Here is a 57,671-nt window from a genome sequence, read left to right on the forward strand (position 1 = left end):
GCACCGTGCAGGTGATCGACGAAGAACCGGGCATTCTCGCCCACATCCTGCTGTCGATCCTGGCCTACGGCATGTTCACCATTGCCGTGTTCCAGTCCCTGCTCCTGCTGTTGCAGGACCACCAGCTCAAGCACAAACACCCATTGGGCCTGATCAAGAACTTCCCACCGCTGCAAACCATGGAGAGCCTGCTGTTCGGCTTCCTGTGGGCCGGTTGGACGCTGCTGTCGCTGTCGCTGATTTCCGGCTGGCTGTTCGTCGAGAACCTGTTCGCCCAGCACCTGGTGCACAAAACCCTGCTGGCCTGCCTGGCGTGGGTGGTGTTCAGCGTGTTGTTGTGGGGCCGCAACCGTCTCGGTTGGCGCGGGCATAAGGCAATCCGCTGGACCCTGGCCGGTTTCTGCTTGCTCATGCTGGCCTATTTCGGCAGCAAGCTGGTTCGCGAATACATCCTGCATATCTGACGGGCAGCGATCATGGACAATTTGCCCCTGGGGCCGATGCTCGCGGTAATCGCCCTGCTGGTGTTATGGGCCGGGCTGTTTACCGCCATAGAAGCCGCCCAGCAACACCTGCTGGCCCTGCGCCCCGGCACGCGCCAGGGCGACAAGGCCGCCGCCCGCCTGAATTTCCCGCGTGACAGCCTGATCTTGTGCAATACGCTGTGCCGTGGGGTGGTGGTCATCCTGTGTACGCTGCTGGCAATTTACGCCTGGGCGGCAAACGGTCCGTGGCTGGGCTGGCTGATTTCTTGCGCGGTCCTCCTGGTGCTGGCCGACTACCTGCCCCGCGCCCTGGCTACCCGTCATCCGCAAGCGGTGCTCGGCTTTGGCAATACGTTGCTGGGCGTGCCACTGAAGCTCCTCTATCCCCTGGCCTGGCTGCTCAATGGCATCAGCCTGATGCTATTGCGCCCCTTCGCCCGCAAGACCGGCGCAGTCAAAAAAAGCGACGAGCCGCTGCCCGATCACGATGACGAAGCGGAGCAGGCAACCGATAAAAGCCAAGCCCACGGCATGCCCGGCATCCACGCCCTGGACAACATCACGGTCAATGACATCCTGGTGCCGCGCAGTGAAGTCGACGGCATCAACCTGGACGAGCTGATCGAAACGATCATCGAACAACTGCGCGCCTCCGAGCGTACGCGCTTGCCGGTGTTCCACAGCGATATCAACCAGGTGCAGGCGGTGTTGAATACGCGGCAGATCCAGCATTTGCTGCCCGACGCCAGCCTGACCAAAGAGGCATTGCTCGCCGCCTGCCACGACCCCTACTTCGTTCCGGAAAGCACGCCGCTGCAGTTGCAACTGCTGAACTTCCACAAGCAGCAGCGTCGTCTGGGCATGGTGGTGGACGAGTACGGTGAAGTGCTGGGGATTGTCACCCTGGAAGACATCCTCGAAGAGATCGTCGGCGAATTCGAAAGCGAGCAAAGCGCGGATAACCCGCACATCCAGGCCCAGCCGGATGGTCGTTACATCATCGACGGCGCCGCCTCGATCCGTGAGCTGAACAAAAGCCTGGGCTGGCACTTACCCAGCGACGGCCCCAAAACCCTCAACGGCCTGGTGACCGAAGCGCTGGAAACCATCCCGGATTGCGCGGTGTGCCTGAAGATCGGGCGTTACCGCCTGGAAATCCTCGAGACCGAAGATAACCGCGTGAGCAAGGTGTTGATCTGGCATACCAGCAGAATGCCTGTCGCCGCATAACTTCTGATCAACCAAAATTAAACGTGGGCCCCTTCTCCACAGGTTGATTTGCACCGTGTCAGGCCTTGTTACAATTCCACGCCCCTTCCTATAATCCCTGCGGCTTATCCAAGCTCTGCCAGACCGCGTGCTACCCGCACTCAGCGCGTCCAGGCATCGATTCACCATGTCCGACCGGTGTTCGCTCCCATCCCGAGCCGCCCCGCGTGCAACCCTGATCCATGGGTGTTCGACCAATAATAATCCGCGTCCAAACGCGCAACGACCGTCAGGGATACCGCCATGAGCACCACCTATAACGAGGCCGCAACAGCCGCCCCGAGCAACTCCACCGCACGGGTCGCTACCGCGAGCATCGTCGGCACTGCCATCGAGTTCTATGATTTCTATATCTACGCCACCGCTGCGGCACTGGTGATCGGCCCGGTGTTCTTCCCGCAGAGTTCGGGCACCGCGCAGATGCTGGCGTCTTTCCTCACTTTCGGTATCGCCTTTATTGCCCGCCCGCTGGGCTCGGCACTGTTCGGCCATTTCGGCGATCGCATCGGCCGCAAGTCCACACTGGTGGCTTCGTTGCTGCTGATGGGCGTGTGTACGACGCTGATCGGCTTGCTACCCGGCTATGACAGCATTGGAGCCTGGGCGCCGATCCTGTTGTGTGTGCTGCGTTTCGGGCAAGGCCTGGGCCTTGGCGGCGAATGGGGTGGCGCGGCGCTGCTGGCCACCGAGAACGCGCCCAAGGGTAAGCGCGCCTGGTTCGGTATGTTCCCGCAACTAGGCCCTTCCATTGGTTTTCTGGCAGCCAACGGCCTGTTTCTGATCCTGGCCATGAGCCTGAGCGACGAACAGTTCCGCAGTTGGGGCTGGCGCATCCCGTTCATCCTCAGCGCCGCGCTGGTGATGGTCGGTTTGTATGCGCGTCTGAAGCTGCATGAAACGCCGGTGTTCGCCAAGGCCGTAGCCAAGCAAGCACCAGTGAAAGTGCCGTTGGTGGAGCTGTTCAGCCAGCATTGGCTGCCAGTGCTGCTGGGCGCCGCGTCGATGGTGGTGTGCTATGCGCTGTTCTACATCACCACCGCATTTTCTCTGAGCTATGGTGTTTCCACCCTGGGTTACAGCCGCGAGACGTTCCTCGGCCTGCTGTGCTTCGCCGTGTTGTTCATGGGCCTGGCCACGCCGATTGCCGCCTTGGCCAGCGACCGCTATGGCCGCAAACCCGTGCTGATCGTCGGTGCGATTCTGGCGATTCTGTCCGGTTTCACCATGGAACCACTGCTGACCCATGGTTCCACCTGGGCCGTGGCCTTGTTCCTGGCATTGGAGCTGTTTCTGATGGGCGTGACGTTCGCACCGATGGGCGCCTTGCTGCCGGAGCTGTTCCCGACCCGCGTGCGTTATACCGGGGCTTCGGCGGCGTATAACCTGGGTGGCATCGTTGGCGCATCGGCCGCGCCGTTTTTCGCGACCAAGCTGGTGGCGATGGGCGGGCTGAGTTATGTGGGTGGATATGTGTCGGCGGCGGCACTGCTCAGTTTGATTGCGGTGCTGTGCCTGAAAGAGACGCGGGATAACGATTTGAACAGGGTGGGCTGATAGGCCGCTATCGGGGGCNNCTTGCCCCCGATGCTTTTAGAGTTCTACAACAACGGCTTTAGAAGCACGGGTAGCCTTGGCCCGAGCCGCTTCAATCGACTCATCCCGCGCCAACGCCACACCCATGCGGCGCTGGCCATTCACTTCTGGCTTACCGAACAGACGCAATGCCGTATCCGGCTCGCTCAATGCCGCGCCGAGATTGGCGAAAGCGGTCTGGGTCGACTGCCCTTCCACCAGGATCACCGCCGACGCCGATGGCCCGAACTGTCGGATCAACGGGATCGGCAGGCCGAGAATGGCGCGTGCGTGCAAGGCGAATTGCGACAGGTCCTGGGAAATCAGGGTTACCAGGCCGGTGTCATGAGGGCGCGGCGATACTTCGCTGAACCACACTTGATCGCCCTTGATGAACAATTCCACGCCGAACAAACCACGTCCGCCCAGAGCCTCGGTCACGGCCTTGGCCACGCGCTCGGATTCGGCCAGGGCAATCGGGCTCATGGCCTGTGGCTGCCAGGATTCCTGGTAGTCGCCTTTTTCCTGACGATGACCAACCGGCGCGCAGAACGTGGTGCCGCCGATATGGCGTACGGTCAGCAAGGTGATTTCGTAGTCGAAATCGATAAAGCCTTCGATGATCACCCGGCCTTTACCGGCACGTCCGCCTTCCTGGGCATAGTCCCAGGCTTTCTGCACGTCATCGGCGCTGCGCAACAGGCTCTGGCCCTTGCCCGACGAACTCATCACCGGCTTGACCACACACGGGAAGCCCAGGTCCTGAACGGCCTTGCTGTAGTCCTCGAAGGTGTCGGCGAAGTGGTACGGCGAGGTCGGCAGGTCCAGTTCCTCGGCGGCCAGGCGACGGATGCCTTCACGGTTCATGGTCAGCGACGTGGCGCGCGCGGTCGGGATCACGGTGAAGCCTTCGGCCTCCAGCTCCACCAACGTAGCGGTGGCGATGGCTTCGATTTCCGGCACGATGAAGTGCGGTTTTTCCGCTTCGATCACCGCACGCAAGGCGGCGCCGTCAAGCATATTGATCACATGACTACGATGGGCCACCTGCATGGCCGGCGCATTGGCGTAACGATCCACGGCAATCACTTCAACGCCCAGGCGTTGCAGTTCGATTACCACTTCCTTGCCCAGTTCACCGCAGCCACACAGCAAAACGCGGGTCGCGGTTGGCGACAATGGAGTTCCGATTCGGGTCATCTCAGGTCCTCAGGGGAGCGGATCATGGGGAGAAAGGCCGGCATTTTACATGAACTGTAAAAATTGGCCTCAGTTGGCGACCGCCCGTTTGCGCACGCGCCAGGCCATGATCAGCCACACCGCAGTGACCCCGGCGAATTTCGACACCAGCGCGGTGCCCACCACCATCGGCGTCAACGCGCCGATCAGGCCGAAGAAGATAAACGTATCGAGGGGGATGCTCAGCGCCGAACTTATCCACAGGCGATCGTGGAGCGGGCGCTTGGTGATGGTGAATACCAGCCAGTCGATGCACTCGGACACCGCGAATGCCGTGGCACTGGCCAGGGCGATGGACGGGTCGGAGGTGATATAGGACAGCACCAGCGCGGCCAGCATGGCGATGATCGCACCGTGGCCGAAGCGGGTTTGCACCATGTCGCGAAGGATAAACACCAGGCCACCCCAGGCGGACCAGATCACATCCAGGTGAGGGGCGGTGGAGAAGGCGAAGTTGATCAGCACGACGCTGCTGATATAGGCGATCAGGAAGAGCATGGCGGGATGGGCCCTGTGTATAAGGGGCACAGGGTACTTCACATTAAGACAGATGTCGTCTGGGGGGCCTTATCGGGGGCAAGCCCCTCCCACACGCTTTCAAATGTGGGAGGGGGCTTGCCCCCGATAGCAATAGTTCAGGCGCCAGATTTACCAGAAGCCATAAACACCAACCCATTCGCCAAGGCCCGCTCATGGCACAAGCCCAACACTACCCGGCGCTCGGCATTAGCCATGCGACTCCAACGCGTGATTTCATCCACGGTGCGCTGGCAGCCGGTACAGATGTCGTCATCATCCAGCGCGCAAATGCTCACGCAGGGCGATGCAACAGGTCGTTCAACTGCACTCATTCTTCCTGCTCAGCCAGGTCACGGGCATAACGCTGCGAATTGTGTACATAGTGCGCGGCACTGGCCTCTAGCATCCTCTTCTGCGCCTCGGTCAGCTCACGCACCACTTTGCCCGGCGACCCCATCACCAGCGAGCCATCGGGAATCTCCTTGCCTTCGCCGATCAGCGAGTTGGCGCCGATGATGCAATGCTTGCCAATCTTCGCGCCGTTGAGCACCACCGCATTGATGCCGATCAGGCTGTAATCGCCGACGGTGCAGCCGTGCAACATGGCGTTATGGCCGATGGTCACGCCGGTGCCGAGGGTCAGCGGGTAGCCCATGTCGGTGTGCATCACGCTGCCATCCTGCACGTTGCTGTTCTTGCCGATCAGGATCAGTTCGTTGTCGCCGCGCAATACCGCGTTGAACCAGACGTTGGCGCCCTCCTCCAGTTTGACCTTGCCCACCAGCGTGGCGTTGGGCGCCACCCAGCTGTGTGGATGGGTCTCGACGCGGGCATCGCCCAGGCGGTATTTCATGGTGTTCCCTCACGGCGTTGCCATTGAATGGATGGCTTATTTATGGATAAAGCTCTTGGGCGGCTGGTGCAGGCTGATCTGCGCGTCGTCATAGAGCAGGTTGATCAGCTCGACGATCATGATCGCCGTCAGCCCCCAAATCTTGTATTCACCGAAACGGTAGCTGGGCACGTACCAACTGCGGCCCTGGTAATCGATTCGGTGGGTATGCTCCCGCGGGTCCTGTCGGAAAAAATCCAACGGGACGCTGAAGACCGCGGCAATCTCGGCATCGTTGGCCAGGTACTCCACGTAATCCGGAATCACACCTACGTAGGGGGTGACGCGGATACCGTGCAAGGAGATCAGCGGACTGAGTGGCCCGATGACCTCCACCAGGCCCGGCGCCAAGCCGATTTCTTCTTCGGCTTCACGCAGGGCGGTAAAGACCAGGTCCGGGTCTTCCGGGTCGCGACGCCCGCCGGGAAAGGCCACTTCGCCACCATGGGTCGACAGGCCGCTGGCGCGCAGGGTCAGGATCAGCTCAGGTTCGTCACTGCGGGTAATCGGCACCAGCACGGCGGCCTCGGGGAAACGTCCGTCGGTCTCCAACGTGTGCGGCGTGTGGTTGCTTACCCGGCGAAGTAGCTCGTCCAGCATGAGTCATCTCGATCTGTTGGCTACCTGGCATCATGCACCAAAGCGTGCAGGCGCCCAACCCCAAAACCATGACCGTGTCGCGAAACGACAACTTGCAGGAACGCCTGACCCCAAGCCAAGATGGATGGACTTTCCAGGAACCCCAGCATGAAATTCTGCAGCCAGTGCGGTAAACCGGTGACCCAACGCATTCCCGACGGCGACGCGCGCCTGCGCTATGTGTGCGATCACTGTTCGACCATTCATTATCAGAACCCCAACATCGTCGCCGGCACCGTGCCGGTGTGGGGCGATCAAGTGCTGTTGTGCCGCCGCGCCATCGAGCCGCGCCTGGGTTACTGGACCCTGCCCGCCGGTTTCATGGAGAACGGCGAAACCGTGGAACAGGCCGCTATGCGCGAAACCCTGGAGGAAGCCTGCGCCCGCGTACGGGACTTGAGCATCTATACCTTGATCAATGTGCCGCATATCAGCCAGGTGCATATTTTCTACCGTGCCGAGCTGATCGACCTGGACTTCGCCGCCGGCGCCGAAAGCCTGGAAGTGAAGCTGTTCGCCGAGGCTGACATCCCTTGGTCCGAGCTGGCTTTCCGCACCGTCGGGCGTACCTTAGAATGCTTCTTCGCTGACCGCCGCCAGCACGCCTACCCAGTGCGCAGCGAGTCGGTGCCGCCACTTGCCAAACCCGCCCAATAACAACGGCAGACGGCCTTCAAAGGGAAATCGTTTCAATGCGTTGGTTGCTTGCTCTGTTCTGCCTGTCGTTCGCCATGTTGTCGTCAGCCTCCACCCTGCAAACCGCGAGCGGTAAAACGGTCGAGAAGGTGCTGGTGCTCAAGTCCGCTCATCAATTGCAGTTGATCAATGACGGCAAGCCTTTCAAGACTTATCGCATTTCCCTGGGCAAAAACCCCAAAGGCCACAAACTGATCGAAGGCGACCGCCGTACCCCCGAAGGGCTGTACTGGATCGACTGGCGCAAGACCAGCGAGCGCTTCAACCTGGCCATGCACATTTCCTACCCCAATATCAGCGATGCCGCACGCGCGCGCCGTGAAGGCGTGAAGCCCGGCAGCATGATCATGATCCACGGCACCCCCGACACCGAGGACTACCCGGAGCAGTGGTTTCATACCCTGGACTGGACCGACGGCTGCATCGGCATGCGCAACGTCGACATGCGCGAAGTCTGGAACCTGGTCAAAGACGGCACCCTGATCGAGATCCGGCCGTAACCGTCGACCGCTCGTAAAATAATTCAAAAACTTCTATCGCCCCTGACGAGGCCTAACGGTGAATACCAGTTCACCGCGCGGGCCTGTGCATTTCTGCGCGCCACAAAGACCTCTCTAATACCACTTACCAAACAGCACCAATATCGCGCCCTAAATCATGGATTCGCACCGTTTTGGCAGCATTGACATGGTATTTAAGTGGTATTAGCTTGCGCCCCATACCGAGTGCCAAAACACCAATAACCGCATCGGACACCTCACAAATGAACCACATCCTCACCCTGCGCCCCGACGACAAACAATCCACGCCGCTGTACCTGCAATTGGCGCGCAATCTGGAGGCCGCCATTCATGCCGGTCGATGGACGTCCGAACAAGCGCTGCCGTCGGAGCGAACTCTCAGTGAGCAGTTGAGCATTTCGCGGGTTACTGCGCGCAAGGCGCTGGAAGTGTTGCTCAGCCAGGGCCTGATCCGCCGCAGCCAGGGCTCCGGGACGTTTATCACGCCGCGCCTGGAGCAGCCGTTGTCGCGCCTGTCGGGGTTCAGCGAGATGTTGCGCCTCAAGGGGTTCGTGCCCAGCTCACAGTGGCTGGAGCGCGAGATCACCCCGCCGACCCATGAAGAACTGATCCGCCTGGGCCTGTCGCCCACCGACAAAGTCGCGCGGCTCAAGCGCCTGCGTAAGGCCGATGACACGGTGATGGCGATCGAGATGACCACCCTGCCCGCCAGCGTACTGCCACAGCCGCAGTCCGTCGGCAACTCGCTGTACGAATACCTGGACGGCGTCAACAAACCCATCATGCGCGCGCTGCAGCATATTCAGGCGATCAACGCCTCGGACGAGTTCGCCAACCTGGTAGGCATCGCCCCCGGCACCGCCATGCTGCTGATGACCCGGGTCGGCTACACCGCCGACAACACACCGATCGAAATCACCGACACCTACTGTCGCAACGACTACTACGACTTCGTCGCCGAACTTCGACGTTAAAACGCCGCGCGGCACCGACGTTGCGACCCCTTGCGAGACACAGAGAACTGCCCATGTCCGAAGACAATATCCTTACGCCCCAAGGCTGGGTGCGCGGCCGCCTGGTGCACGAGCACGGCAAGGTCATCGCCGTCCACGGCCAGCCGTGCGACCCGGCCGACAACGACCTGCCCTACCTGCTGCCCGGTTTTATCGACCTGCATGTACACGGCGGTGGCGGCAAGGACATCATGGAAGGCGTTACGGCCTTCGAGACCATCACCCGCACCCATGTGCGCTTCGGCACCACCTCGTTGCTGGCCACCACCATGACCGCACCGGTGGATGAAATCTCCAGTGTCCTCGGCCAACTCGGTGCGTTCTGCGAGCAACGCCCCGTTGGCTGCGCCCGGGTGCTTGGGGTGCATCTGGAAGGGCCCTACATCAATCCAGGAAAACTCGGCGCCCAACCCAACTTCGCCCACACCGCGCTGATGGCCGAAGTGGAAGCCTATCTGCGACTGGCGCCGATCCGGGTGATCACTATTGCTCCGGAAATCGCCGGCCATGACGGCCTGATCCGCGCCCTCAGCCAACGCGGCGTGCGCATGCAGATCGGTCACACCCTGGGCAGCTATGAAGAGGGCGTTGCGGCCCTGGCCGCCGGCGCTACCAGCTTCACCCATTTGTACAACGCCATGAGCCCCCTGCATCACCGCGAACCCGGCATTGTCGGCGCCGCGCTGGCCCATGCCACCTACGCCGAATTGATCCCGGATTTGCTGCACGTACACCCCGGCGCCATCCGCGTGGCGTTGCGGTCGATCCCGTGCCTGTACTGCGTCACCGACTCCACCGCCGCCGCCGGCATGCCCGACGGTGAGTACAAGCTGGGCAGCCACACCGTGACCAAATGCCTGGGCGGCGTGCGTCTGGCCGACGGCACCCTGGCCGGCAGCACCCTGACCATGGATCAGGCGCTGCGCAACCTGGTGAAGATCGGCCTGCCGCTTCACGAAGCCTCGCAGCGCCTGTCGCAATTCCCCGCGGATTACCTGGGCCTGGAAGAACGCGGCCGCCTGCAACCCGGCAGCTTTGCCGACTGCGTGCGCCTGGACCGTTCCCTGCACCTCACTGACGTAATGGTCGAAGGAGACACCATTGACTTCAAAAATGCTTGAAGAGGCCCTGGCCTCCGCTGACGCGGTTGCCGCGCAGTTGCAACGTTTGGATCCGTTGCTGGAAGAGATTGCCGGTCGCCTGCGTCGCCAGCCGCCGCAAGTGGCGATGACCATCGCCCGCGGCAGCTCCGACCATGCCGCCAGTTACTTCGCCTACTTGGCCATGCAGCATGTGGGTGTGCCGGTGGCGTCGTTGCCGATGTCGGTGGTCACGTTGCTGCAAGCGCCGTTGAAGGTCAGTGGCCAGGTGGCGTTCGGGTTTTCCCAATCGGGCCAGAGCCCGGATCTGGTCAACAGCCTGCGCCTGCTGCGCAAGCGTGGCGCCTTGAGCATCTCGTTGGTCAATGCCGAAGATTCGCCCCTGGAAGCCGCGTGCGAATTCCACGTACCGCTGTGCGCCGGGCCGGAACTGAGTGTCGCCGCCACCAAGAGTTTTATCGCCACCCTCAGCGCCACGGCGCAGTTGATCGGCCACTGGAACCAGGAAGCCGAGCTGCTGCGCGCCTGCCGCGCATTGCCCGATGAATTGCGCGCCGCCGCCAAGCAGGATTGGACCCCCGCCATCAACGCCCTGCGCGACAGCCAACGCCTGATGGTGATCGGTCGTGGCGCCGGTTTCGCCATTGCCCAGGAGGCCGCGCTCAAGCTCAAGGAAACCTCGGCGATCCAGGCCGAAGCCTTCAGCAGCGCCGAAGTACGTCACGGCCCGATGGCCTTGATCGATGACAACTACCCGCTGTTGGTGTTCGCCCCGCGCGGCGCCGAGCAGGCTGGTCTGCTGAGCTTGGCCGCCGACATGCGCCAACGCGGCGCCCGCGTGCTGCTGGCCGCGCCGGACGATATCGCCGAACGCGACCTGACCCTGAGCCGCGCCGAACACCCGAGCCTGGACCCGATCCTGGCGATCCAGAGTTTCTACGTGATGGCGGCCGGCCTGGCGGTGGCGCGAGGCATGGACCCGGACCAGCCGCGCCACCTGAGCAAAGTCACCCGCACCCACTGAGTCACTTGCCGTGTTTTCCTGATGAGTACCGTGCCCATGTCCAATAACAACAATGACCTGACCCTCAGCGCCCCTTTAAGCGGGCCGGTGCTGGCCCTGGGCAACGTGCCCGACGAGGTATTCGCCAGCGGTGCCATGGGCGACGGCCTGGCCATCGATCCGCTGAACGATTGCCTGCACGCGCCGTGCGACGGCGAGATCATCCAAGTAGCCCGCACCGGCCATGCGCTGACGATCCGCGCCGACAACGGCGCCGAACTGCTGATGCACGTGGGCATCGACACGGTGGCGCTCAACGGCCAGGGCTTTGCCCTGCGCGTAGAACAGGGCGCGCGGGTCAGCCGGGGCCAGGTGTTGCTGCAGTTCGACCTGGACCGTGTCGCACGCCACTGCAAAAGCCTGATCAGCCTGATCATCCTCACCAATGGCGAGCACTTCCAATTGCGTCCGCTGGGGATTGACTCGGTCAAGGTCGGCGAGCCGTTGATGCAGATTACGGCGCGCGCGGCCGCTTCGGTGCGCACGGCTGTGGACAACAGCGACGCTGAAGCCAGCGCCCAGGTGCGCGTCACGCATCGGGGCGGTTTGCATGCGCGTCCGGCGGCGCTGATCCGCAAGGCGGCGCAGGGGTTCAGCAGCCAGTCACGCCTGCATTTCGCCGGGCACTCGGCGGCGTGCGACAGCTTGATGGGCGTGATGGGGCTGGGCGTGGAAGAAGGCGACGAGGTGCGCGTGACATGCCGCGGCAAGGATTGCGAAGCCGCACTGCAAGCGTTGGTGACGGCGCTGTCCCAGCCTATCGGCGATGCCCCTCACGCGCCGGCCGCCGCCGCGCCCGTGCGGGTCACTGCCGAGGCCGGCGTGCTGCAAGGCGTGTGCGCGGCGCCCGGGCTGGTGTGCGGGCCGCTGTTGCGCATGGCCGGTGTGGAGCTGGCGCCCGATCCCGGCAATCATCAAGCCGATGAACAATTGCAGCGTCTGGACGCGGCGCTGGAACAAGTACGCGGCGAAATCCGCACCACCCTGGCACAGGCCCGCCACCGTAAAGCCGTGGAGGAAGAAGAGATCTTCTCCGCCCATTTGGCCTTGCTGGAAGACCCCGCGTTGCTGGACGCCGCCAACGCCGCCATCGAACGCGGCAGCGCGGCCACCCACGCCTGGCGCGATGCGATCCAGGCCCAGTGCCAGGTGTTGCTGGGCTTGGGCAAGCCGCTGTTCGCCGAACGCGCCAATGACCTGCGCGACCTGCAGCAACGGGTGCTACGTGCATTGCTTGGCGAAGCCTGGCAGTTCGAACTGCCCGCCGGGGCCATCGTCAGCGCCCATGAACTGACCCCATCGGACCTGCTGCAATTGAGTGCACAACACGCGGTGGGCCTCTGCATGGCCGAAGGCGGCGCCACCTCCCATGTGGCGATCCTCGCCCGAGGCAAAGGGCTGCCGTGTGTGGTCGCCCTCGGCGCCGAAGTGCTCGACGTGCCCCAAGGCCAACGGGTGGTGCTCGACGCGGCCAATGGGCGCCTCGAATTGGCGCCCAGCGAGACACGTCACGCCGAAGTGCATCGGATTCGCGACGCGCAAAAACGGCGGCGCCAGCAGCAACAAACCCAGGCACACCAGCCGGCGCAGACCCGCGACGGGGTGAGCATTGAAGTGGCGGCCAATGTCGCCTCCAGCGCCGAGGCACAGGTAGCGTTCGAGAACGGTGCCGATGGCGTCGGCCTGCTGCGCACCGAATTCCTGTTCGTCGACCGTCGCACCGCGCCGGATGAGCAGGAGCAACGCCAGGCCTATCAAGCGGTGCTGGATGCCATGGGCGACAAATCGGTGATCATCCGCACCATCGATGTGGGCGGTGACAAACAGCTCGACTATCTGCCGCTGCCGGCGGAAGCCAACCCGGTGCTGGGCTTGCGTGGTATTCGCCTGGCCCAGGTACGGCCCCAATTGCTCGATCAACAACTGCGCGCGCTGTTGCAAGTCGCGCCGCTGGGGCGTTGCCGCATCCTGCTGCCGATGGTCAGCGAAGTCGACGAACTGCTGCACATCCGCCAGCGTCTCGACCACCTGTGTATGGAGCTGGAACTGAGCGTGCGTCCGGAACTGGGCGTGATGATCGAAGTGCCTGCCGCCGCGCTATTGGCCGAGCAACTGGCCCGGCATGCGGATTTTCTCTCCATCGGCACCAACGACCTGTCCCAGTACACCTTGGCCATGGACCGCGACCACGCGGGGCTCGCGGCCCGCGTTGATGCCCTGCACCCGGCGCTGTTGCGCCTGATCGCCCAAACCTGCGCCGGCGCGGCCAAGCACGGGCGTTGGGTTGGCGTGTGCGGCGCCCTGGCCTCCGATCCACTCGCCACCCCGGTACTGGTGGGGCTGGGGGTCAGCGAGCTGTCCGTCAGCCCGCTTCAAATAGCCGAGATCAAAGACCGCGTCCGCCATCTGGAGGCGGCGCACTGCCGGCAACTGAGCCAAGGGCTGCTCGACCTGAGCAGTGCCGCGGCCGTTCGCCAAGCCTGTCAACGCCACTGGCCGCTGAGCTGACAACAACAAGAAAAAGGGAGACATGCCATGTACCAGCACTTTATCGAAGGCCTGCAACGCTTGGGCCGTGCACTGATGCTGCCGATTGCGATCCTGCCGATCGCCGGCCTGCTGCTGCGCCTGGGCGACACCGACCTTCTGAACATTGCGGTGATGCACGATGCCGGTCAGGCGATTTTCGCCAACCTGGCGCTGATCTTCGCCATCGGTATCGCCGTGGGTTTTGCCCGCGACAATAACGGCACCGCCGGCTTGGCCGGGGCCATCGGTTATCTGGTGATGATCTCCACCCTCAAGGTGATGGACACCACGATCAACATGGGCATGCTCGCCGGTATCGCCAGCGGCTTGATGGCCGGGGCGCTGTACAACCGCTTCAAGGACATCAAGCTGCCGGAGTACCTGGCGTTTTTCGGCGGCCGGCGGTTCGTGCCGATTGTTACCGGGTTCTCCGCCGTGGGCTTGGGCGTGGTGTTCGGCCTGATCTGGCCACCGATCCAGCATGGCATCAACAGCTTCGGCGTACTGCTGATGGAAAGCGGCAGCCTCGGCGCATTCGTATTCGGCGTGTTCAACCGCCTGCTGATCGTCACCGGTCTGCACCACATCCTCAACAACATGGCCTGGTTCGTGTTCGGCAGTTTTACCGACCCGGCCACCGGCGCGGTGGTCACTGGCGACCTGACCCGCTACTTTGCCGGCGACCCCAAGGGCGGCCAGTTCATGACCGGCATGTTCCCGGTGATGCTGTTCGGCCTGCCCGCCGCATGCCTGGCGATGTACCGCAACGCTTTGCCGGAGCGGCGAAAGGTCATGGGCGGGATTTTCCTGTCGATGGCCCTGACATCGTTTCTGACCGGGGTGACCGAGCCGATCGAATTCGCCTTCATGTTCCTCGCGCCATTTTTGTACCTGATCCATGCGGTACTGACGGGTCTGTCGATGGCCGTCACCAATATGTTGAACATCCACCTCGGCTTTACCTTCTCCGGTGGCTTTATCGATATGGTGCTGGGTTGGGGCAAGTCCACCAATGGGTGGTTGGTGGTCCCGGTCGGCTTGGCGTATGCGCTGATCTACTACAGCGTGTTCAGCTATTGCATCCGCCGCTTCAACCTGAAAACGCCGGGGCGTGAAGATATCCAAGCCGCGCCGACGCAAACCCTGACCGACAACCAACGCGCCAGCGCCTACATCCGCGCCCTGGGCGGCGCGGACAACCTGCTCAGCGTCGGCGCCTGCACCACCCGCCTGCGCTTGGACATGGTGGATCGCAACAAAGCGCTGGATGCCGACCTCAAGGCGCTGGGCGCCATGGCCGTGGTGCGCCCCGGCAACGGTGGCAGCCTGCAGGTGGTGGTCGGGCCGATGGCCGATAGCATCGCCGATGAAATTCGCTTGGCCATGCCGTCATTCGTCGCTACCGCACCGGTGGCAGCGGCACCTGTGGATAAACCGAAAGCCGTGAATGAGCAGCACGCCGAGCAATGGCTGAACGCCTTGGGCGGACGCGCGAATGTGCGCCAACTGGAAGCGCTGGCCATGACCCGCCTGCGGGTGGTGCTGGGCGATGATTCAGCCTTGTCCGAAGCGCAACTGACGGCGCTGGGCTGCCAGGGCATCAGCCAGCTCGACAGCGGCGTTTGGCACCTGCTGGTCGGTGACAAGGCAGCCGGATTGGGCGAGGCGCTGGAACGCCTGACCCGCCCGCTCAACGCCTGACCGGCGGGGGGCACCACTGACTTATCTACAGCCCGTTCACGGCGCCATTCTCCAAGCTAAGGGTTCTTTCCCTCAGCATGGAGAATGTGCCCGTGAGCACGTCCAGCCCCCCTATTGCCCCGACGTTCGATGAGATAAAGGCCTACCTCAATCAAATCGGCCAGCATCTGCTCGAATCCCCCACACTGTTGATCCCGGAGAAAGCCCCCTCGCCTGACCTGCGTTATCTCGAACGCTTGAACGGGCTGATCCGTGGTGCCCGCCGGCAATATCTTGAACATGCGCGTGTCCACTACGGAACACTGCGCGACAGCGATCTGCGCAGTGAAGCAGGACAAGCCTTGCTCGCCACCCTCAAGGCCAACCTCGATACCCGGTTGCGACAACTGGATCTGGCCCACCAGATCGACGGCAAGCCGCGCAAATCCTTTATGACCTTCGACGCCGGCTTCATCGCCCTGACCCACGAAGCCAAGCTCGGCGTGCAGGATCGGCTGTTGCACCCGCAAGAAGGCGCGATGCTTGAAAAGGTGTCGCTGTACCCGACCTTGCGCCCGGGGCTGTATGCGTTGCGCTTCAGCTATCAGGAGCAGACCGTCGAGCTGGCCGGTGCGTTTGTGGTGACCGAAAAAAACCATCCCGTGCCGAGCAGCCTCACCGCCCCGCAGGATGTCGGCCAGGTGCTGCTGTTCACTCCAGCGCGGGGCGTCGAGTCATTCGATTCATTGGCGCTGCTGGACAGACGCCTGCACCAGCAGTTCGAACACCCCGCCAGCACCGAGGAATTCAGGGCGCTGCTGCCAGTGCGCTACCAAGCGCTGGGTAGCAGCGGAATCTGGCCGCTGACGCTGTCGCCCATCAGCGATAAGCCGCTGTTCGAGCACGTCAACGAAGTGCTGATCGACCGGCGCACCCTGGACATCGAGCGCGCGTTAAGCCTTGTGGACAACCCGGACCAGAACGCCGCGCAACTCATTGAGGCTGTCGAGCATGCCATCGAGGCCGCCCTGCCCGACCTCACCGCCCGCCTTGAACTGCGAGCCCAGACCCTGCTCGAACGCTGCCTGCGTTACAGCGCGCCGGACTGGTACCGCAGCGCCAGCGAGGTTGCGCGCAGCACCCTGGCCGAGCGCCTCAAGGGCTACGATCAGGCGCGCCGGGCAATGCTGGAGGTGTTGAACCCGGCCACCACCCCCCGCACGCTGGCACGCTATCAATGGCTGGAACGGCTGGCGGACGAGTTGGACATCCACGACCTGGAACCCCAGCACCTGCTGGTCAGCACCCGACGCTTCGTCCCCAATGTCGGCCATTACGATCACGACCGCACGCTGATCGAGCTGGCCTTGCGCGGCCTGCACACCGACGATGAAAAGCCGGGCTCCGACTTCCTCGCCAACACCGTCCTCACTTACAAGGATGCGCCCCTGCCAGCGGCCTATCAGGATCTGAACGTCGCCTGGCTGGCGCAGCAAATGGCCACCCTGCAACCGCGCCTGGACTTCGCCGATGCGCAACGCGATCTGCATGGCCGGGCAGAAGTGCGGCGCGCGGTTGAGCACATGCTCGATCAACGTATCGTCGCATTGGCGTATATCGCCCACCTGCAAGGTCATCTGCTGGAGAGCGACCTGCAACTGCTTGAGCGTCTGCGCGAAGGCACCGACCCGCAGCTCAGCGCCGCCACCGTGGGGGCCAATACCCTGTCGCTGCACGGCGCACAGCTTCAGGACCTGTGGGTGCTGCGCCGTACGAACGCCAGCGGCGTCGTGGACCGCGTGCTGCTGTGCACCCCTGAAGCGCCGCGCGACCAGCAATTCAAGGCCTTCGACACGGAACGGGCCTGCCAGCAACATATCCTCGGCTGGACCCTGGACAACGGCCTGAAGGCCGCGCCGGGGAGCATGACCGATTACCTGATCACCCGCGTGCCGCTGCGTTTTCGCGCGGCCATGCAGCACGTATTAAGCAACCTGAGCCTCAAATACCACGCCGAGGAATACAAAGAGGTCACCTTCAGCACCACCGCCAGCCACGCCGAATGCCTGCAAGCGATGTCGCGCCATGTGCTGTCGGCGCGTATCGACGACTATGCGTTCAGCACCCCGAACTGGTACCGCTCGACCACCGATGAGGTGCGCAAACAACTGGTGACCGCCGCCGAGGACGCCGAAGGGGCGCTGCAGGCCTACCACGAACATCCGCTCTCGGAGGCTAATTTCCACAGCTTCAACACCTACCTCCATGACCAGGCCCGACAACGCTTGAATGGCCTGCTGGGCCGCCCAGGGAATGACGTCGACCCGGATACCGTCTGGGTCTATGCCCCGCCGACATTAGTTCTTGCCTCGCGCCCCGAACCAATGACCTACACCCAATTGTTTCGCGACGGCTACGCCGACGGGGTGGGCTTTCTCGATGAGAAATTTTCCCGCTCGGCCACCTTCAGGGGCCCGGAGGGTATCGACCTGAGCGCACTGACCGCCGAAAAGGTCGCGCGCTCGGTCACAGGGGTGTGGATCGGTCAGCGCTATACAGACAAAGTCAGACGCGAGCTGCTGAATGCCGAAAGCCCGGCCTATGACTTCCGGCGCAATGCCATTCTGGCCATCACCCAACGCCAGTTGCTCAGTGCCGCCATCGAAGCGCAGCTCAAAGGCGACATCGCCGGGGTGGACCTGAATTGGCTGAAAAAAAGCATCGCCAGCCTGGGCGACACCACCGTGCAAACCCGCAAGACCTACGCCATCCACCGTTTGATGATCGATGGCGATTGGGTGATCGACACCTACCTGTTCAGCCACGCCGACAACCCGGTCCTGCTGTACACCCCGCAAGCGCCCGACGGCATCAGCTTTCGCGAGGCTCGGCTGTTCAATTACCTGCTCAAGACCCAGCCCGGCTGGATCGGCTACCTGGTCAACCGGGTCGGCGTTCAATCCCAGGCGCGAGTGCGCAGCTTTCTGGAAGAAGCGCGGCGCCTGCTGCCCGCGCACTTGGATAGAACCAGCCTCAGTCCGGCGCGCTACGACGCCATAGCCGGCGTGCCGCCTGTTACCGACCTGCGCCAGCTGCTGTACAACATGAAACTGCAACGCAAGATCGACAACGTCACGGGCACCACGGTAAACCGCACGCAAATGGTAACCGGCATTCTCTGGACCTGTGTGGAATGGGTCACCGCTATCGCCACCGCGCCCTACCCGGTGCTGAGCCTGAGCACCGGCATGTTGCTGGCTTTCAAGGACGCCATGCTCGCCCTGCACGCCTATCACCAGGGCGACACCGGCGCGACACTGGAACACCTGGCCGGGTACCTGTTCAACAGCGCCGGCGCGGTGTTCACCGACTTGCGCCCGGTATTGCGCGGCCTCAGGCCGACTGGCAAACCGTTGCGTCTGGCCGCAGCCAAGAACGAACACCTGCGCGCCATGAAATTGATCCGGCAACTGGAGCCCGCCCCTGCGGTGCCCGCCAACATGCAGCCGGTGATGTTCGAAGGGCAAGCCTTGTGGGCGAGCCGTACGCCGGATGTGATCGGGCGCTATTTGCTGTATCGGCTCGATCCGCTCAGCGGCAAGTTGGTCTCGACCACCCGCGTGGCCGCCCCCAATGCCGAGGGCGTCTGGCATCGTACCGGAGTGGCCGGCGGCGGCCCGAAATATGAAGCGCTGCCAGAGACACCCCAACCGTTTGCCCAGTATGAAATGCCGGAGAAACACTGGCGCGACCTGACGACGGTGATCAACCCGAACGTGCGCGAAGAACTCATACGGCTGGGCCGCGAACGCGACGTGCCGGCTTATACGGTGTTGTCGTCCGCGGCCGACAGCGTGAAACACTTGCAGCCGGTTTACGTGCAGAAAGTCGAGCGGCTGATCAAGGATGCGCGCAATTTTTTCCGATTCCTCGACCCGATCCCCACCCGCGCGCCCGCGCCGCCCATAGAGGCCGGCACAACCTTCAGGCAACTGCTCGACAGCGATGTGTTCGCCGGCAACAAGAACCTGGTCATTGGGGCGGTACCCGGCTCCATCGCCAGTAAACAGGTGCTGATGCAACAGATGGACGCCCTGATCGAAAAAGGCTTCAAGCGCCTGTACGTGGAATACCTGCCGGGGGACGTGTTCCGGCCGAAACTGGAGAAATTCAACAAGGGCCAGTCCTGGCGGCACATCCAGCAGCATATGCGGAGTATCGACAGCGCCTTCGGCATCGCCGACGACGCCGAGTTTTCCTACGCTGCCCTGCTAGGTAAAGCGCAGGAAAAAAAGGTGCAAATCTGCGCCCTCGATGCCACGACGTCCTATCAACTCGAAGACTCGCTGACCCTGCTCGGTAATACGCCGTCCACCACGCCACGGGGCAATGACCTGAGAAACTTCTACTCCCATAAAGTGATTCAAGCCGACAGCGTCGACGCCATGGATGAACGCTGGGTGGCCTTGGTCGAATCGTCCCGGATGCGCAGCTTCAATCAAACCCCGGGGCTGGCCGACCTGCACAATGCGGTGGCGTTGCGCATCGACGACGTAGGTGCGAACCAACCTGTCGGCCTTTGGCTGGATACTCCCGGCGCGATTCCCGGCGATGGACTGGCCAAGGCCGATTACCATATGACCCTGCACACCGGCTACAAAGCCCCCCAACCCAGTATCGCGGAGAGTGCACCCCAGCCCGGTCACTTCAGTGAGTTCGACATTGCGCCCACCTTCAGGGACGACATCGCCAGCCTGGCCGAACACCCCAGGGGCCTGGACACGCGTTACGCCCCCAGCGGTGCCCGCAGTCGTGCAGCATTCGATGCCTTTGTGGCGCTACGCACGCAGTTGAAGGCCAAGGCCCGAGCGTTTTTTGCCGACTATCACGCCACGCCCCGACCGGAACTGCCGCACCTGAGAACGGACACCACACCGGAAGCTTTCCTCAAGCAGGTCAGTGACAGCACGTTCTCGGGGCTGGTGATTGGCGAAGCCCACTCGGCCCAGGCCAGCAAAGCGTTCCTGCGCAAACAGATGAAGACCCTCAAGCAACAAGGCTTCAAAACCTTATATGTCGAGCACCTGCTGACCGACCTGCATCAGGCACAACTGGACCTGTTCCATCGCACCCAGCGCCTGCCCGACGGGCTCAAGGCTTACCTCAAGCGCCAGGACAGCGGGCATATGCCGCTGTACCGAGGCCCTAACAGTTATTCCGAAGTGATTCAGGCCGCCGGCAAATACGGCATTCGCGTTCGCGCCCTGGACTGTACCGCCAGCTATCACGTCAAAGGCCTGGAGGGCATCACCGATCGCAATCAACTGTTCAGCTATTTTGCCGCTCAGGTAATCAAGGCAGACCAGACGGCCCATGGCCCGCACAAATGGGTGGCGTTCGTGGGCAGCGGCCACACCAATACTCAGCTCGGGGTGCCGGGGCTGGCCGAATTGCAGGGCGCCATCAGCCTGCATATTCGCGACGTCGCGCCCACCCTGTCGCGCAGCCTGCATCGCGGTTATTGGGAGACGGACATTCAGGGCGCCTACTGGATTGCCGTGCGTAGCGACTTCAAGCTGGACGTCGGTATCGCAGGTACCCAGACACCCCTGCCCTTTGCTGCCGCAGACCGCTCGAAACTGACTCGACCCGGTTTCTTTCTGGTGGAACGCCCATCAGCCGCCGAAACCAACATCCTGCACCGCTCCCGTAGCGGCGAGATCGTTTCCACGCCCATCCAGGTGGATGACAACGGGCTGTTTTTCATCGACCGCTGGAACATGAAAGAACAGCGCTTCGAGTTCCAGAACACCCTGATCGAAGCCTTGAGGGAAGAGGTGAAACTGACACCGGCCCCCTGAACACCGGCCACAAAAAACCCGCCGACCATAAAGGCTCGGCGGGTTGCTTGGAGTGGCTGCCGGCAGATCAGAAATCCGCCAACGACCACACTTCATACGCAGGTGTTTCGTAGGGATGGCTGAGCTTTAACGCAGCCACTGCGGCTACGATCAAATCGTCCGCCACCACCATCTCAACTTTCCACTCATCGACCACTTCAACCTCGCCGACTTGCCCGAGAAACGGCTGGCTGCCGTCCAACGCGCGAAACTGGCCGCGGCCCAGCACTTGCCAGGCGCAGCTGTCGTAGTCGCCGATGCGCCCGCCGCCAGCTGCAAAGACGGCGGTTTTCACCGTCTCCACATGGCTGTCGGGCACAAAGAAGCTGAGCTTGTACACCGCCTCAGTTCACCCACACGCGCGCGTTGCGGAACATGCGCATCCAGGCACCGTCTTCGTTCCACTCTTCCGGACGCCACGAGTTCTGCACGGCGCGGAACACGCGCTCCGGGTGCGGCATCATGATGGTCACGCGGCCGTCGCGGCTGGTCAGGCCGGTGATCCCACGCGGCGAGCCGTTCGGGTTGGCCGGGTAGGTCTCGGTGACCTTGCCGTGGTTGTCGACGAAACGCAGGGCCACGGTGCCGGACAGGTCGGCTTCCAGCAGTGCCTCTTCGCTTTCGAACTCGGCATGGCCTTCACCGTGGGCGATGGCGATCGGCATGCGCGAACCGGCCATGCCTTGCAGGAAGATCGAGTTGGACTCTTGCACCTGCACCATGGCGACACGGGCTTCGAACTGCTCGGAGCGGTTGCGCACAAAGTGCGGCCAGAACTCACTGCCCGGGATCAGCTCGTGAAGGTTGGACATCATCTGGCAACCGTTGCACACACCCAGGGTGAAGCTGTCGTTGCGCTCGAAGAAGCCCTGGAACGCATCGCGGGCACGGCTGTTGAACAGCGCCGACTTGGCCCAGCCTTCGCCGGCACCCAGCACGTCGCCATAGGAGAAACCGCCGCAGGCCACCAGGCCCTTGAACTCGTTGAGGTCGACGCGACCGGCGAGGATGTCGCTCATGTGCACGTCGATCGCATTGAAGCCGGCGCGGTCGAACGCCGCCGCCATTTCCACCTGACCGTTGACGCCCTGCTCACGCAGCACCGCCACCTGTGGGCGGATGCCTTTCTTGATGTACGGCGCGGCGATGTCCTGGTTGACGTCGAAGCTGAGCTTGGTGCTCAGGCCCGGGTTGTCTTCTTCCAGGATCACGTCGAATTCCTGCTCGGCGCAGTCGGCGTTATCGCGCAGGCGTTGGATCTGGTAGCTGGTCTCGGCCCACTGGCGTTGCAGCAGACGACGCTGGCCGCTGAACACGGTGTCGCCGTTGAAGGAGATATTGATTTCGCCGTTGTTGATCGGCTGACCGATCACCGCGACGCAATCGGCCAGGCCGGCCGCGCTGAACTGAGCCAGCACATCCGGAGTGGCGTCCTGACGGACCTGGATCACTGCACCCAACTCTTCGTTGAACAGGATGCCGTTGATCTCGGACGCATCCTCGGCAACGCTGTCGAGCACGATGTTCAGGCCGCAGTGACCGGCGAAGGCCATTTCCACGACGCTGGTCAGCAAGCCGCCGTCGGAACGGTCGTGGTAGGCCAGCAGGTGGCCGTCGGCGTTAAGGCCCTGGATCACGGCGAAGAAGGCTTTGAGGTCTTCGGCGTCGTCGACGTCCGGGGCCTGCTTGCCGAGCTTGCCGTGGGTCTGCGCCAGGATCGAGGCGCCCATGCGGTTCTGGCCACGGCCCAGGTCGATCAGCACCAGGTCAGTGGTGCCCTTGTCCATGCGCAGTTGCGGGGTGAGGGTCTGGCGGATGTCGGTAACCGGCGCAAAACCGGTGACGATCAGCGACAGCGGCGAGGTGACGCTCTTGTCGGTGCCGTCTTCGTTCCAGCGGGTGGCCATGGACATCGAGTCCTTGCCCACCGGGATGGTAATGCCCAGCTCAGGGCACAGCTCCATGCCGACGGCTTTCACGGTGTCGTACAGGCGCGCGTCTTCACCCGGGTGGCCGGCGGCGGACATCCAGTTGGCCGACAATTTGATGTCAGACAGCTTGCCGATGCGCGATGCGGCGATGTTGGTGAGGGTTTCGCCAATGGCCATGCGGCCCGACGCCGGAGCGTCCAGCAGGGCCAGCGGGGTACGCTCGCCCATGGCCATGGCTTCACCGGTATAAACGTCGAAGCTGGTGGCGGTGACGGCCACGTCAGCCACCGGGACCTGCCACGGGCCGACCATTTGGTCACGGGCCACCAGGCCGGTGATGGTGCGGTCGCCGATGGTGATCAGGAAGCTCTTGCTCGCCACGGCCGGGTGATGCAGCACGCGTTCGATGCTGTCGGCCAGTTCCAGCTTGCTTGGGTCGAAATCATCGCCCAGTTCGGTTTCACGTACCGCCGAACGGTGCATGCGCGGGGCTTTGCCCAGCAGCACTTCGAGGGGCATGTCCACCGGGCTGTTGCCGAAGTGGCTGTCGGTGACGGTCAGTTGCGGTTCGGCAGTGGCTTCGCCGACCACGGCAAACGGGCAGCGCTCACGCTCGCAGATGGCCTGGAAGCGCGCGAAGTCGTCGGCGCCGACGGCCAGCACGTAACGCTCCTGGGATTCGTTACTCCAGATTTCGTGCGGGGCCATGCCCGGCTCGTCGTTTGGAATATTGCGCAGTTCGAAGCGGCCACCACGGTCGCCATCGTTGACCAGCTCCGGGAAGGCGTTGGACAGACCGCCCGCGCCGACGTCGTGGATAAAGCTGATGGGGTTCTTGTCACCCAGTTGCCAGCAACGGTCGATGACTTCCTGGCAACGGCGTTCCATTTCCGGGTTTTCACGCTGTACGGACGCGAAGTCCAGGTCCGCCGAGCTGGTGCCGGTGGCCATGGAGGAAGCAGCGCCGCCGCCCAGGCCGATCAGCATCGCCGGGCCGCCGAGCACGATCAGCTTGGAGCCGACCAGGATCTCGCCTTTCTTGACGTGTTCTTCACGGATGTTGCCCATACCGCCGGCCAGCATGATCGGCTTGTGGTAACCGCGCACTTCATCGCCACGGGGGGTGGTGATGGACTGTTCAAAGGTACGGAAGTAGCCGGTCAGGGCCGGACGGCCGAACTCGTTATTGAACGCGGCGCCGCCCAGCGGGCCTTCGATCATGATGTCCAGCGCATTGACGATGCGCTCGGGCTTGCCGTACGGCACTTCCCACGGCTGTTCGAAGCCCGGGATCTGAAGGTTGGAGACGGTGAAACCGGTGAGGCCGGCCTTGGGCTTGGCGCCGCGACCGGTAGCACCTTCGTCGCGGATCTCGCCGCCGGAACCGGTGGCTGCGCCTGGGAACGGGGCAATCGCGGTCGGGTGGTTGTGGGTCTCGACCTTCATCAGGATATGCACCGGCTCCTGCACCGCGCCGTACTGGCGGGTCTCGGGGTCCGGGAAGAAACGGCCGGCGACGGAGCCGACGATTACCGAGGCGTTGTCTTTATAAGCAGAAAGAACACCTTCGCTGTGCATCACGTAGGTGTTCTTGATCATGCCGAACAGGCTTTTTTCCTGGCTTTCGCCGTCGATGTCCCAACTGGCGTTGAAGATCTTGTGGCGGCAATGCTCGGAGTTGGCCTGGGCGAACATCATCAGTTCGATGTCGTGGGGGTTGCGCTTGAGGCCGTTGAAGGCGTTGACCAGATAGTCGATCTCGTCTTCGGCCAGGGCCAGGCCCAGTTCGGTATTGGCCTTCTCGAGGGCGGCGCGGCCACCGCCGAGCACGTCAATCGCGGTCAGCGGCTTGGGCTCGGCATGGCTGAACAGACCGGCGGCCTGTTCCAACTGGCCGACGATGATCTGGGTCATGCGGTCGTGCAGGCTGCTGGCGATCAGCTCGGCTTCGGCCTCGCTGAACTGCCCGGCGACGTAGAAGGCGATACCGCGTTCCAGCCGCTGGATATTCGACAGGCCGCAGTTGCGGGCAATGTCGCTGGCCTTGCTCGACCAGGGCGAGATGGTGCCGAACCGTGGCAGAACCAGGAACAAGCGGCCGGTCGGCTCTTGAACGGGAACGCTTGGGCCGTACTTCAGAAGGCGTGCCAGCACTTGCTGTTCGTCGGCGGTCAAAACGCCGCTCACGTCGGCGAAGTGAGCAAATTCAGCGTACAAGCCTGTAACAGCTGGAACCTTCTGGCTCAGTTGCTCAAGGAGTTTGCTGTGGCGAAAGGCAGAAAGGGCAGGAGCGCCGCGCAGGATCAACATCTTCGGGACAGCCTCGGGAAGGGGTGTGCTTTGAGGCCGTGCATTCTAGCGTAAACCGCCGCCAACGGCACCCGAAACGGTATCGCTGGCCGCTGCCGAACGTCAGTTGGCCGCGATTGCACCTTATCGCGGCGTCATCCGCTGCATTCCGCGCAGTTATTTTAACCGTCACAAACGCCCGCCAACGCCCATTTCTGCGGGCTGCAGCACAGTTTTGGCGGCGCTAGCAGACAAGTCCTGCGCTGTCGAGATATGGCGCCGTGGGCCGTTTGCGTATACTGCGCAGATGTTCTCCCCAACTGCTTTGCGCCCGCGATGCGCCAGATGGCTCATCGCAACCGGACTCTTCCTGATGCTCAGCGCCTGTGTTGATAAACCCAGCACGCTCGAGCGAATCAAGGAGGATGGCGTATTGCGGGTGGTTACTCGAAACAGTCCAGCCACTTATTTCCAGGACCGCAACGGTGAAACCGGTTTCGAGTACGAACTGGTCAAGCGTTTTGCCGATGACCTTGGGGTGAAGCTGGAAATCGAGACCGCCGACAACCTTGACGACCTGTTCGGCCAGTTGGGCAAACCCAACGGCCCGGTGCTCGCCGCCGCCGGCCTGGTGAGCAGCGAACAGCGTCAGCAACAGGTGCGTTTCTCCCATCCTTATTTGGAAGTCACTCCGCAGATCATCTACCGCAACGGCCAATCGCGGCCGACCAACGCGGCGGATCTGGTGGGCAAGAAGATCATGGTGCTCAAGGGCAGCACCCACGCCGAACAACTGGCCGAGCTGAAAAAGCAAAATCCTGCCATCGAATACGAAGAATCCGACGCGGTCGAGGTGGTCGATTTGCTGCGCATGGTGGACGAGGGCCAAATCGACCTGACCCTGGTGGACTCCAACGAAGTGGCGATGAATCAGGTGTACTTTCCCAATGTGCGCGTGGCCTTCGACTTGGGCAATGCCAGCAACCAGAGCTGGGCCGTGGCCGCCGGGGATGACAACAGCCTGCTCAACGAGGTCAACAGTTACCTCGACAAGGTGCAGAAGAACGGCACCCTGCAACGGCTAAAAGACCGCTATTACGGGCATGTCGACGTACTGGGTTACGTCGGCGCCTATACCTTCGCCCAGCATTTGCAGCAACGCCTGCCCAAATATGAAAAGCACTTCCGGGCATATGCCAAGGCAGAAAAGGTCGATTGGCGCCTGCTGGCGGCCATCGGTTACCAGGAATCACTGTGGCAGCCGGCCGTCACCTCCAAGACCGGCGTGCGCGGCCTGATGATGCTGACCCAGAACACCGCCCAGGCCATGGGCGTGTCCAACCGCCTGGATGCCCGGCAAAGCATCATGGGCGGCGCCAAGTATCTGGCGAAGATCAAGGACGAACTGGACGACAAGATCGCCGAACCGGACCGCACCTGGTTCGCCCTCGCCGCCTACAACGTGGGCACCGGCCATCTGGAAGACGCTCGCACGTTGGCCAAGCGCGAAGGCCTGAACCCGAACAAATGGCTGGACGTAAAGAAAATGCTACCGCGCCTGTCGCAGAAGCAGTGGTATAGCAAGACCCGCTACGGTTACGCGCGGGGCGGCGAACCGGTGCACTTTGTGGCGAACATCCGGCGCTACTACGACATTCTCACCTGGGTGACCCAGCCGCAGCTGGAAGGCAACCAGGTGGTCGAAGGCAACCTGCATGTGCCGGGTATCGACAAGACCAAGCCGCCGGAAGACACCCCGCCACTCTGAGCGCAATATTTCAGACACCGCCAATTGGCTTTACTTGGCTCAAAGGCCGGTGAGCAGATGGACTACGCCGCCCGGTAACACCATCACGCCAGCAATACCCGACGCCCTTAACCCCGCCTCATCCAGCCGCCCCGCATCCTCCAATTGCACCCGCACCCGCGTCAGTGCCACGCGCTGTTGCGACTTGAGGTTATCCGCCCCGCCCAACGCACTCAGCACCTCGGCCGACAACTCATTCTGCGTTGGCGCGGCTACGGTTTCCGCCACCAGATCCGGAGTAAGGGCCTTCCAGAACGCCCGCTGCAATTTCTCGAACATGCTCAAAGCTCCACGACAGGTGAGGTTTCAACGGTGGCCGCCTGGTACATGCGCAATGCCTCGCGCACTTGGGCGGCTTCTTCCAGGCCCAGGACCTGACGGGCGATGATCTGGCAGTCAGCCAGGTCCAGTTCGCGCACCGTGGCCTTGATAGTGGGGATCAACGGGACGCTGACCGACAGCTCATCCACCCCCAACCCGATCAACACCGGCACCGCCAGCGCTTCGGACGCCAGCGCACCGCACACGCCCACCCACTTGCCGTGGGCATGGGCAGCCTTGACCGTTGTGTCGATCAGCCGCAATACCGCCGGGTGGAAGCTGTCGGCCTGACTGGCCAGGCGCGGATGGTCACGGTCCATGGCCAGGGTGTATTGGGTCAGGTCATTGGTGCCGATGGAGAAAAAGTCCACATGGGGAGCGAAGACGTCCGCCATCAATGCAGCGGACGGCACTTCGATCATGATGCCCAGTTTCGGTAGCGTCGCGAGCCCGAGCGCCGATGCTTCTTCTTGAAGAATCCGCCGAGCCAGGTGCAACTCAGAGAGCAGGCTGACCATCGGCAGCATGATATGCAGCCGCGCGAAACCAGCGCTGGCGAGGATCGCGCGGAACTGTTCGCGCAACAATTGCGGCCGCTCCAGGCATAGGCGAATGCCGCGCAGACCGAGGAATGGGTTGTTCTCGGCCTCCATCGGCACATAGGCCAAAGGTTTGTCACCGCCGACATCCAGGGTGCGCACCACCAGGTTGCGCTCGGTGCCCAAGGCACGGGCGATGGCGGTGTAGGTGGCGGCTTGTTCGTCGGGGCTGGGGGCGCGGTTGCGGTCCAGGTAGAGAAATTCCGAACGCAGCAGGCCGACGCCTTCGCCGCCCAGGCCCAGGGACTGCTCCACTTCCGGCAACGAAGCAACGTTGGCGGTGACTTCGACATGATGCCCATCGCGGGTGATTGCAGGAACACTGGCCTGCGCCATGTCCCGCTGATGACGCAGCAGCTGTTGCGCGCGTGCCGTTTCCAACTGCTCGATTTGCGCCAGGTCCGGGTCCAACTGCAACGTTCCCTGATCGGCGTCCAACAAGACATACCGAGCATTGGCCAGCGCCAGCACTTCAGGCGACACGCCGCAAATCGCCGGCAGGCCAAGGGCCCGGGCGAGGATGGCGACATGGCTGGTGGCGCCACCGCCGACCGTGACAAAGCCCAGCACCTTGCGCGTGTCCAGGCTGGCGGTTTGCGAAGGGGTGAGTTGCTCGGCGATCAGGATCGCGCGCTCGGGCAAGTCCCAGGCGCTGTCTTGAATGCCGAGGATCAGTTTCAACACACGCTGGCCGACATCCGCCAGGTCCGCGGCCCGCTCGGCGATCAGCGCATTGCCTAAGCCCTGGAAGAGTTCCACGGTGGCGGCGGTGGCGCGGTTCCAGGCAAAGGCTGCGCTCTTGCCCTCGGCCAATAATCCGTGGGCTTGTTCCAGTAATGTCGGGTCTTCAAGCAGTTCCTGATGGGCACGAAAGATCTCCGCCTGGGCACTGCCGACGGCATCGTCCTGCAAGGCTTGAAGCGCTTGGGTCGCGGCCGCCAGACCACGGGCCAACGCTGCCTGCTCAACGGCCTGCCCGGCGCCCTGCTCAGTGATGTTCAACACAGGCTCGGCCACTTGAAACACTTGGCCGAACGCCGCCCCCGGCGATGCACACACGCCCCTTAGTAGCGTGGCCGGCAACACCGGTTGCTCCGGTGCTGTCGGTGTCGTAACGGCCTCGCCACAGCCTTGCGTCAACAACGCAACCAACGCCGCGATCGCGGCCTCGGCGTCTTCCCCCGCCGCACTCACTTGCACGCTGTCGCCCTGCACGGTTTGCAGGGCCATGATCGCCACCAGCGATTTGGCATTGGCGCTCTGGGTTTGCTTGTGCAGGTAGATGCTTGCGCTAAACGCTTTCGCGGCCTGGGCCAATACAGCCGCCGGGCGGGCGTGCAGGCCGTTGGCATTCGGCAAGGTCAGCGGCTTGGAGAACAGGGCGTCGCCCTCCTCCTCATCGGCCTCTTCTATCCGATTGCCAGGGGCTACCTGCAACACGGGCTGGCCCAGTTCCACCAGGCCGCTTGCCAGAGGCGTGAAGGGCTCGCCGCTGACCACCAGCATCAGGGTCAGCACACTGCGTGCGTTGAGCGCCACATAGTCGGCATCGAATTCGATCAGGGCTTGCCCCGCCTCCACCCGCTGGCCTTCCTCGACCAGACGGGTAAAGCCCTTGCCGGCCAGGCTTACAGTGTCCAAGCCGATATGCATCAGCACCTGCACGCCGTTGTCATCGGTGATGCTGACCGCATGCCCAGTGTCCTGGATATTGCTGATCACCCCGGCCAGCGGCGCGCAGAGGGTCTGCGATGTTGGGTCGATGCACAGGCCGTCGCCGATCATGCGGCTGGCGAATACCGGGTCGGGCACCTTGTCCAGCGCCAGCAGTACACCCGACAAGGGCGCCCGCAATTCCAGGGGTTGCGTTGTGATCATGACTTCACCTGCTGTTTTGTTCTGTAAAAATCACGGGTAGATGCGAATGCCAGGGGTGACTTATTTCCACCAGTATTCAACCTGCACGCCCACGTTCGACCCATGCCGCGCCGTGCCATAGGAACCGGTGTCGGACAACGCCGAGCCCGCCGCCAGTTCATTCGCCGCACGCTTGGCCGCTTCGTTCCAGGTCGCATAGGTGTAGTACAAGCGCACTTCCGGTCGCGCCCAGAAATCCGGGCCTTTGGGCGACCAAGTCGGGGCGAAGGTGAATTTGCTCAGTTTGCGCGTACCGCCGGTGGCGTCGACTTGATCGTGCCCCAGTTCGGTGACCAGTTTGAATTGTTCGCTGAGCGCATACGCAGGTCGTACGCCGATGGACATCCAGGTCTGATCCTGGCTGCCGGGCCGAATGTCCTTCTGGTACACCGCCTCGATCTGTCCACCGAAACGCGGGGTCACCTGCCAGTCGAAAAACTCCACGGCGCGATAACTTTTGCTGCTGTTGTCCAGGAAGGTATTGCCGGTGTAGCCCAGGCCGGTGCCGGGGCCTTCGCCGTACTGCAGGGCGAATTTGTTCTTGCCGCCCAGGAAGGGTTTTTGCACATGCTGCGCGGTCAGCGCCCAACCGCTGTGGGTATCGCGCCCACCGGCCTTTTCGATATAGCTCAAGCCCAGCTCCAGCTCGCCGCCGGGGTTGGTCTTGAAGCCCGCGACGTTGAAATCGTGACGGGTGGCGTATTCCTTCTGGTACAGGTTGTCCTTGCGGGAAATCGCATAGCTGTACTTGAGGTCGCCGATCAGCACGTCCTCGATACCGCCGCCCGTGGCGCTCTGGTTCCAGTAGTAGAAGTCGGAAATATGGATGTCGTTACGTTTGTAGTAACGCCGACCGGCCCACAGCGAACCGCCGTTGAGGGCAGGCAGGTTCGACCATTGCGCATACATCTGCGGCATGCGCGCCGAGCCGTTGTCTTCGCCTTGGAATTTAAGGGCGCGGTCGTACTTGTTGTAGAGCGAGGCCATCGCATCGACGCTGAGTACCGAGCCATCGTCGAAGGTCAACAGGTCCTGACGCAGTTCCAGTTCGGCGTACTGCTCGCATTCGTTGCCCAGGCGGTATTTGGTTTGCGCCCCCGGCAACTGGAAACACTGCTGTGGGCCACTGCCCGTGGAAGTCCCCGCGCCACTGCGCAGGTAACCGGCGAATTCCAGGGCCTGGGCGCCGAATGGCAGACTCAGGCAGGAGGCAACGAGGCCGAGCTTTACGGTGGTTTTCATGAAGCACTCCAATATTTTTATTATGTTTTTTTGCAGCGCCCCTGCACTCCCATACAGGGGTTACAGCGGGTCTCAGTCCTTCAAATGCAGCACAAAAGATTCGTACGGACGCAACACCACCGTGGTGGTGCGTTGCGGGCAGTCGGGGTAGTTGCTGATCAGCAGGCGTTGCTCGGTCGCCGCACCAATCACCTGGTCAGGCAGTTGGATCTCACAGGGCTGGCCGTAGAAGTTGTTCAGCACCAGCAGGCGCTCGCCGAGGCCTTCGCGCAGGTAGGCCCATACCTGCAAATGGTCTTGCAGCAGTGGCCGGTAAACGCCCTCTTGGATCAGCGGTTCGTGACGACGCAAGGCGATCAGCGCGCGGTAGTGGTGCAGCACGGAGTCGGGATCGTCGAGTTGGTGTTCGACATTGATGTGCGCCGCACTGGCCGGGATGCCGATCCACGGCTCGCCGCTGCTGAAACCCGCATTTGGCTGCGCGTTCCATTGCATGGGCGTACGGCCGTTGTCGCGGGACTTCTGAATGATCGCGGCCATGCTCGCCGCTTCGGATTCGCCCGCATCGCGCTTGAGGCGGAAGATGTTCAGGGTCTCCACATCGCGGTACTGCTCGATCCTGTCGAAGCCCGGATTGGGCATGCCCAGTTCTTCGCCCTGGTACACAAACGGCGTGCCTTGGAGAAAGTGCAGCGCAGTGGCGAGCATCTTGGCCGAGACCACGCGGTACTCGCCGTCATCACCGAAGCGCGAGACCACTCGCGGCTGGTCGTGGTTACACCAGAACAGCGCGTTCCAGCCGCCGCCGGCCTGCATGCCCAGTTGCCAGTCGGAAAGGATCTGCTTGAGTTGCAGGAAGTCGAAGTCGGCCTTCACCCACTTTTGCAGGTTCGGGTAATCCACTTTCAAATGGTGAAAGTTGAAGGTCATCGAAAGCTCTTTCGACTCGGGCCGAGAGTAGCGGATGCAATGTTCCAGGCTGGTGGACGACATTTCGCCGACATTGATCAAGTCATGTCCCTCGAAGACTTCGCGGTGCATTTCCTGCAGGTAGGCGTGCACGTTCGGGCCATCGGTGTAGAAACGGCGGCCGTCGCTGCTGTCTTCAGGGAAATCGGCGGGTTTGGAGATCAGGTTGATCACATCCAGGCGGAAACCGCCCACACCTTTGTCACGCCAGAAACGCATGAGCTTGAACACTTCGGCGCGCACCTTGGGGTTGTCCCAATTGAGATCGGCCTGGGTGTGATCGAACAGATGCAGGAAATACTGGCCGGTTTGCGCCTCGTACTCCCAGGCCGAGCCGCCAAACTTGGATTCCCAGTTGTTCGGCTGGTCGCGCCAGATATAGAAATCGCGGTAGGGGTTGTCGAGGCTGCTGCGTGCCTGCTGGAACCATTCATGCTCGATGGAGGTGTGGTTGACCACAATGTCGAGCATCAGCTTGATGCCGCGCTTGGCCGCTTCGGCGATCAGCAGGTCGCAGTCGGCCATGGTCCCGTAGCTGGGGTCGATGGCGTAGTAGTCGCTGATGTCGTAGCCGTTGTCCCGTTGCGGCGAACGCAGGAACGGCGTGATCCACAAACAATCCACGCCTAGCCATTGGAGGTAGTCGAGCTTGTCCACGATGCCCAGCAGATCACCGGTGGCGTTACCCGCGTGACTGTGGAAGCTTTTGGGGTAGATCTGGTAGATCACCGAGTGTTGCCAGTCTTGCATGGTGGGTTCCTTTAGTAGGGTTTTGTGCTGGCCTCTCGGGCCTCATCGCGAGCAAATCGAACCGTCGCGCCGCCCTCCCACAGGGTGTAAGCATTCCAACTGTGGGAAGGGGGCTTGCCCCCCGATAGCGATAGTTCAGGCGACGCGATAACCCGGCCGAACAATCTTCATGCTCAACGCACAGGTCAAAACAAACGGCACGACCATCGCGATGCCCATCCCGATCACAAACATCGCGATGGATTGCGGCACGATCGAAATAAACCCAGGCAAGCCGCCCACCCCGATGGCCGAGGCCTGCACCTTGTTCAGCGACAGGAAAATGCTGCCCAGGGCCGACCCCACCAACGCCGCATAAAACGGAAACTTGAAGCGCAGGTTCACCCCGAACATCGCCGGTTCCGTGATGCCGAAATACGCGGAAATCGCCGAGGTGGAGGCCATGCTTTTGTCCCGCGCATTGCGGGTGGTGTAGAACACGGCGAGTGCGGCACTGCCCTGGGCCAGGTTGGACATCACGATCATCGGCCAGATAAAGGTGCCGCCCTGGGTGGAGATCAGTTGCAGGTCCACGGCCAGGAACATGTGGTGCATGCCGGTGATCACCAGCGGCGCATACAGCAGGCCGAAAATCGCCCCACCGACCATCGGCGCCAGGTCGAACAGGGTGACCACGCCTTCAGTGATCAGGATGCCGAGGTGACGGGTCACCGGGCCGATGATCGCCAGGGCCAGCACGCCGGTGACCACAATGGTGGTGATGGGCACTACCAGCAATTGAATCGAATTGGGCACCCGTGCCCGCAGCCACTTCTCGATCACGCTCATCACATAGGCGGCCATCAGGATCGGCAGGATCTGCCCCTGGTAGCCGACTTTTTCGATCCTGAACCAGCCGAAAATGTCGAAGTACGGCAGGCTCTGGCCATCCAGACCGGCGACGGCCTTGCCGTAGTTCCAGGCGTTGAGCAGGTCCGGATGCACCAGCATCAAGCCGAGTACGATGCCGAGGATTTCACTGCCGCCGAAACGCTTGGCCGCCGACCAACCCACCAGCGCCGGGAGGAACACGAACGAGGTATTGGCCATCAGGTTGATCAGGCTCCACAGGCCATCCAGGTTCGGATAGGCCTCCAGCAGCGTCTTGCCCTCGATGAACATGCCCTTGGCGCCCATCAGGTTGTTGATGCCCATAAGCAGGCCGGCAATGATCAGCGCGGGCAGGATCGGCATAAACACATCGGAGAACACGCGGACCAGGCGCTGCATGGGGTTGGTCTTGTCGCCGCCGGCTTTCTTGACGTCGGCGATGGTCGAGGCGGCAAGGCCGGTTTGCTCGCGCAGGGCGGCGTAGACCTTTTCCACTTCGCCGGGACCGATCACCACCTGAAACAGGCCGCCGGTAAAGAACGAACCCTTGACCAGATCGACCTGGTTCAGCGCGCTGCCATTGACCCGGCTGGGGTCCTTGAGCGCCAGGCGCAGGCGAGTCACGCAGTGTGCGGCTTGCTCCAGGTTGTCGCTGCCTCCGAGGTGCTCGAGGATCTCGCGGGCGATATTCGAATAGTCGTGGCTCATGCTTGGTTTCCACTTTGGTTTTTTTATTTGGGGCAGTCATTGGCAGCACGCCGAAAGCAAAAGTACTCGTACAGACGAGTTAAAGCAACAACTCGTCTGTACGAGTTTGAAATTGTTTTTTCCTGATTTTCTGTAGGAATCTGCTGAGCCCCATGGAAGCCGCAGCAACCAAGGGCTCAATGGACAAACCCTATCGGTAGCACTAAGGTTCGAGCCTGAATAAGCCGGGCACAGAGCCATCCCCATGAGCAAATACAACCAGATCTATAGCGATCTGCTTGCCAGCATCACCACTGAACGCCTGCAACGTGGTACGCGCCTCCCCTCCGAAACCGAATTGATGGACAGCTACCAGGCCAGCCGAGGCACCGTGCGCCGCGCCATCGAACAATTGCAGGAGCGTGGGTTTGCGCAAAAGATCCACGGCAAGGGCACGTTTGTGTTGTCGCCCAACCCGATCGAGTTTCAGCTGGGCGGCATCGTCAGCTTCCACGAAACCCACGCCGACCTCGGCGATGACGTCCTGACCGAAGTGGTCGAATTCACCCAGATCCCGCTGGAGGGTTCGCTGCTGCAACACATCGAAGCCGAACCCGGCACGCTGATCACCCGCATCAAACGGGTACGACACATCGATGGCAAACGCGTGATCCTCGACATCAACCACTTCGTCGCCGACCTGATCCCAGGCTTGGACCGCACCATTGCCGAGCAGTCGATCTACGCGTTCATCGAACAGACGTTGCAGCTGCAAATCAGCTACGCCCAACGCACCATCAAAGCCCTGCCACGCAGCAAAGACGACCAGGCCCACCTGGACCTCGACGGCCAGAGCCATGTGATCGTGGTGAGCAACCAGACATTCTTCCAGGATGGAAGGCAGTTCGAGTACACCGAGTCGCGGCATACGCTGGATAAGTTTTATTTTTCGGATATTGCGCGGCGGTGAGCCGAGTCAGGAAAAAGCAATGGCGTTAAGTCATCTGCTGCGAACTCCCCCTATGTTGAGTAGAGACTTTTCCTGCCGTCGACCATTGGCCGGCGTCTGTAAAGCCTGGTTGGTGATGCTCAGCGCGCTTCTCATCGCCTGCCAGACGCCGCGTGAGGCGCTGCAACAACTAGCTCAAGAGCATGGCCGACACTGGGAGGTCTTGCCGGGACATGCGTTCCCCCTCTTCATCCTTGCACCGCGAACTGCCGAAAAAATGACTCGCCTGCGTGTCTATTTGGAAGGCGATGGGCATTCCTGGGCCACGGCCACACAACCCAGCCTGGACCCAAGCCCGCATAATCTCTTGGTGCCACGGTTGGCGGTCGACGATCCGGCGCCGAACGTTTACTTGGCACGCCCCTGCCAGTTCGTGATGGCCGCAACCTGTCAAACCTCACTCTGGACCGATCGACGATTTTCTCAGGCAGTGGTCGACCGTCTCAGCCAGGCCATGGACCAACTGAAACAGCGATATGGCAATCGTGAGTTCGAACTGGTGGGGTATTCAGGAGGCGCCGCTCTGGCATTATTGCTGGCGGCGCAGCGCAATGATGTGACCCAAGTGCAAACCCTTGCCGGCAATCTCAGCCCACGTCTGTGGGCGGCGATGAAAGGGTTGTCCCCGCTCGACGGTTCACTGGAACCGCTGGACTACCGTGATCGACTCGCCTTAATACCCCAGCGCCATTTCATCGCAGAAGCTGACTCAATCGTTCCGAGTCATTTAGCCGATCAGTACCAACAGGCACTTGGCTCGCCCCTCTCCCAATGCGTGCATGTACCAGGGGCAAGTCATGACGAGGGGTGGGAAGCGGCATGGAGCCGATGGGCTAAAACTCCGTTGGCGCATCAGCGTCTTGAGACTGAGAGTAGGCAGATCCCTTTGAAACAACCCACTACCTCCCCCATCAGGCTCCGCGCGGCCCGTGACAACGCCAATGACCCTGAAGTTCCAGCTATTGCTGATTAATTCCGTAAAGTTAAAAAAAATAACTGAAACGTCGCATTTTTTAGCTTTTTTCCCGGCCTTAGTCATTTTCTTGATGAATTGTCCTACACGCATCGTGTAAATTCGGCCGCGCTTGAATCAGCACTCACTGACAAGCTGGCAGGGATGCCTAAAAGACGGACGCTGACGCGCGCGTTATTCCCTGTCAGTTTCCGCCCTGTAAGGATACTGCCTTGAACATTTCCCACCTGCGCCGCTCGTTGTTGGCGCTGTCCGTTGCGGCTGCCACTGCCACTGCCACGGTCCATGCCGCACCCGCACCCGACTTCAACTATGACCTGAGCAACGGGGCCTACAACAGCGACGGCGATGTTTTCAATAACGCCACCCTGACCGGGACCTCGCAAAACGCAGGTGTCGGCCTGCTCAACGTGACCCTGGCGGGCAATCTGATCAATCAGGGCAACATCAACCTGACGACCACCAGCCCCAGCGACGTCCCGTCCGGCATCGCCGTACTCCTTAATTCCAACATCGCGGGCGACCTGGTCAATAACGGCGACATTACGGTGAGCGGCAACGGCGCGATGGGGCTGGACCTGTATCAGGCGAATATCGCGGGCAACGTAAACAACAACGGCAAGATCAGTGTGACTGGCCAAAACGCCAACGGCATGATGATCACCTCGACTCAGGCGCGCATCAATAACTCGGGCACGATCACCGCTCGCGGCCTCGATTCAGCGGGCATCGAGATCGAGAACGCGCGCTTCACCGGGCAGATGACAGGCGCGCCCTTCACAAGCGATATCAACAACAGCGGGACTATCTCCGGCGAAGGCATGGGTATCCACTTCGTCAACCTCGACACCTCCGGCGGCTTCGACACCCTCTCCATCAGGCAGACAGGTGGCCTGATCGAAGGCGGCATTGCGGCAATTCTGGTGAACGACAACGCCTCACCCTCGTATTTCTACTGGCAAGGTGGTCAGGTCAAGGGTGACCTGCTGGGCCTCAGTGGCGTGCTGGTGCAAGGCGAGGCGATGTTCGATGGCTCGACCATCCGCGCCGGTTTCGTCGATATCGACGGTGGCCGCCTGACGCTGCTTCGCCCGCAGACCACCATCGTCGGCGACCTCGACATGGACAGCGACACTGCGCGCCTGCGTCTGCTGCTTGATAACGACACGCTGCCCAACGCGCCGATCCTGAAAGTCACCGGCAATACCTTCTTCTCTGCAGGCAGCCAGATCGAATTGCAGGCCCGCTCCGATGACTTCCGCACCTCGGCCGCGGGCAACCGCTACACCCTTATCAATTCCGGTACGTGGGAAGACCCGGAGAACCTGTCCGTGGTTTCCTCCTCGGCCCTGCTTGAAGTGAAGAACTTCGGCATTGAAGGCCAGGACGTGAAAGCACTGGTTGCCACCCGCAATGATGAAGTCGTCACACAAGACCTGCTGGGTGCCCACGGCTCGCGTAATGCGGTGAATGCCATCAAGCCGTTCAAGAACACGGTGATGGGCCAACTGGACGAAAGCGACCCGGTATTCCAAAGCTTCGCCAACGCCGCCACCGCCGAAGAGCTGGCCAAACTGGCCGAAACCCTGACCCCAGATGTCAGCCGTGGGGCGATCAACGCTGCCACCAACAGCCAGACCTTGGTCGCAAGCGCCATCAACCGTCGTGCCAGCAAAGCGCGCAGCGGTTTGTCCTCCGGTGACGTGCTGGCAGAACAAGGCGTATGGCTGCAAGCGCTGTCCAGCGATGCCGACCAAGACAGTCGCCACGGTGTCGCAGGCTACGACGCCAACACCAACGGCATCGCCGTGGGCGCCGACGGCAAGGTCAACGCCGAGACCACCGTGGGCCTGGCTTACAGCTACCTGACCAGCGACGTCAAATCCGACCTGGGCAACAAAACCGATGTCAGCGGCCACGCATTGACCCTGTACGGCAACTGGGCCCGTGACAACTTCTTTGTCGACACCTCGCTGATGTATGGCTGGAACGACAACGAATCCAAACGCTACATCGCCGGCACCCGTGCCAAGGCCGACTACGACAGTGAGATCTTTGGCGTCAACGCACTGGCCGGCTACACGTTCCAGCTCAACAAGCAGTGGCTGCTGGAACCTCAAGTCGGTGCGCGCTATGCAAATGTGTCGATGGATTCGTACCACGAGAAAGGCAGCTCAGCCGCCCTCAACGTCGGCAGCCAGCGCTATGAAATCGGCGAAATGGGCCTGGGCGCTCGCCTGGCGGCCGCTTTTGACCTAGGTGCAGGCAGCCTGGAACCGGAAGCCAAGCTGATGGCCTGGCACGACTTCATCGGCGACAAGGCCGGCACCACCTCCACCTTCGTACTCGGCGGCACCCCATTCACCACCACCGGCGCCACACCAGCGCGCGACAGCTACGAGCTGGGCCTGGGTGCAAACTACCGAGTGGGCGCTTGGAGCGTCGGAGGGACATACAACTACCTGACCAGCAGTGGTTTCGACGCCGACACTTTCAGTGCGAACGTGCGTTACGACTTCTGATAAACCCCTTCGCTAGAAACAACAAAACCCGCCAATGCGGGTTTTGTTGTTTCAGGCTGGTGGTTTGCGGCGGGTGGGCGCCGTAGCCGACGCATCGTAGGCATCGCCAACAGCTGCTAAGTTTCGTAGGAAATTTTGTAGGTCTTGCCTAGCCGTTCGACACGTGCAAACCCGAGTTCGCCAAGGTGCATACCCGCGATAAGAATCTTATCCGAGCTAACAACACTCAATAGTTTGGATCGTGTTTCGGCGCTAAGAAGCGGATCTTGGTCGAATGCAATGGATACATCGGGACGAGCAATCTGAATTTGGGGAAATGAACGATATCCCCCCAAACCAGCAGACTACGACCATTGGAATCGAGACGATAACCGCAATGTCCTGCGGTATGCCCCAGAAGAGGCATCGCACTGATGCCAGGCAGAACTTCGTTATCAGTAAACGTGCGCGTCTTCTCCCGATACTGATCGAACACCTTGCGAGCAAACAGAAAGTTGCCACGAGCCCGCTCACTCGATCGGCTGAGGTTGCCATCATCCTTCCAAAAAGAAACCTCGCGCTGGTGGACGACTAACTCTGCATCGGGAAAGGCTGCTTCCCATGAAGAGTCAAGCAGGCCCCCAACATGGTCGGGATGAGCATGGGTCAGAAGAATGGTGTCAATGTCAGCGGGTTGCACCCCAGCAAGCGCGAGATTCGCCTTTAACTTTCCGCCCCACTGCTTGAAACCACCAGCCCCCGCATCGATGAGGATCGTGCGGCCCCTTCCACGCACCAGGTAACAGTTGATGTGAATCGAGGATGGGTCGCTCACACCTGCGTCCTGCTGCAACTTGTAAGCCTGCGTAGGATTAATGTTGGAGAGAAGATCCAGACTTGCGCAAAGGTATCCATCACTGATGGCCGTAATCGAAAAGTCGCCGATCTGCTGGCCCGGAAATTTCATGTCGTTCATTGCGGCACTCCTTGCGAATCATCAGTTCCGCGCGTAGAGGGTATCGGCTGGATAGCCGAAGCAACGGATGTGTGCCGTGAGCCCGGCATGGCGTTTTATTGCCTCATCCAGTCGCGCCATGAAATCGTCCATGACCGATGGCGTTCTGAACGGTTCGAGGCGGTACTTGATTTGCGCGTAAGCAGGATGCCCACGCCCCTGGCGAGCAGCGACATAGATGACATGCACGTTGTCCAGCGCAGCCTGGAGGACGTCCGTGCAAAGCCGGGTGCATCGTTCGGTGAGTTCCGCCAGATTCGCTTCGGGCGGCATCTTTTGCGCCTGGATAAAGATCGTCAGGTTAGGCATATCGATTCTGCCCCTGCGTCTGGGGCGCTGCTCCATTACCACTGGTCAATTGCGCAGCCATCGGGGCATAGAGGTGTACGTTCTTCGGAAGGGGATCTGCACCAAGACTAATGGCGCTATCCAGCTTCGCCAGCCACCTGTTCTCAGGACACTTCTCCAATGCGACCGCCCACATCTGCTCAGGCGTGAGCCCCATCTTGATGAGCGGCTCGGGACCGACTGCGCTCACGATCAGATACTCGCCTTCACCGATGGCAGGCGCGCGCTCAAGGCCGCCGTAAAGATTGCGGTGCCAATCGGTAATGTGCTGCTGCCAGCGTGCGAAGTTGCCCCCGCCCTTCTGGCGATACTCATCACTTTCAAGCACAGCCAGACCGTCGATCGAGTGCATGGCCAGGTACACAGGGCAACCAGCGCTAATCGCTTTGAAGCGTTGCGAAGTATGGAACCCACTCACGGAAATAAGCGCGGGTAGCTTTTCCAGGCTATAGAAATCATTCCACTGTGCTTCGCTGACTGGGTCGGCAAAGCTGCACTCGACGGTATAGATCATGGATAGCTCGCTACCGGCCTTTTCGTAGGTCCGGCCCTCCTTGTTGATGTCTAGTCATGCTATGACCTTGATCACGGCGTATAAAACGATTATTCGGTATGCTTCAGTGACGAAAGATCAAGCTAAGCTGGATCGCCATCATCAGAACGGGAACGCTCATGCGAAGGAAGATCCCCAGCAGCACGGCACTGACAGCATTTGAAGCCGCCGCCCGCCACGGCAGTTTCGCGCGCGCGGCAGAGGAACTGTCTTTGACTGAAGGAGCTATCAGTCGCCAGATCGGCCGGTTGGAAGCCTTCCTCGGGGTCACGCTGTTTGAGCGGGTCGGCAATCGTGTCCGACTCCTTCCTAACGGAGAGCGTTACGCGGCCCAGGTTCGCGAATCACTTGACCGCTTGGATCGGGACAGTCAGTACTTGATGGGGCAGCCGAACGATGGCGCAAGCCTGGACATTGCCACTATCCCGACGTTCGCGATGCGATGGCTCATCCCTCGCTTGGGACGCTTCCAGCAGAAGCATCCGAACATTACTGTGCATTTGGCCGAGCGCATGGAGCCCTTGGTCCTGGCCGGCAGCGGATTCGATGCTGCCATCCATTTCGAACACCCGGCGTGGACGGGCATGCAAACTCACCAACTTTTGCATGAAGTGCTGGTTCCGGTTTGCCATCCTGGACTTCTGACAGGACGCAATCGAACAACCGCATTGGACGAATTACCGCGCCTTCACCGACGACAGAACCCTGACGCTTGGCAACACTACTCCCAAGAGGTGGGAAGCCCGCTGACCAATCCTGCAATTGGCGCACGCTTTGATCTCCATGGAATGTTGATAGAAGCCGCATTGGCCGGCCTCGGCGTTGCGCTAGTACCGCGCCTGTACGTTGAGACCGAACTGGCGTCAGGAAGCCTGATCGCCCCGTGGCCGGACGGAAAAACCATCTCTAAAACCTTCTGCCTCATCCTCCCTGAGCCCATCGAATTGGGTAGAGAGCCAATACAAGCTTTTGCTCAATGGCTGCTCGACGAAGCAAAGAAGGGAACAGAACTTGCCCGCGGCGATCATCTTCTTCGCCTCCCCTAGACGCTCACACGCTTGAGCCAGGGTGATCCCGCCTAAGCCGTAACGACCGGAGCTGACGTCACACAAACACGCTGCCTGGCGATGCACAAAGCTGCCAGAATTTGCCAGCCCCAAAAAGCCAAAAGCCCGCAATTACGCGGGCTCCAGGGCATTTTTTGCTAGTGGGTGCCGGACAATGCCGGACGTCCAATCATTCCCACTCAATCGTCGCCGGCGGCTTGCTCGACACGTCATACGTCACGCGCGAGATGCCTTCGATCTCATTGATGATACGGCCGCTGACGGTTTCCAGCAGTTCGTACGGCAGGTGTGCCCAGCGGGCGGTCATGAAGTCGATGGTTTCCACTGCACGCAGGGCCACGACCCAGGCGTAACGACGGCCATCGCCGACAACGCCAACCGACTTGACCGGCTGGAACACCACGAACGCCTGGCTGACTTTGTGGTACCAGTCGGCCTTGCGCAGTTCTTCGATGAAGATATGGTCGGCGCGACGCAGCAGGTCGGCGTATTCCTTCTTCACTTCACCAAGGATGCGCACACCCAGGCCAGGGCCTGGGAAGGGGTGACGGTAGACCATGTCGTACGGCAGGCCCAGTTCCAGGCCCAGGCGACGGACTTCGTCCTTGAACAGTTCGCGCAGCGGTTCGACCAGCTTGAGGTTCATTTCCTCAGGCAGGCCACCCACGTTGTGGTGGGACTTGATCACGTGGGCCTTGCCGCTCTTGGCGCCGGCCGACTCGATCACGTCGGGGTAAATGGTGCCCTGGGCGAGGTACTTGATGTTGTCCAGTTTGCTGGACTGGGCATCGAACACGTCGATGAAGGTGCGACCGATGATCTTGCGCTTCTTCTCCGGGTCGGACTCGCCGGCCAGGTTATTCAGGAACTGCTCTTCGGCGTTGGCGCGGATCACTTTGACGCCCATGTTCTCGGCGAACATGGCCATCACTTGCTCGCCTTCGTGCAGGCGCAGCAGGCCGTTGTCGACGAACACGCAGGTCAGTTGGTCGCCGATGGCCTTGTGCAGCAGCGCAGCAACCACGGAGGAGTCAACGCCGCCCGACAGACCAAGCAGCACGTTGTCGGTACCGACCTGGGCGCGTACTTGGGCGATGGCGTCTTCAGCGATTTTCGACGGGGTCCACAGGGCTTCACACTCGCAGATATCGAGGATGAAGCGCGACAGAATGCGCCCGCCTTGCTTGGTGTGGGTCACTTCCGGGTGGAACTGCACGCCGTAGTAGCGACGCTCGTCACTGAACATGCCGGCGATCGGGCAGCTCGGGGTGCTGGCCAGGATGTGGAAGTCTTCCGGCATCTTGGTGACCTTGTCACCATGGCTCATCCATACGTCGAGGCCGAACAGGCCGTCGGCGTCGACGTGATCTTCGATGCCGTCCAGCAGGCGGCTCTTGCCGACCACGTCCACACGGGCATAACCGAACTCACGCAACTCGGAACCTTCGACCTTGCCGCCCAGTTGCTCAGCCATGGTCTGCATGCCGTAGCAAATACCGAAGACCGGCACGCCCAGGTCGAACACGGCTTGTGGGCAGCGCGGGCTGTTGGCTTCGTGCACGGACTCGGGGCCGCCGGCGAGGATGACGCCTTTAGGGGCGAATTCGCGGATCGCTTCGTCGTCCATGTCGAACGGATGCAGTTCGCAATACACGCCGATTTCACGCACGCGGCGGGCGATCAGTTGGGTGTACTGGGAACCGAAGTCGAGGATCAGGATGCGGTGGGCGTGAATGTCGAGGGCCATGAAGTCAGTCTCGTCTAATGAATCAGAAACAACTCGGGGCTGAAGAACAGCCCCGGTTACTTAACATTTTGCTGGAAGCTTCAACCTACGCGGTAGTTTGGCGCTTCCTTGGTGATCTGCACGTCGTGGACATGGGATTCAGCCATGCCGGCGCCGGTGATCCGTACGAACTCTGGCTTGGTGCGCATTTCGTCGATGTTGGCGCTGCCGGTGTAGCCCATCGAGGAACGCAGGCCACCCATCAGTTGATGGATGATGGCGCTCAGGGTGCCCTTGTACGGCACACGGCCTTCGATACCTTCCGGAACGAGCTTCTCAGCGCCAGCCGAGGAGTCCTGGAAGTAACGGTCGGAAGAACCTTGCGCCTGGGACATGGCGCCCAACGAACCCATGCCGCGGTAAGCCTTGTACGAACGGCCCTGGAACAGTTCGATTTCGCCCGGCGCCTCTTCGGTACCGGCGAACATCGAGCCCATCATCACGCAGGAGGCACCGGCGACGATGGCCTTGGACAGGTCACCGGAGAAACGGATGCCGCCGTCGGCGATCAACGGTACGCCAGTGCCTTCAAGGGCAGCGGCGACGTTGGCGATGGCGCTGATTTGCGGCACGCCCACACCGGCGACGATCCGGGTGGTGCAGATCGAGCCAGGGCCGATACCGACCTTGACCGCATCCGCGCCCGCTTCGGCCAGAGCCTTGGCGGCAGCGCCGGTGGCGATGTTGCCGCCGATCACTTGCACTTCAGGGAAATTCTGTTTGACCCAACGTACGCGGTCGATCACGCCTTTGGAGTGACCGTGGGCGGTGTCGACCACCACCACGTCCACACCGGCAGCGACCAGGGCCGCAACGCGGTCACCCGTGTCTTTACCGGTGCCGACGGCGGCGCCGACGCGCAGACGACCTTGGTCATCCTTGCTGGCCAGCGGGTAAGCCTTGGCTTTTTCGATGTCGTTGACGGTCATCATGCCCTTGAGGGCGAATTTGTCGTCGACGATCAGCACGCGCTCGATGCGGTGCTTGTGCAGCAATTCGCGCACGTCGTTCTTGTCGGCGCCTTCCTTGACCGTGACCAGACGCTCTTTAGGCGTCATCACTTCGCGGACGGTGACTTCAAGACGGTTCTCGAAACGCACGTCACGGGAGGTAACGATGCCGACCAGGTCGCCATCGTGCAGTACCGGAACGCCGGAGATGTTGTGCAGGCGGGTCAGGTCGAACAGGTCACGCACGGTAGCGTCGGCTTCGATGGTGATCGGATCCTTCACCACACCGGCTTCGTAACGCTTGACCTTGCGCACTTCGGCAGCTTGCTGCTCGATGGTCATGTTCTTGTGAATAATGCCGATGCCGCCTTCCTGAGCCATGGCAATGGCCAGACGGGCTTCGGTGACGGTGTCCATGGCAGCGGAAACCAGGGGAATATTCAGCTCGATGCCACGGGTTAGGCGGGTCTTGAGACTGACTTCGTTAGGAAGCACCTCGGAATAACCAGGCACTAGGAGAATGTCGTCGAATGTCAGAGCTTCTTGGCTGATACGCAGCATCGCGGGGGCTCCCGAGCGGGAAAATGGAAGCGCGCCATTATATACATGCACCCTGCCTGGCTCAATGTAAAACTCTGACAAACTTGGTAATACTGATAGATGGATTAAAGTTCGACCTTGACCCAACTGATCTTCTGGTCCAGCCAATCGGCAAATTCGTCGATAAAGCTCTGCTTGAAGCCCGCTTCGGCCCAGTTGTTGAAGATAAATCCCAGGTTGGAAAACCCGCACTCCTGCAAGAACAGAAAGCCGTTGATGTCATCTTCATGCCCGCACAGTGGGCAGGTGAAGTTGTCGGTGTGGCCGGGCATCCAGTCTTCCAGGCTTTCGAACAACGCCTCCCCCACTTCCCGCCGACACCCCGGGCAGCCGGCCTCGCCAAGAAAGCCTTTGGCGGGCGTGTAGATACAGCGTTTGTAGATAATTTCCAGCCCATTGACCGGCTCGTTGAACGGTAGCGCTTCGGGATACAACACCACGGCGCGGGCGCCGTCGGCCAGGGCATAGCCCATGCGGTTGCCGGTGCGGCCGCAGGTGGTCAGTTCTTCCTTGACGATATTCTTGCGCACCAGCCAGCGCACGATTGCCCGAGCGCGGGGTTCGTGCACGGGCAAAGTGGAGATTTTCGGAACAAGGATGCTTTGGGAATTCATGGGAGTCCTGCGGTGTGGCTTCTGAAGCCTGGGAGGACGGCAGCTTAATCCCTGAAGAAATCAGGTCAAGTATTCAAATACCGTCCAATCAACGCAATGCCGCTGGCCAGCACCAGCCAAGTCACCAAGCGCACGAATGCCTCCCGCGACAGGCGCATCGTCAACCTGCGCCCTGCCCACAACCCCACAGCCATCGCCGGCAACAAGCACACAGCGAGCAGCAACAGCGGTAAGTCCGCATACACACCGGCGACCAGGAACAGACTCAAGCGCACCACAGTGCTGCAACTGATCAACGCACTTTGGGTGGCGCGCGCCGCGTCCTTGGGCAGACGACTGTTCAGATAGATCGCATACAAAAAACCGCCGCTGCCGAACAGCGCACCAAAAAGCCCGCCGATCGTCCCCATCGGGATCGACCAACCCGCAGCCAACTGCGTCGGGCGGGCCTTTATCGCCAGGCTATAAAGGGCGTAGGCACTGATAAACAACCCCATCAACAGCAGCAATAGGTCGGAATGCAGATTGAGCAAAAACACCACGCCCAAGGTACAACCGACGGCCATGCACGGCAGCAGGCGCAATAACTCGGGCTTGCTCACGTCTCGTCGGGTTTGCAGCAAACCGCCAAACGCCGCGACAAAATCCAACAGCACCAGCAGCGGGATGATCTTCGACAGCGGCATAAACAAAATCAACACCGGCCCGGCCACCAGCGCCGTGCCAAAGCCGGCGATGCCGAACACGATATAGGCAACGGCCACGCCCAGGCCGATCACGAGCCACTCCAAACCGCTAAACGACCACTGACTCATCAGCTCAACCGGGCCCATGGGTGATTCCTTGCAAGAGATGGCGTTCACTTTAGCCATCGCCGAGCGTTGCGACTAATATCTTCAAATCCTTCAAGCCATCTTAAAAAGGCATAACGCGTGATCTCCACCCGCCAATTGCGCTACTTCGTTGAAATCGCCGACAGCGGCAGTTTCAGTGCCGCGGCCGAGCGCCTGTTCGTCGCGCAATCGGCCTTGAGCCGGCAAATCAAGGCGCTTGAGCACCAACTGCAAACGCCGCTGTTCGAACGCACGGCGCGTCAACCAAAGCTGACCGCGGCGGGCGAAGCCTTTTACCCTCGGGCGCGCAACCTGCTGAGCGAACTGCAAAAGGCCAGTGAAGTGGCGACCCAGATCGGCAGCGGCCAGGTCGGCACCCTGCGTCTGAGCCATTCGAGCACCGTGCCGATGAGCGGCGTGCTGCTGCGCGGCATCAGTACCTGGCTGGAGCGCTGCCCTGGGGTTTCGGTGGATATCGCCAAGATGTCCTCCGAAGCGCAGTTGGAAGAGATCGCCGACGGCCGCCTGGACGTCGGCCTGCTGCGCTTGCCGGTATTGCGCCAGCGCGAAGGCGTGCGTGTACAGCCTTTATACAGCGAGCCCTTGATGCTGGCGGTGCCGCCGAACCATGCGCTGGCTGGCCGTGATGCGCCCATTGAGCTGGCGCAGCTGCGGGATGAGGCGTTTATTTCGATCCCCCATCCACAGCGCGGCGGTTTGAGTTATCTGTCCGCCGAGCTGTGCATGCGCGCCGGTTTCTTCCCCAAGGCGGCTCGGGTGATGTCGCGCAAGACCACGCAGTTGCAGTTGATCCAGGCCGGTTTCGGTATTGCATTGTTACCAAAATCCATGCAAGACATTGCACCTGCCAACCTGCGTTTTTTACCCCTGGCCGAGCCGGACTGCCTCAGCACCGTGGCCCTGGCCTGCGCGCAAGGGCCGAGCGCGCTGGTCGAGCAATTCTGCCAAACCCTAAGCGAATGCCTATAAACTGCCGCCCATGATTAAAGACCTGTTGCCATGATTAAAGACCCGTTTGCCCGTCTGGGCCTGGACCGCGAAGTTCTGACTGTCAGCCAGCTCAACGGCCGTGCGCGGGTGTTGCTGGAAGACGTGTTCGCCAATATCTGGGTCGAAGGCGAAATCTCCAACCTCGCCCGCCCGGCGTCCGGCCACGTGTATTTCACCCTCAAGGACAGTGGCGCCCAGGTGCGTTGCGCATTGTTTCGCAGTAACGCCGCACGGGTTCGGCAGGCCTTGAAGGATGGCCTGGCGGTGAAGGTGCGCGGCAAGGTCTCGTTGTTTGAGGGCCGTGGTGATTACCAGTTGATTCTCGACACCGTGGAGCCCGCCGGCGACGGTGCGCTGCGCTTGGCCTTCGATGCGCTGAAAGAAAAACTCAGCGCCGAAGGACTGTTCAGCGCCGAGCGCAAAGTGCCGCTGCCGGCCCACCCGCAGCGCATCGGCATCATCAGCTCACCCACCGGCGCGGTGATCCGCGACATCATCAGCGTATTCCGTCGCCGTGCGCCGCAGGTGCAACTGACGTTGATCCCCACCGCCGTGCAAGGCCGCGAAGCCATCCCGCAAATTGTACGGGCGCTGAAACTGGCGGATGCGCGCGGCTTCGACGCACTGATCCTGGCCCGTGGCGGCGGTTCGCTGGAGGACCTCTGGTGCTTCAACGAAGAAGCCGTGGCCCGTGCGGTGGATGCCTGCGTAACCCCTATTGTCAGCGCCGTCGGCCATGAAACCGATGTATCGATCAGCGACTTCGTGGCTGACGTGCGCGCACCCACTCCGTCCGCTGCCGCCGAGCTGCTGGCGCCGGATTCAAGCCATCTGGTGCGCCAGGTGGAGAACCTGCATCGGCGCCTGGTGATGCTGATGCGCAACCGCCTGCGGCACGACCGCTTGCGACTTGAAGGCATGACCCGCCGCCTGCGTCATCCGGGCGAACGTCTGCGCCAACAGGCCCAACGCCTCGACGACTTGGACATGCGCCTACGCCGTGCCTTCGAGCGTAGCCTCAACACCCGGCGCGAGCGCTTGATCCGCCTGGAAACCCGCCTCGCCGGCCAGCATCCGGGACGCCAACTGGCCCTATTGCGCCAGCGCTTGGACAGCCTCGCCGAACGCCTGCCGCGCGCCATGCGCGAAGGCCTCAAGGCGCGTCGTCTGCAATTGCAAAGCCAGGTGCAGACGCTGCAGGTGGTCAGCCCGCTGGCCACCCTGGGCCGCGGCTACAGCATCCTGCTGGACGAGCGTGGCCAAGCCATTCGCAATGCCGCGCAGACCCACACCGGCCAGCGTCTGACCGCGCGACTCGGTGAAGGCCAATTGCAAGTGCGGGTGGAAGACAACCACCTGACACCCGTTACCCTTTCGTTACTGGATTAATCGATGCCACGTCTTTTTAGCATGTTGATGCTGCTATGCCTGACCTTTAACGCCCACGCCGACAGTTACATCAGCCGCACCCTGAACAAACCGGTGCCGGGCGGCGTGGCAGTGGTCGAGCTGGGCCCTTCGGCAACGGCGCCCAAGGCCACGTATCAAGGCAAGCCGGTGCTGGTGGTCAAGGAACAGGACAATTGGCTGGCGATCGTCGGCATTCCGCTGACGGTCAAACCCGGCAACGAGCGCATCAGCAGCGGCGGCCGCAGCCTGCCCTTTATCGTCGGCTATAAAAAGTACCCGGAACAGCGCATCACCTTGAAGAATAAAAGCCAGGTCAACCCTGCCCCGGCGCAGCTCAAGCGCATCGAGGCCGAGCTGGCGGTACAGATCAAGGCTTACCGCAGTTTCAGCCCGAACCTGCCGAGCAATCTGGTGCTGGACAAACCGGTCAACGGTCCGCTGTCGAGCAAGTTCGGCGTGCGCCGCTTTTTCAACGGCGAAGAGCGCAACCCGCATTCGGGCCTGGACTTCGCGGTGCCCGCCGGCACGCCGATCAAAACGCCTGCAAACGGCAAAGTGATTCTGGTGGGCAATTACTTTTTCAACGGCAATACCGTGTTCGTCGATCACGGCCAAGGCTTTATCAGCATGTTCTGCCACATGTCCACGATCGACGTGAAGGTCGGCCAGCAACTGGTGCGAGGTGCGGTGGTGGGCAAGGTCGGCTCGACCGGCCGAGCGACGGGGCCGCACATGCACTGGAACGTCAGCCTTAACGATGCGCGGGTGGACCCGGCGATCTTTATTGGCGCATTCCAACCTTGATATCCGCGATTGCGCGCCCAAGAATTGGCGCGCAATAAAACCCATATCACACCCGAATAATTGGCAGAAAATCTCGATCGAACTGCACAAAAAAGAACTTCTATCAATTTTTTTCGACTGCTTGCCATCATTCACCTCGGCGGTTAGGGTTGGACCTATGAAAACCTCTCACACCCTCATTCAGCTCCGCCAGCACCGCAGCCTGTGCCTTGTCAGCGCACGACTGCCAGGCTGAATCGATCTGCCTCGTCTTGTGCTTTATCCCCAATAACAGTTCCACGGCAGGCCGCCTCTTCTCGGCCCCTACACAAAGGATTTCCCGATGAGCATGCTCAAAGACCCGTCTTCGAAGTACCGCGCGTTCCCGACCATCGATATCCCGGACCGCACCTGGCCATCGAAAACCATCACCGCCGCGCCAATCTGGTGCAGTTCCGACTTGCGTGATGGCAACCAATCGCTGATCGAACCGATGGATGCGGTAAAAAAATTGCGCTTCTGGAAAACCCTGGTCGCAGTGGGCGTGAAGGAAATCGAGGCCTCCTTCCCGGCGGCCTCGCAGACCGACTTCGACTTTGTGCGCACCCTGATCGAAGACAACCACATCCCCGAGGACACCACCATCCAGGTGCTGACCCAGGGCCGTGAAGACTTGATCGCACGTACCTTCGAATCTCTGCGCGGAGCCAAGAAGGCCATCGTGCACTTGTACAACGCCACCTCGCCGTCGTTCCGCCGCATCGTGTTCAACCAGGACAAGGACGGTATCAAGGCGATTGCAGTCAACGCCGCCAAGCTGTTCGTCAAATACGCCGCCCAGCAACCGGAAACCCAGTGGACTTTCGAGTACTCGCCTGAGACCTTCAGCGCCACCGAACTGGAGTTCGCCAAGGAAGTCTGCGACGCCGTGATCGAGGTGTGGAACCCGACACCGGAGCACAAGGTCATCCTCAACCTGCCGGCAACCGTGGAGTGCGCCACGCCGAATATCTATGCCGACCAGATCGAGTGGTTCGGTCGTCATATCAACCGCCGTGACAGCGTGATCATCAGCCTGCACACCCACAACGACCGTGGTACCGGCGTGGCTGCCACCGAATTGGGCCTGATGGCCGGTGCCGACCGTGTCGAAGGCTGCCTGTTCGGCAACGGCGAGCGCACCGGTAACGTCGATCTGGTCACCGTGGCCCTGAACCTCTATACCCAGGGCGTGGACCCTGAGCTGGATTTCTCCGATATCGACGGCGTGCGTAAAGTCGTTGAAGAGTGCAACCAGATCCAGGTCCACCCACGTCACCCGTACGTCGGCGACCTGGTTCACACCGCGTTCTCCGGCTCCCACCAGGATGCGATCCGCAAGGGCTTTGCCCAGCAGAAATCCGACGCGCTGTGGGAAGTCCCGTACTTGCCGATCGACCCTGCAGACATCGGCCGCAGCTACGAGGCCGTGATCCGCGTCAACAGCCAGTCAGGCAAGGGTGGCATCGCCTACCTGCTGGAACAGGAATACGACATCAGCTTGCCGCGTCGCATGCAGATCGAGTTCAGCCAAGTCGTGCAGGCCGAAACCGACCGCGTGGGCCTGGAGATGACCGCACCGCAAATCTATGCGTTGCTGCAGCGTGAATACCTGCAAGCCAACACACCGTATGCGTTGGTCAGCCATCGTTTGCAGGAAGAGAACGGCAACAGCTTCGTCGAGGTGGAAGTCTCCGGCAAAGGCCAGGGCGAAACCAACCTGCACTGGAAAGGCAAAGGCAACGGCGCGCTGGAAGCCTTGGTGGCCGGCCTGCCGGTGGCGGTCGAGATCATGGACTACAACGAACACGCGATCGGCGCGGGCACCAACGCCAAGGCTGCGGCCTATATCGAACTGCGCGTGAACGGCGAACGCCCGGTGCATGGCGTGGGCATCGATGAAAACATCACCACGGCCAGCTTCAAGGCATTGTTCAGTGCACTGAACCGCTCGTTGAGCCAGTTGGAAGCGAAGGCGGCGTAAACGTCGACCGCTGAGTGCCAAAGGCCCCTAGGTGTGAATCCAGGGGCCTTTTTATTGAGCGTCAGATTTGGGTTGACTGTCAGGGACTCATCGGGGGCAAGCCCCCTCCCACAGGTTGATTTGTGAATACACACAAAATGTGGGAGGGGGCTTGCCCCCGATAACTATCAGTTAGACGAACTGAAAACTATCGGCATCCAGATGCGCCGGAAACCGGGCGCGATACGCCGCCAACTCAGCCGCCTCCAGCTTCACCTGAAACACCCCGTCAGCCTCCCCCGCACTGAGCAGCGTCTCTCCCTGGAAGTCCAGCACCTGACTGTCGCCGGTATAGGCAAAGCCTTTGCCATCGGTGCCGACCCTATTCACTGCCGCTACATAACACAGGTTTTCGATGGCCCGCGCCGGTAGCAAGCGGTTCCAGTGCTGGCGCCGGGCGCCGGGCCAGTTGGCCGTGTACAACAACAGGTCAGTATCTTGAGCGTCGCGGCTCCATACCGGGAAGCGCAGGTCGTAGCAAATCAACGGGCGTATACGCCAGCCCTTCAATTCGAACTGCACTTGGCGCTCGCCGGGGGTGTAGTGATTGTGCTCACCGGCCATGCGGAATAGATGGCGCTTGTCGTAGTGCAACACCTCGCCATCCGGCCGTGCCCATAGCAGGCGATTGCGATGGCTGCCGTCGGCGGCCTGGATGATCACGCTGCCGGTGATCACTGCGTCGTATTTGACCGCTTGGGATTGCAACCACTGCTGGGTGGGACCGTGTTCCGGTTCGGCGAGGGCCTGGGACTCCATGGAGAAACCCGTGGTAAACATCTCGGGCAGTACGATCAGATCGGCTCCCCTGGCCTGCTCCAGCAGCAGTTCAAAATGCTCAAGGTTGGCCTGGCGGTCGTGCCAGGCCAGGGTGGTCTGGATCAGGGCAATCGTCAGATCGGGCAGTGCAGTCAGATCACGCATAGTTTTTCGGCTGCCTGGCGCAGCGTGTCCTCACGTTTGGCAAAGCACAAGCGCACCAGGCGCTGGCCTTGGGGTGGGTGCTGGTAGAACACCGAGATCGGAATGCTCGCCACGCCATGTTCACGGGTCATCCACAGCGACATGGCGACGTCATCCAGATCCGGGCGTATCTGTGAGTAGTCCACCAATTGGAAGTAAGTACCGGCGACCCGGGTAAAGCTCAAGCGCGACGGCGCCAGCAAGTCGCAGAACAGGTCGCGCTTGGCCTGATAGAACGCCGGCAGTTCTTCGACATGCTCCGGGTGTTCGGCCATAAAGTCAGCCAATGCGCACTGCAACGGTGTCACACCACAGAAATTGACGTATTGGTGCACCTTGCGCAGTTCGGCCGTCAACGCCGGTGGGGCGACGACATAGCCGGTTTTCCAGCCGGTGACGTGATAGGTCTTGCCAAAGGAGCTGACCACGAACGCACGTTGGTACAGCTCCTCATGGGCCAACACGCTGACGTGAGAGACCCCGTCGAATACCAAGTGCTCGTAAACCTCATCGCTGACCAGGTAAATATCGCGATCGCGGATCAGTTCAGCCAATTGGTCCAGCTCAGCACGGCTGATCAACGCGCCGGTCGGGTTGTGGGGGGTGTTGAGGATGATCATGCGCGTGCGCGGCGAAAGCGCCGCCTTGATCCGTTCAAAGTCCAGCGCGAAGCCTTGCAGGCTCAGTTGCACATGCACGCAACGGCCGCCGGCCAGCTCCACCGAGGGTTCATAGCTGTCGTAGCACGGGTCGAACACGATGACTTCGTCGCCGCTGCGAATCACTGCCTGGATGGCGCAAAAGATCGCGGCAGTCGCGCCAGGCGTGATGGTCACTTCGGTGTCGGGATTGACCGTAACCCCATAACTGCGGGCGATCTTGGCCGCCACTTGCTGACGCAGAGCCGGCAAACCCGTCATAGGCGAATATTGGTTATGGCCGGCGGCAACATGCTTGCCCACCGCATCGAGCAAACCTTGAGGCCCGTTGAAATCGGGGAAACCCTGGGACAGGTTGAGGGCGCCGGTTTCAGCGGCGAGTTGCGACATGGTGGTAAAAATGGTCGTGCCGACCGTTGGCAGCTTGCTGGTGATCATCGAAGGCCCCTGCGGATGAGCCCCAAGTTTTAAGCTGCCAACCCGGTTGGGTCAAGGCACAAACCGGCGCGCACAAAAAAGGGCTCATCAAGAGCCCTTTCTGCGAAGTCGATATCAGCGCTTGTCGCGGCGCTTTTTGTCGGCTTTTTTGTGGTGAGTCATCAAACGACGCTTCTTGTTCACCTGACGGTCAGTCAGTGTGTTCTTGTTGCCTTCGTATGGGTTCTCGCCACCTTTGAACTCGATACGAATCGGCGTACCGACCAGTTTCAAGACGCGGCGGTAGGTGTTTTCCAGGTAACGCACGTAGGACTTGGGCACCTTCTCGATCTGGTTACCGTGGATCACGATAATCGGCGGGTTGGCACCACCCAAGTGGGCGTAACGCAGCTTGATCCGACGGTTGTTGACCATCGGCGGCGCGTGCTCGCCCACTGCGTCTTCCAGGATCTGGGTCAGACGGTTGGTCGGCCAACGGGTGACCGCGGACTTGAACGAGTTCTGTACGGAGGCATACAGGTTACCCACGCCAGTGCCGTGCAACGCCGAGATGAAGTGGATATCCGCAAACTCGACGAAGAACAGCCGACGCTGCAGCTCGACCTTGACGAAGTCGCGCTCGCTCGGCGTCATGCCGTCCCACTTGTTGATCGCGATCACCAGTGCCCGACCGGCCTCCAGGGCGAAGCCCAGCAGGTTGAGGTCGTGGTCCACCACGCCTTCACGGGCGTCCATCACAAAGATCACCACGTTGGCGTCCTTGATGGCTTGCAGGGTCTTCACCACGGAGAATTTTTCAACTTCCTCATGGATCTTGCCGCGCTTGCGCACACCGGCGGTGTCGATCAGCGTGTACTTCTCGTCGTTGCGTTCGAACGGGATGTAGATGCTGTCGCGGGTGGTGCCTGGCTGGTCATAGACGATAACGCGGTCTTCACCGAGCATGCGGTTGACCAGGGTCGACTTGCCCACATTGGGGCGGCCGATAATGGCGATCTTGATACCGTCTTTTTCGCTCGGGCCAGGAATGCGCTTGGCTTCCTCGCCTTCGGCGACGATCTCTTCTTCGCCCTCTTCTTCCTCGACATCATCTTTCGGGAAGTCGCGCAGAGCGATTTCCAACATCTGAGTGATGCCGCGACCGTGGGCACCGGCAATCGGGATCGCGTCACCCAGGCCCATCGGGCTGAATTCGGCACGGGCCTGCTCAGGATCGATGTTGTCGATCTTGTTGGCGACCAGGTAGGAGCGTTTGTTGCGCTTGCGCAGGTGCTCGCCGATCATTTGGTCGGCAGCGGTGTAGCCCGCGCGGGCGTCCACCAGGAACAACACGACATCGGCTTCTTCAATGGCTAGCAGCGACTGCTCGGCCATTTTTTCGTCCATGCCATGCTCGTCACCGGAGATACCACCGGTGTCGACGATAATGTAGGAGCGCCCTTGCCACTTTGCCTCACCGTATTGGCGATCACGGGTCAGACCGGACAAGTCGCCGACAATGGCGTCGCGAGTCCTGGTCAGGCGGTTGAACAAGGTGGACTTGCCGACGTTAGGTCGGCCCACCAGGGCGATTACGGGAACCATGCGGCTCTCCACTTCGTTATTTCAGAAAATACAAAAGCCGCTGCAGGGCAGCGGCTGGTGCTCGGGGCAGCATATTCATGCCGCATGCCCTGCCGAAGCAGGGCCGCCTGGGGGTGACCCCAAGCATAGTCAAACCTTTACTTGATGGTCAGGGCTTCCAGCTTGCCGCTGTTGCCATACACATAAAGCATGTTACCCACCACCAGCGGACGCGCACGCAGGCCGTCGCTGTCGATACGCTCGCGACCGACAAAACGACCGTCCACCTGGCTCAGCAGGTGCAGGTAGCCTTCGAAGTCGCCGACCGCCACATAGCTGGAGAATACTTCCGGCGCCGACAACTGACGGCGAGCCAGCGAGTCGTTGCTCCACAACGCAGTGGTAGTACGCTCGTCGACGCTTTCCACGGTTCCCGACGCCAGGCTTACATAGACGCTGCCAAGCCCCTGCGCGACACCGGCGTAGCTGGAAGCATCACGCTGCCAGTTCACACGACCGGTCTGCAGGTCCAGTGCCGCGACACGGCCTTGGTAAGTGGCGACGTAGAGGGTTTCGCCCGACAGCAGCAAGCCGCCATCGATATCCACAACGCGGTCCAGCTCGGAACGACCTTGTGGGATGGCCACGCGGGTTTCCCAGGCCGGTACGCCGTTAAGCGTATCAAGGGCGACCACTTTACCGGTCGACAGACCTACCACGGCAAGATTATTGGTCACTACCGGACCGCTGGTACCGCGCAAGGTCAACACCGCCGGGGTACTGTCGTACAACCAGCGCTGTTCGCCGGTGCTGGCGTCCAGGCCAATCACACGGTCGTCCTGGGTCTGCACCACGACCACATTGCCATTGGTGGCAGGGGGTGCGAGTACTTCACTGGTCACGCGAGCGCGCCATTTCTCTTCACCGGTGCTGGAATCCAGCGCCACGACTTCGCCCTTGAGCGTGCCGAGCATTACCAGGCCATAACCCACGCCAACGGCGCCGGACACTGGCAGTTCCAGGTCTTTCTTCCACTTGACGTCGCCGTTCATGCGATCCATGGAGATCACAACGCCGGTCACGTCAGCGGCAACGATGTTTTCACCGTCGATAGCCGGCACCAACATATTGTAGGTTTCGCCCTGACCGTCACCGATGGAGCGGCTCCACTGCTTTTGCAGGACCACTTCTTCCTTGAAGCTGGTCAGCTCGGCCGGAGGCAGTTCTTTTTTACTGTTGCTGCTGCAACCCGCGGCCAGAAGGGCCAGAGCCAGCAATGCTGCATGTTTCCAACGGATCACGTCACGCATCCCCTTTGGCCAAGTCGTCCAGCTTGATTTGTAAGCCACCGACCGCCGCTTCATCAGACAGCGCCGCCTTGGCTTTTTGGTACGCAGCATTCGCTTCGTCGGTACGACCCAATTGGACCAGCAGGTCGCCCTTGAGCTCTTCGCGAGTGGCTACAAATGCTTTGTCAGCATCGCCGTCGAGCAGTTTGAGTGCTTCGTCAGCTTTGTTCTGTGCCGCCATCACCTGAGCCAGGCGCTGACGCGCGATTTCACCCAGGGTCGGGTTGGTCGGCTTGTCGACGATGGCTTTCAGCTCGGTGGCTGCATCATCCAGCTTGCCGGTATCGACCGCGACTTTCGCGACGAACAGGCTGCCGTACTGGGCGTAGGTGCTGCCGCCGAATTCGTTCTTCAGCTTGCCGGCCAGGTCGGCCACGCGCGCCGGATCGGGCTTACCGTCCGGTGTCAGGGTGGTTTCCAGCAATTGCTGATAAACGATCGAGGCGCCTTGGGATTGGTTGGCCTGATACTTGGTCCAGGCTTGCCAGCCGAACACCACCACTAAAGCCAGCAGACCGCCGGTAACCAGGGGCTTGCCGTTACGCTGCCACCAGTCCTTGAACTCGGCCAACTGCTCATCATCAGTACTCGACACCCCAATACTCCTTAATCGCTAAATTCGGCTGTTCGACAGCTTCAACCCTGCACGACGCAGGTGGCCAAGTGCGCTGCGAGCGCATCAAAG

Annotated in this window: 45 protein-coding genes (1 of these 45 cut by a window edge); 20 read left to right on the forward strand and 25 right to left on the reverse strand. The window is 61.3% G+C overall.

Annotated elements, in window-relative coordinates:
- The 3 genes from YA0848_RS00075 to YA0848_RS00085 all read left to right on the forward strand — a co-directional run.
- A partial coding sequence (locus tag YA0848_RS00075) for a cytochrome C assembly family protein (RefSeq protein ID WP_232925006.1) occupies positions 1 to 464 on the forward strand: 464 nt, incomplete at its 5' end.
- 12 nt (positions 465 to 476) lie between these two features.
- Positions 477 to 1,715: a transporter associated domain-containing protein gene (locus YA0848_RS00080; protein ID WP_169903822.1), complete on the forward strand. Its 1,239-nt coding sequence runs from the start codon at positions 477 to 479 to the stop codon at positions 1,713 to 1,715.
- 282 nt (positions 1,716 to 1,997) lie between these two features.
- Positions 1,998 to 3,308, forward strand: coding sequence for an MFS transporter (locus tag YA0848_RS00085; RefSeq protein ID WP_034100341.1), 1,311 nt, complete (start codon positions 1,998 to 2,000; stop codon positions 3,306 to 3,308).
- A gap of 36 nt (positions 3,309 to 3,344) precedes the next feature.
- Here the strand turns inward: YA0848_RS00085 and purT are convergent, their stop codons facing one another.
- The 5 genes from purT to YA0848_RS00110 all read right to left on the reverse strand — a co-directional run bounded on the left by purT (position 3,345) and on the right by YA0848_RS00110 (position 6,576).
- Positions 3,345 to 4,526 carry a formate-dependent phosphoribosylglycinamide formyltransferase gene (purT, locus tag YA0848_RS00090; protein WP_017139720.1) on the reverse strand — a complete coding sequence of 394 codons (1,182 nt, stop codon included), beginning with the start codon at positions 4,524 to 4,526 and terminating at the stop codon, positions 3,345 to 3,347.
- Positions 4,527 to 4,595: 69 nt separating this feature from the next.
- The gene (locus tag YA0848_RS00095) at positions 4,596 to 5,063 is read right to left on the reverse strand and encodes a VUT family protein (protein WP_034100344.1); all 468 of its coding nucleotides are present in this window, start codon (positions 5,061 to 5,063) and stop codon (positions 4,596 to 4,598) included.
- Positions 5,064 to 5,200: 137 nt separating this feature from the next.
- Positions 5,201 to 5,416 (reverse strand): DUF1289 domain-containing protein, encoded by a 216-nt coding sequence (locus tag YA0848_RS00100; protein ID WP_034100345.1) that lies wholly within the window; start codon positions 5,414 to 5,416, stop codon positions 5,201 to 5,203.
- Complete coding sequence (locus YA0848_RS00105; RefSeq protein WP_034139191.1) at positions 5,413 to 5,937, reverse strand: gamma carbonic anhydrase family protein; 525 nt, start codon at positions 5,935 to 5,937, stop codon at positions 5,413 to 5,415. Before YA0848_RS00105 ends, YA0848_RS00100 begins: the two co-directional genes overlap by 4 nt.
- 36 nt (positions 5,938 to 5,973) lie before the next feature.
- Positions 5,974 to 6,576 carry a CoA pyrophosphatase gene (locus YA0848_RS00110; RefSeq protein ID WP_034100348.1) on the reverse strand — a complete coding sequence of 201 codons (603 nt, stop codon included), beginning with the start codon at positions 6,574 to 6,576 and terminating at the stop codon, positions 5,974 to 5,976.
- A gap of 147 nt (positions 6,577 to 6,723) precedes the next feature.
- Here YA0848_RS00110 and YA0848_RS00115 point away from each other — a divergent pair, with 147 nt between their 5' ends.
- From YA0848_RS00115 to YA0848_RS00150, 8 genes are all read left to right on the forward strand, one after another.
- Positions 6,724 to 7,272, forward strand: coding sequence for an NUDIX hydrolase (locus tag YA0848_RS00115; protein WP_034115015.1), 549 nt, complete (start codon positions 6,724 to 6,726; stop codon positions 7,270 to 7,272).
- A gap of 35 nt (positions 7,273 to 7,307) precedes the next feature.
- Complete coding sequence (locus YA0848_RS00120) at positions 7,308 to 7,811, forward strand: L,D-transpeptidase family protein (protein WP_034100351.1); 504 nt, start codon at positions 7,308 to 7,310, stop codon at positions 7,809 to 7,811.
- Positions 7,812 to 8,074: 263 nt separating this feature from the next.
- Positions 8,075 to 8,806, forward strand: a complete 732-nt coding sequence (locus tag YA0848_RS00125) for a GntR family transcriptional regulator (protein WP_034100353.1) — start codon at positions 8,075 to 8,077, stop codon at positions 8,804 to 8,806.
- A 53-nt stretch (positions 8,807 to 8,859) separates the two neighbouring features.
- Positions 8,860 to 9,966 carry an N-acetylglucosamine-6-phosphate deacetylase gene (gene nagA, locus YA0848_RS00130; protein ID WP_034100355.1) on the forward strand — a complete coding sequence of 369 codons (1,107 nt, stop codon included), beginning with the start codon at positions 8,860 to 8,862 and terminating at the stop codon, positions 9,964 to 9,966.
- Positions 9,947 to 10,969, forward strand: a complete 1,023-nt coding sequence (locus tag YA0848_RS00135) for an SIS domain-containing protein (RefSeq protein WP_099313005.1) — start codon at positions 9,947 to 9,949, stop codon at positions 10,967 to 10,969. The genes nagA and YA0848_RS00135 overlap by 20 nt, the downstream gene beginning before the upstream one ends.
- Positions 10,970 to 11,005: 36 nt before the next feature.
- Entirely contained in the window at positions 11,006 to 13,516 is a 2,511-nt protein-coding gene (gene ptsP, locus YA0848_RS00140) for a phosphoenolpyruvate--protein phosphotransferase (RefSeq protein ID WP_169903821.1), read from the forward strand.
- Between the two features lie 27 nt (positions 13,517 to 13,543).
- Positions 13,544 to 15,238, forward strand: coding sequence for an N-acetylglucosamine-specific PTS transporter subunit IIBC (gene nagE / locus YA0848_RS00145; RefSeq protein ID WP_040269363.1), 1,695 nt, complete (start codon positions 13,544 to 13,546; stop codon positions 15,236 to 15,238).
- A 92-nt stretch (positions 15,239 to 15,330) separates the two neighbouring features.
- Positions 15,331 to 21,078 carry a membrane-targeted effector domain-containing toxin gene (locus YA0848_RS00150; protein ID WP_169903819.1) on the forward strand — a complete coding sequence of 1,916 codons (5,748 nt, stop codon included), beginning with the start codon at positions 15,331 to 15,333 and terminating at the stop codon, positions 21,076 to 21,078.
- A 67-nt stretch (positions 21,079 to 21,145) separates the two neighbouring features.
- On the opposite strand, the gene YA0848_RS00155 is transcribed toward YA0848_RS00150, so the two are convergent.
- Both YA0848_RS00155 and purL read right to left on the reverse strand, forming a co-directional pair.
- Positions 21,146 to 21,457, reverse strand: coding sequence for a Nif3-like dinuclear metal center hexameric protein (locus YA0848_RS00155; protein WP_034139199.1), 312 nt, complete (start codon positions 21,455 to 21,457; stop codon positions 21,146 to 21,148).
- A 4-nt stretch (positions 21,458 to 21,461) separates the two neighbouring features.
- Positions 21,462 to 25,358, reverse strand: a complete 3,897-nt coding sequence (gene purL, locus YA0848_RS00160) for a phosphoribosylformylglycinamidine synthase (RefSeq protein ID WP_034139200.1) — start codon at positions 25,356 to 25,358, stop codon at positions 21,462 to 21,464.
- Positions 25,359 to 25,644: 286 nt separating this feature from the next.
- Here purL and mltF point away from each other — a divergent pair, with 286 nt between their 5' ends.
- Complete coding sequence (mltF, locus tag YA0848_RS00165) at positions 25,645 to 27,105, forward strand: membrane-bound lytic murein transglycosylase MltF (protein WP_034100367.1); 1,461 nt, start codon at positions 25,645 to 25,647, stop codon at positions 27,103 to 27,105.
- A gap of 39 nt (positions 27,106 to 27,144) precedes the next feature.
- Here mltF and YA0848_RS00170 read toward each other — a convergent pair whose 3' ends face one another.
- From YA0848_RS00170 to treP, 5 genes are all read right to left on the reverse strand, one after another.
- Positions 27,145 to 27,423: a PTS transporter subunit EIIB gene (locus tag YA0848_RS00170; protein ID WP_034100369.1), complete on the reverse strand. Its 279-nt coding sequence runs from the start codon at positions 27,421 to 27,423 to the stop codon at positions 27,145 to 27,147.
- 2 nt (positions 27,424 to 27,425) lie between these two features.
- Positions 27,426 to 29,942 (reverse strand): phosphoenolpyruvate--protein phosphotransferase, encoded by a 2,517-nt coding sequence (gene ptsP, locus YA0848_RS00175; protein WP_169903818.1) that lies wholly within the window; start codon positions 29,940 to 29,942, stop codon positions 27,426 to 27,428.
- A 60-nt stretch (positions 29,943 to 30,002) separates the two neighbouring features.
- Entirely contained in the window at positions 30,003 to 31,223 is a 1,221-nt protein-coding gene (locus YA0848_RS00180; protein WP_034139202.1) for a maltoporin, read from the reverse strand.
- 72 nt (positions 31,224 to 31,295) lie between these two features.
- A complete protein-coding gene (treC, locus tag YA0848_RS00185; protein WP_169903817.1) occupies positions 31,296 to 32,942 on the reverse strand; it encodes an alpha,alpha-phosphotrehalase in 1,647 nt (548 codons plus the stop codon).
- Between the two features lie 135 nt (positions 32,943 to 33,077).
- Positions 33,078 to 34,520: a PTS system trehalose-specific EIIBC component gene (gene treP / locus YA0848_RS00190; RefSeq protein ID WP_034115023.1), complete on the reverse strand. Its 1,443-nt coding sequence runs from the start codon at positions 34,518 to 34,520 to the stop codon at positions 33,078 to 33,080.
- Positions 34,521 to 34,764: 244 nt separating this feature from the next.
- Here treP and treR point away from each other — a divergent pair, with 244 nt between their 5' ends.
- From treR to YA0848_RS00205, 3 genes are all read left to right on the forward strand, one after another.
- Entirely contained in the window at positions 34,765 to 35,469 is a 705-nt protein-coding gene (treR, locus tag YA0848_RS00195) for a trehalose operon repressor (protein ID WP_034100378.1), read from the forward strand.
- A 115-nt stretch (positions 35,470 to 35,584) separates the two neighbouring features.
- Entirely contained in the window at positions 35,585 to 36,481 is an 897-nt protein-coding gene (locus YA0848_RS00200; protein WP_232925010.1) for an alpha/beta hydrolase, read from the forward strand.
- A gap of 212 nt (positions 36,482 to 36,693) precedes the next feature.
- The gene (locus YA0848_RS00205) at positions 36,694 to 39,003 is read left to right on the forward strand and encodes an autotransporter family protein (protein ID WP_034100379.1); all 2,310 of its coding nucleotides are present in this window, start codon (positions 36,694 to 36,696) and stop codon (positions 39,001 to 39,003) included.
- 226 nt (positions 39,004 to 39,229) lie between these two features.
- Here YA0848_RS00205 and YA0848_RS00210 read toward each other — a convergent pair whose 3' ends face one another.
- From YA0848_RS00210 to YA0848_RS00220, 3 genes are read right to left on the reverse strand one after another with little or no spacing between them, the layout of a single operon-like run.
- Complete coding sequence (locus tag YA0848_RS00210; RefSeq protein ID WP_232925007.1) at positions 39,230 to 39,958, reverse strand: MBL fold metallo-hydrolase; 729 nt, start codon at positions 39,956 to 39,958, stop codon at positions 39,230 to 39,232.
- Between the two features lie 21 nt (positions 39,959 to 39,979).
- On the reverse strand, positions 39,980 to 40,306 hold the full coding sequence (locus YA0848_RS00215; protein ID WP_034100383.1) for a hypothetical protein: 327 nt from the start codon (positions 40,304 to 40,306) through the stop codon (positions 39,980 to 39,982).
- Positions 40,299 to 40,859, reverse strand: coding sequence for a sugar ABC transporter (locus YA0848_RS00220; RefSeq protein WP_169903815.1), 561 nt, complete (start codon positions 40,857 to 40,859; stop codon positions 40,299 to 40,301). Before YA0848_RS00220 ends, YA0848_RS00215 begins: the two co-directional genes overlap by 8 nt.
- 158 nt (positions 40,860 to 41,017) lie before the next feature.
- Between YA0848_RS00220 and YA0848_RS00225 the strand changes: the two genes are divergently transcribed.
- Complete coding sequence (locus YA0848_RS00225) at positions 41,018 to 41,944, forward strand: LysR substrate-binding domain-containing protein (protein WP_034100387.1); 927 nt, start codon at positions 41,018 to 41,020, stop codon at positions 41,942 to 41,944.
- A gap of 190 nt (positions 41,945 to 42,134) precedes the next feature.
- Here the strand turns inward: YA0848_RS00225 and guaA are convergent, their stop codons facing one another.
- The 4 genes from guaA to YA0848_RS00245 form a co-directional block, all read right to left on the reverse strand.
- Positions 42,135 to 43,712 carry a glutamine-hydrolyzing GMP synthase gene (gene guaA, locus YA0848_RS00230; RefSeq protein ID WP_034100389.1) on the reverse strand — a complete coding sequence of 526 codons (1,578 nt, stop codon included), beginning with the start codon at positions 43,710 to 43,712 and terminating at the stop codon, positions 42,135 to 42,137.
- Positions 43,713 to 43,792: 80 nt separating this feature from the next.
- Positions 43,793 to 45,262, reverse strand: coding sequence for an IMP dehydrogenase (gene guaB, locus YA0848_RS00235; protein ID WP_034115028.1), 1,470 nt, complete (start codon positions 45,260 to 45,262; stop codon positions 43,793 to 43,795).
- Between the two features lie 104 nt (positions 45,263 to 45,366).
- A complete protein-coding gene (locus YA0848_RS00240) occupies positions 45,367 to 45,915 on the reverse strand; it encodes a sugar ABC transporter ATPase (RefSeq protein WP_169903814.1) in 549 nt (182 codons plus the stop codon).
- 65 nt (positions 45,916 to 45,980) lie between these two features.
- Complete coding sequence (locus tag YA0848_RS00245) at positions 45,981 to 46,748, reverse strand: sulfite exporter TauE/SafE family protein (protein WP_169903813.1); 768 nt, start codon at positions 46,746 to 46,748, stop codon at positions 45,981 to 45,983.
- Between the two features lie 99 nt (positions 46,749 to 46,847).
- On the opposite strand from YA0848_RS00245, the gene YA0848_RS00250 reads away from it, so the two are divergent.
- The 4 genes from YA0848_RS00250 (at position 46,848) to leuA (ending at position 51,975) form a co-directional block, all read left to right on the forward strand.
- A complete protein-coding gene (locus YA0848_RS00250) occupies positions 46,848 to 47,738 on the forward strand; it encodes a LysR family transcriptional regulator (RefSeq protein WP_169903812.1) in 891 nt (296 codons plus the stop codon).
- A gap of 30 nt (positions 47,739 to 47,768) precedes the next feature.
- On the forward strand, positions 47,769 to 49,148 hold the full coding sequence (gene xseA, locus YA0848_RS00255) for an exodeoxyribonuclease VII large subunit (protein ID WP_169903811.1): 1,380 nt from the start codon (positions 47,769 to 47,771) through the stop codon (positions 49,146 to 49,148).
- A gap of 3 nt (positions 49,149 to 49,151) precedes the next feature.
- Positions 49,152 to 49,973, forward strand: coding sequence for a M23 family metallopeptidase (locus YA0848_RS00260; protein ID WP_169868815.1), 822 nt, complete (start codon positions 49,152 to 49,154; stop codon positions 49,971 to 49,973).
- Positions 49,974 to 50,295: 322 nt separating this feature from the next.
- Entirely contained in the window at positions 50,296 to 51,975 is a 1,680-nt protein-coding gene (leuA, locus tag YA0848_RS00265; protein WP_034100403.1) for a 2-isopropylmalate synthase, read from the forward strand.
- Between the two features lie 171 nt (positions 51,976 to 52,146).
- On the opposite strand, the gene YA0848_RS00270 is transcribed toward leuA, so the two are convergent.
- The 6 genes from YA0848_RS00270 to hisS form a co-directional block, all read right to left on the reverse strand.
- The gene (locus YA0848_RS00270; RefSeq protein WP_034115031.1) at positions 52,147 to 52,938 is read right to left on the reverse strand and encodes an amidohydrolase; all 792 of its coding nucleotides are present in this window, start codon (positions 52,936 to 52,938) and stop codon (positions 52,147 to 52,149) included.
- Complete coding sequence (locus YA0848_RS00275; RefSeq protein ID WP_034100408.1) at positions 52,926 to 54,074, reverse strand: pyridoxal phosphate-dependent aminotransferase; 1,149 nt, start codon at positions 54,072 to 54,074, stop codon at positions 52,926 to 52,928. Before YA0848_RS00275 ends, YA0848_RS00270 begins: the two co-directional genes overlap by 13 nt.
- A 114-nt stretch (positions 54,075 to 54,188) precedes the next feature.
- Positions 54,189 to 55,658 carry a ribosome biogenesis GTPase Der gene (der, locus tag YA0848_RS00280; RefSeq protein ID WP_034100410.1) on the reverse strand — a complete coding sequence of 490 codons (1,470 nt, stop codon included), beginning with the start codon at positions 55,656 to 55,658 and terminating at the stop codon, positions 54,189 to 54,191.
- 137 nt (positions 55,659 to 55,795) lie between these two features.
- Positions 55,796 to 56,947, reverse strand: a complete 1,152-nt coding sequence (gene bamB / locus YA0848_RS00285; RefSeq protein WP_169903810.1) for an outer membrane protein assembly factor BamB — start codon at positions 56,945 to 56,947, stop codon at positions 55,796 to 55,798.
- Positions 56,940 to 57,581, reverse strand: coding sequence for a YfgM family protein (locus tag YA0848_RS00290; RefSeq protein WP_034100415.1), 642 nt, complete (start codon positions 57,579 to 57,581; stop codon positions 56,940 to 56,942). The genes bamB and YA0848_RS00290 overlap by 8 nt, the downstream gene beginning before the upstream one ends.
- A 41-nt stretch (positions 57,582 to 57,622) precedes the next feature.
- Positions 57,623 to 57,671, reverse strand: partial view of a histidine--tRNA ligase gene (gene hisS, locus YA0848_RS00295; RefSeq protein WP_034115032.1) — the end only. 1,241 nt of this gene lie beyond the right edge of the window; the window shows 49 of its 1,290 coding nt (coding positions 1,242-1,290); its start codon lies off the right edge, out of view; it ends in the stop codon at positions 57,623 to 57,625.

Source organism: Pseudomonas sp. S4_EA_1b, assembly GCF_016307435.1.
In the GTDB taxonomy this organism is placed as follows: Bacteria; Pseudomonadota; Gammaproteobacteria; order Pseudomonadales; family Pseudomonadaceae; genus Aquipseudomonas; species Aquipseudomonas rhodesiae.

Excerpts from the sequence above, each read along its gene's own strand:
- YA0848_RS00080 (WP_169903822.1), top strand. The coding sequence starts at position 477 with ATGGACAATTTGCCCCTGGGGCCGATGCTCGCGGTAATCGCCCTGCTG.
- YA0848_RS00085 (WP_034100341.1), top strand. The coding sequence starts at position 1,998 with ATGAGCACCACCTATAACGAGGCCGCAACAGCCGCCCCGAGCAACTCC.
- purT (WP_017139720.1), bottom strand. The coding sequence starts at position 4,526 with ATGACCCGAATCGGAACTCCATTGTCGCCAACCGCGACCCGCGTTTTG.
- YA0848_RS00095 (WP_034100344.1), bottom strand. The coding sequence starts at position 5,063 with ATGCTCTTCCTGATCGCCTATATCAGCAGCGTCGTGCTGATCAACTTC.
- YA0848_RS00100 (WP_034100345.1), bottom strand. The coding sequence starts at position 5,416 with ATGAGTGCAGTTGAACGACCTGTTGCATCGCCCTGCGTGAGCATTTGC.
- YA0848_RS00105 (WP_034139191.1), bottom strand. The coding sequence starts at position 5,937 with ATGAAATACCGCCTGGGCGATGCCCGCGTCGAGACCCATCCACACAGC.
- YA0848_RS00110 (WP_034100348.1), bottom strand. The coding sequence starts at position 6,576 with ATGCTGGACGAGCTACTTCGCCGGGTAAGCAACCACACGCCGCACACG.
- YA0848_RS00115 (WP_034115015.1), top strand. The coding sequence starts at position 6,724 with ATGAAATTCTGCAGCCAGTGCGGTAAACCGGTGACCCAACGCATTCCC.
- YA0848_RS00120 (WP_034100351.1), top strand. The coding sequence starts at position 7,308 with ATGCGTTGGTTGCTTGCTCTGTTCTGCCTGTCGTTCGCCATGTTGTCG.
- YA0848_RS00125 (WP_034100353.1), top strand. The coding sequence starts at position 8,075 with ATGAACCACATCCTCACCCTGCGCCCCGACGACAAACAATCCACGCCG.
- nagA (WP_034100355.1), top strand. The coding sequence starts at position 8,860 with ATGTCCGAAGACAATATCCTTACGCCCCAAGGCTGGGTGCGCGGCCGC.
- ptsP (WP_169903821.1), top strand. The coding sequence starts at position 11,006 with ATGTCCAATAACAACAATGACCTGACCCTCAGCGCCCCTTTAAGCGGG.
- nagE (WP_040269363.1), top strand. The coding sequence starts at position 13,544 with ATGTACCAGCACTTTATCGAAGGCCTGCAACGCTTGGGCCGTGCACTG.
- purL (WP_034139200.1), bottom strand. The coding sequence starts at position 25,358 with ATGTTGATCCTGCGCGGCGCTCCTGCCCTTTCTGCCTTTCGCCACAGC.
- mltF (WP_034100367.1), top strand. The coding sequence starts at position 25,645 with ATGTTCTCCCCAACTGCTTTGCGCCCGCGATGCGCCAGATGGCTCATC.
- YA0848_RS00170 (WP_034100369.1), bottom strand. The coding sequence starts at position 27,423 with ATGTTCGAGAAATTGCAGCGGGCGTTCTGGAAGGCCCTTACTCCGGAT.
- ptsP (WP_169903818.1), bottom strand. The coding sequence starts at position 29,942 with ATGATCACAACGCAACCCCTGGAATTGCGGGCGCCCTTGTCGGGTGTA.
- YA0848_RS00180 (WP_034139202.1), bottom strand. The coding sequence starts at position 31,223 with ATGAAAACCACCGTAAAGCTCGGCCTCGTTGCCTCCTGCCTGAGTCTG.
- treC (WP_169903817.1), bottom strand. The coding sequence starts at position 32,942 with ATGCAAGACTGGCAACACTCGGTGATCTACCAGATCTACCCCAAAAGC.
- treP (WP_034115023.1), bottom strand. The coding sequence starts at position 34,520 with ATGAGCCACGACTATTCGAATATCGCCCGCGAGATCCTCGAGCACCTC.
- treR (WP_034100378.1), top strand. The coding sequence starts at position 34,765 with ATGAGCAAATACAACCAGATCTATAGCGATCTGCTTGCCAGCATCACC.
- YA0848_RS00200 (WP_232925010.1), top strand. The coding sequence starts at position 35,585 with ATGCTCAGCGCGCTTCTCATCGCCTGCCAGACGCCGCGTGAGGCGCTG.
- YA0848_RS00210 (WP_232925007.1), bottom strand. The coding sequence starts at position 39,958 with ATGAACGACATGAAATTTCCGGGCCAGCAGATCGGCGACTTTTCGATT.
- YA0848_RS00215 (WP_034100383.1), bottom strand. The coding sequence starts at position 40,306 with ATGCCTAACCTGACGATCTTTATCCAGGCGCAAAAGATGCCGCCCGAA.
- YA0848_RS00220 (WP_169903815.1), bottom strand. The coding sequence starts at position 40,859 with ATGATCTATACCGTCGAGTGCAGCTTTGCCGACCCAGTCAGCGAAGCA.
- YA0848_RS00225 (WP_034100387.1), top strand. The coding sequence starts at position 41,018 with ATGCGAAGGAAGATCCCCAGCAGCACGGCACTGACAGCATTTGAAGCC.
- guaA (WP_034100389.1), bottom strand. The coding sequence starts at position 43,712 with ATGGCCCTCGACATTCACGCCCACCGCATCCTGATCCTCGACTTCGGT.
- guaB (WP_034115028.1), bottom strand. The coding sequence starts at position 45,262 with ATGCTGCGTATCAGCCAAGAAGCTCTGACATTCGACGACATTCTCCTA.
- YA0848_RS00240 (WP_169903814.1), bottom strand. The coding sequence starts at position 45,915 with ATGAATTCCCAAAGCATCCTTGTTCCGAAAATCTCCACTTTGCCCGTG.
- YA0848_RS00245 (WP_169903813.1), bottom strand. The coding sequence starts at position 46,748 with ATGGGCCCGGTTGAGCTGATGAGTCAGTGGTCGTTTAGCGGTTTGGAG.
- xseA (WP_169903811.1), top strand. The coding sequence starts at position 47,769 with ATGATTAAAGACCCGTTTGCCCGTCTGGGCCTGGACCGCGAAGTTCTG.
- YA0848_RS00260 (WP_169868815.1), top strand. The coding sequence starts at position 49,152 with ATGCCACGTCTTTTTAGCATGTTGATGCTGCTATGCCTGACCTTTAAC.
- leuA (WP_034100403.1), top strand. The coding sequence starts at position 50,296 with ATGAGCATGCTCAAAGACCCGTCTTCGAAGTACCGCGCGTTCCCGACC.
- YA0848_RS00270 (WP_034115031.1), bottom strand. The coding sequence starts at position 52,938 with ATGCGTGATCTGACTGCACTGCCCGATCTGACGATTGCCCTGATCCAG.
- YA0848_RS00275 (WP_034100408.1), bottom strand. The coding sequence starts at position 54,074 with ATGATCACCAGCAAGCTGCCAACGGTCGGCACGACCATTTTTACCACC.
- der (WP_034100410.1), bottom strand. The coding sequence starts at position 55,658 with ATGGTTCCCGTAATCGCCCTGGTGGGCCGACCTAACGTCGGCAAGTCC.
- bamB (WP_169903810.1), bottom strand. The coding sequence starts at position 56,947 with ATGCGTGACGTGATCCGTTGGAAACATGCAGCATTGCTGGCTCTGGCC.